The organism is Noviherbaspirillum soli, from assembly GCF_015352955.1.
Lineage (GTDB): Bacteria > Pseudomonadota > Gammaproteobacteria > Burkholderiales > Burkholderiaceae_D > Noviherbaspirillum_A > Noviherbaspirillum_A soli.
Genome location: NZ_JACYOX010000038.1, coordinates 1 through 50,691 on the forward strand (window position 1 = coordinate 1; position 50,691 = coordinate 50,691).

41 protein-coding genes and 3 tRNA genes are annotated in these 50,691 nt (G+C 65.7%); 20 read left to right on the top strand and 24 right to left on the bottom strand.

Annotated features, from left to right (window positions below; genetic code table 11):
* Nucleotides 1-248 precede the first annotated feature (248 nt).
* The 5 genes from IGW04_RS21120 to IGW04_RS21140 all read right to left on the bottom strand — a co-directional run bounded on the left by IGW04_RS21120 (nt 249) and on the right by IGW04_RS21140 (nt 8,125).
* Nucleotides 249-761 carry a hypothetical protein gene (locus tag IGW04_RS21120; protein ID WP_194715082.1) on the bottom strand — a complete coding sequence of 171 codons (513 nt, stop codon included), beginning with the start codon at nt 759-761 and terminating at the stop codon, nt 249-251.
* A 129-nt stretch (nt 762-890) separates the two neighbouring features.
* Nucleotides 891-4,913 carry a translocation/assembly module TamB domain-containing protein gene (locus tag IGW04_RS21125; RefSeq protein ID WP_194715083.1) on the bottom strand — a complete coding sequence of 1,341 codons (4,023 nt, stop codon included), beginning with the start codon at nt 4,911-4,913 and terminating at the stop codon, nt 891-893.
* Entirely contained in the window at nt 4,913-6,712 is a 1,800-nt protein-coding gene (locus IGW04_RS21130) for an autotransporter assembly complex protein TamA (RefSeq protein ID WP_323744890.1), read from the bottom strand. The genes IGW04_RS21125 and IGW04_RS21130 overlap by 1 nt, the downstream gene beginning before the upstream one ends.
* Before the next feature lie 315 nt (nt 6,713-7,027).
* The gene (locus IGW04_RS21135; RefSeq protein ID WP_194715084.1) at nt 7,028-7,294 is read right to left on the bottom strand and encodes a hypothetical protein; all 267 of its coding nucleotides are present in this window, start codon (nt 7,292-7,294) and stop codon (nt 7,028-7,030) included.
* 72 nt (nt 7,295-7,366) lie between these two features.
* Nucleotides 7,367-8,125, bottom strand: coding sequence for a GNAT family N-acetyltransferase (locus IGW04_RS21140; protein ID WP_194715085.1), 759 nt, complete (start codon nt 8,123-8,125; stop codon nt 7,367-7,369).
* A gap of 297 nt (nt 8,126-8,422) precedes the next feature.
* Between IGW04_RS21140 and IGW04_RS21145 the strand changes: the two genes are divergently transcribed.
* Nucleotides 8,423-10,237: an ABC transporter ATP-binding protein gene (locus IGW04_RS21145; protein WP_194715086.1), complete on the top strand. Its 1,815-nt coding sequence runs from the start codon at nt 8,423-8,425 to the stop codon at nt 10,235-10,237.
* Nucleotides 10,238-10,455: 218 nt separating this feature from the next.
* Here the strand turns inward: IGW04_RS21145 and IGW04_RS21150 are convergent, their stop codons facing one another.
* From IGW04_RS21150 to IGW04_RS21160, 3 genes are all read right to left on the bottom strand, one after another.
* Nucleotides 10,456-10,803: a hypothetical protein gene (locus IGW04_RS21150; protein ID WP_194715087.1), complete on the bottom strand. Its 348-nt coding sequence runs from the start codon at nt 10,801-10,803 to the stop codon at nt 10,456-10,458.
* A 110-nt stretch (nt 10,804-10,913) separates the two neighbouring features.
* On the bottom strand, nt 10,914-12,566 hold the full coding sequence (locus IGW04_RS21155; RefSeq protein WP_194715088.1) for a phosphoethanolamine transferase: 1,653 nt from the start codon (nt 12,564-12,566) through the stop codon (nt 10,914-10,916).
* A 40-nt stretch (nt 12,567-12,606) separates the two neighbouring features.
* Nucleotides 12,607-13,824, bottom strand: a complete 1,218-nt coding sequence (locus IGW04_RS21160) for an extracellular catalytic domain type 2 short-chain-length polyhydroxyalkanoate depolymerase (RefSeq protein ID WP_228527290.1) — start codon at nt 13,822-13,824, stop codon at nt 12,607-12,609.
* A gap of 178 nt (nt 13,825-14,002) precedes the next feature.
* Here IGW04_RS21160 and IGW04_RS21165 point away from each other — a divergent pair, with 178 nt between their 5' ends.
* Nucleotides 14,003-14,587, top strand: coding sequence for an NnrU family protein (locus tag IGW04_RS21165; protein WP_194715089.1), 585 nt, complete (start codon nt 14,003-14,005; stop codon nt 14,585-14,587).
* A gap of 8 nt (nt 14,588-14,595) precedes the next feature.
* Here IGW04_RS21165 and IGW04_RS21170 read toward each other — a convergent pair whose 3' ends face one another.
* The gene (locus tag IGW04_RS21170; RefSeq protein WP_194715090.1) at nt 14,596-14,775 is read right to left on the bottom strand and encodes a hypothetical protein; all 180 of its coding nucleotides are present in this window, start codon (nt 14,773-14,775) and stop codon (nt 14,596-14,598) included.
* A 391-nt stretch (nt 14,776-15,166) separates the two neighbouring features.
* On the opposite strand from IGW04_RS21170, the gene IGW04_RS21175 reads away from it, so the two are divergent.
* A complete protein-coding gene (locus IGW04_RS21175) occupies nt 15,167-16,315 on the top strand; it encodes a sensor histidine kinase (protein ID WP_194715091.1) in 1,149 nt (382 codons plus the stop codon).
* Between the two features lie 308 nt (nt 16,316-16,623).
* Nucleotides 16,624-17,349 (top strand): Crp/Fnr family transcriptional regulator, encoded by a 726-nt coding sequence (locus tag IGW04_RS21180; RefSeq protein WP_194715092.1) that lies wholly within the window; start codon nt 16,624-16,626, stop codon nt 17,347-17,349.
* 1,104 nt (nt 17,350-18,453) lie between these two features.
* On the opposite strand, the gene IGW04_RS21185 is transcribed toward IGW04_RS21180, so the two are convergent.
* A complete protein-coding gene (locus IGW04_RS21185; protein WP_194715093.1) occupies nt 18,454-18,594 on the bottom strand; it encodes a hypothetical protein in 141 nt (46 codons plus the stop codon).
* Between the two features lie 49 nt (nt 18,595-18,643).
* Between IGW04_RS21185 and IGW04_RS21190 the strand changes: the two genes are divergently transcribed.
* The 3 genes from IGW04_RS21190 to ftsH all read left to right on the top strand — a co-directional run bounded on the left by IGW04_RS21190 (nt 18,644) and on the right by ftsH (nt 22,605).
* Nucleotides 18,644-19,063, top strand: a complete 420-nt coding sequence (locus IGW04_RS21190) for a hypothetical protein (RefSeq protein ID WP_194715094.1) — start codon at nt 18,644-18,646, stop codon at nt 19,061-19,063.
* Between the two features lie 286 nt (nt 19,064-19,349).
* Nucleotides 19,350-20,348: a transglutaminase-like domain-containing protein gene (locus tag IGW04_RS21195; protein ID WP_194715095.1), complete on the top strand. Its 999-nt coding sequence runs from the start codon at nt 19,350-19,352 to the stop codon at nt 20,346-20,348.
* A 214-nt stretch (nt 20,349-20,562) separates the two neighbouring features.
* The gene (gene ftsH / locus IGW04_RS21200) at nt 20,563-22,605 is read left to right on the top strand and encodes an ATP-dependent zinc metalloprotease FtsH (RefSeq protein ID WP_194715096.1); all 2,043 of its coding nucleotides are present in this window, start codon (nt 20,563-20,565) and stop codon (nt 22,603-22,605) included.
* Between the two features lie 66 nt (nt 22,606-22,671).
* Here ftsH and IGW04_RS25900 read toward each other — a convergent pair whose 3' ends face one another.
* From IGW04_RS25900 to glmU, 5 genes are all read right to left on the bottom strand, one after another.
* Complete coding sequence (locus IGW04_RS25900) at nt 22,672-23,454, bottom strand: HipA domain-containing protein (RefSeq protein WP_228527291.1); 783 nt, start codon at nt 23,452-23,454, stop codon at nt 22,672-22,674.
* A gap of 12 nt (nt 23,455-23,466) precedes the next feature.
* Nucleotides 23,467-23,766, bottom strand: a complete 300-nt coding sequence (locus IGW04_RS25905; RefSeq protein WP_228527292.1) for a hypothetical protein — start codon at nt 23,764-23,766, stop codon at nt 23,467-23,469.
* Between the two features lie 156 nt (nt 23,767-23,922).
* Nucleotides 23,923-24,258 (bottom strand): helix-turn-helix domain-containing protein, encoded by a 336-nt coding sequence (locus IGW04_RS21210; RefSeq protein WP_194715097.1) that lies wholly within the window; start codon nt 24,256-24,258, stop codon nt 23,923-23,925.
* Nucleotides 24,259-24,582: 324 nt separating this feature from the next.
* Nucleotides 24,583-26,409 (bottom strand): glutamine--fructose-6-phosphate transaminase (isomerizing), encoded by a 1,827-nt coding sequence (gene glmS, locus IGW04_RS21215; RefSeq protein WP_194715098.1) that lies wholly within the window; start codon nt 26,407-26,409, stop codon nt 24,583-24,585.
* Between the two features lie 10 nt (nt 26,410-26,419).
* Entirely contained in the window at nt 26,420-27,778 is a 1,359-nt protein-coding gene (glmU, locus tag IGW04_RS21220; protein ID WP_194715099.1) for a bifunctional UDP-N-acetylglucosamine diphosphorylase/glucosamine-1-phosphate N-acetyltransferase GlmU, read from the bottom strand.
* Nucleotides 27,779-27,793: 15 nt separating this feature from the next.
* Here glmU and IGW04_RS21225 point away from each other — a divergent pair, with 15 nt between their 5' ends.
* Nucleotides 27,794-28,717 carry a DUF6279 family lipoprotein gene (locus IGW04_RS21225; RefSeq protein ID WP_228527293.1) on the top strand — a complete coding sequence of 308 codons (924 nt, stop codon included), beginning with the start codon at nt 27,794-27,796 and terminating at the stop codon, nt 28,715-28,717.
* 75 nt (nt 28,718-28,792) lie between these two features.
* Nucleotides 28,793-29,341 (top strand): aspartate carbamoyltransferase, encoded by a 549-nt coding sequence (locus tag IGW04_RS21230; RefSeq protein ID WP_228527294.1) that lies wholly within the window; start codon nt 28,793-28,795, stop codon nt 29,339-29,341.
* A 27-nt stretch (nt 29,342-29,368) separates the two neighbouring features.
* On the opposite strand, the gene IGW04_RS21235 is transcribed toward IGW04_RS21230, so the two are convergent.
* The gene (locus tag IGW04_RS21235; protein ID WP_194715100.1) at nt 29,369-32,095 is read right to left on the bottom strand and encodes a cation-transporting P-type ATPase; all 2,727 of its coding nucleotides are present in this window, start codon (nt 32,093-32,095) and stop codon (nt 29,369-29,371) included.
* Nucleotides 32,096-32,362: 267 nt separating this feature from the next.
* On the opposite strand from IGW04_RS21235, the gene IGW04_RS21240 reads away from it, so the two are divergent.
* The 3 genes from IGW04_RS21240 to fdhD all read left to right on the top strand — a co-directional run bounded on the left by IGW04_RS21240 (nt 32,363) and on the right by fdhD (nt 36,927).
* Nucleotides 32,363-33,691 (top strand): cation:proton antiporter, encoded by a 1,329-nt coding sequence (locus IGW04_RS21240; RefSeq protein WP_228527295.1) that lies wholly within the window; start codon nt 32,363-32,365, stop codon nt 33,689-33,691.
* A gap of 120 nt (nt 33,692-33,811) precedes the next feature.
* Nucleotides 33,812-36,103, top strand: coding sequence for an FdhF/YdeP family oxidoreductase (locus IGW04_RS21245; protein WP_194715101.1), 2,292 nt, complete (start codon nt 33,812-33,814; stop codon nt 36,101-36,103).
* Nucleotides 36,100-36,927 carry a formate dehydrogenase accessory sulfurtransferase FdhD gene (gene fdhD / locus IGW04_RS21250; RefSeq protein WP_194715102.1) on the top strand — a complete coding sequence of 276 codons (828 nt, stop codon included), beginning with the start codon at nt 36,100-36,102 and terminating at the stop codon, nt 36,925-36,927. The genes IGW04_RS21245 and fdhD overlap by 4 nt, the downstream gene beginning before the upstream one ends.
* Here the strand turns inward: fdhD and IGW04_RS21255 are convergent, their stop codons facing one another.
* Entirely contained in the window at nt 36,928-38,364 is a 1,437-nt protein-coding gene (locus IGW04_RS21255) for an App1 family protein (protein WP_194715103.1), read from the bottom strand. It lies immediately after the preceding gene.
* 1,108 nt (nt 38,365-39,472) lie between these two features.
* On the opposite strand from IGW04_RS21255, the gene ttcA reads away from it, so the two are divergent.
* Nucleotides 39,473-40,423 carry a tRNA 2-thiocytidine(32) synthetase TtcA gene (gene ttcA / locus IGW04_RS21260; protein WP_194715104.1) on the top strand — a complete coding sequence of 317 codons (951 nt, stop codon included), beginning with the start codon at nt 39,473-39,475 and terminating at the stop codon, nt 40,421-40,423.
* A gap of 69 nt (nt 40,424-40,492) precedes the next feature.
* On the opposite strand, the gene IGW04_RS21265 is transcribed toward ttcA, so the two are convergent.
* The 5 genes from IGW04_RS21265 to IGW04_RS21285 form a co-directional block, all read right to left on the bottom strand.
* Nucleotides 40,493-40,639 carry a hypothetical protein gene (locus tag IGW04_RS21265; protein ID WP_194715105.1) on the bottom strand — a complete coding sequence of 49 codons (147 nt, stop codon included), beginning with the start codon at nt 40,637-40,639 and terminating at the stop codon, nt 40,493-40,495.
* A gap of 15 nt (nt 40,640-40,654) precedes the next feature.
* On the bottom strand, nt 40,655-42,571 hold the full coding sequence (locus IGW04_RS21270; RefSeq protein WP_194715106.1) for a hypothetical protein: 1,917 nt from the start codon (nt 42,569-42,571) through the stop codon (nt 40,655-40,657).
* Between the two features lie 26 nt (nt 42,572-42,597).
* Nucleotides 42,598-42,861 carry a hypothetical protein gene (locus IGW04_RS21275; RefSeq protein WP_194715107.1) on the bottom strand — a complete coding sequence of 88 codons (264 nt, stop codon included), beginning with the start codon at nt 42,859-42,861 and terminating at the stop codon, nt 42,598-42,600.
* 125 nt (nt 42,862-42,986) lie between these two features.
* Entirely contained in the window at nt 42,987-43,382 is a 396-nt protein-coding gene (locus IGW04_RS21280; RefSeq protein ID WP_194715108.1) for a dihydroneopterin aldolase, read from the bottom strand.
* Between the two features lie 33 nt (nt 43,383-43,415).
* Nucleotides 43,416-44,219, bottom strand: coding sequence for an SDR family oxidoreductase (locus IGW04_RS21285; RefSeq protein ID WP_194715109.1), 804 nt, complete (start codon nt 44,217-44,219; stop codon nt 43,416-43,418).
* A gap of 37 nt (nt 44,220-44,256) precedes the next feature.
* On the opposite strand from IGW04_RS21285, the gene IGW04_RS21290 reads away from it, so the two are divergent.
* The 3 genes from IGW04_RS21290 (at nt 44,257) to IGW04_RS21300 (ending at nt 47,151) form a co-directional block, all read left to right on the top strand.
* Complete coding sequence (locus tag IGW04_RS21290) at nt 44,257-45,417, top strand: class I SAM-dependent methyltransferase (protein WP_194715110.1); 1,161 nt, start codon at nt 44,257-44,259, stop codon at nt 45,415-45,417.
* A 49-nt stretch (nt 45,418-45,466) separates the two neighbouring features.
* Nucleotides 45,467-45,661, top strand: a complete 195-nt coding sequence (locus IGW04_RS21295; RefSeq protein ID WP_194715111.1) for a DUF2905 domain-containing protein — start codon at nt 45,467-45,469, stop codon at nt 45,659-45,661.
* A gap of 80 nt (nt 45,662-45,741) precedes the next feature.
* Entirely contained in the window at nt 45,742-47,151 is a 1,410-nt protein-coding gene (locus tag IGW04_RS21300) for a DHA2 family efflux MFS transporter permease subunit (RefSeq protein WP_194715112.1), read from the top strand.
* Between the two features lie 20 nt (nt 47,152-47,171).
* Here the strand turns inward: IGW04_RS21300 and kefC are convergent, their stop codons facing one another.
* Both kefC and kefF read right to left on the bottom strand, forming a co-directional pair.
* Nucleotides 47,172-48,974 (bottom strand): glutathione-regulated potassium-efflux system protein KefC, encoded by a 1,803-nt coding sequence (gene kefC, locus IGW04_RS21305; RefSeq protein ID WP_194715113.1) that lies wholly within the window; start codon nt 48,972-48,974, stop codon nt 47,172-47,174.
* A 12-nt stretch (nt 48,975-48,986) separates the two neighbouring features.
* Nucleotides 48,987-49,556 carry a glutathione-regulated potassium-efflux system oxidoreductase KefF gene (gene kefF, locus IGW04_RS21310; protein ID WP_194715114.1) on the bottom strand — a complete coding sequence of 190 codons (570 nt, stop codon included), beginning with the start codon at nt 49,554-49,556 and terminating at the stop codon, nt 48,987-48,989.
* A 243-nt stretch (nt 49,557-49,799) separates the two neighbouring features.
* Between kefF and IGW04_RS21315 the strand changes: the two genes are divergently transcribed.
* From IGW04_RS21315 to IGW04_RS21330, 4 genes are all read left to right on the top strand, one after another.
* Nucleotides 49,800-49,885, top strand: a tRNA-Tyr gene (locus tag IGW04_RS21315).
* A gap of 58 nt (nt 49,886-49,943) precedes the next feature.
* Nucleotides 49,944-50,017 (top strand) — tRNA-Gly (locus tag IGW04_RS21320).
* Between the two features lie 48 nt (nt 50,018-50,065).
* Nucleotides 50,066-50,140, top strand: a tRNA-Thr gene (locus IGW04_RS21325).
* A 111-nt stretch (nt 50,141-50,251) separates the two neighbouring features.
* Nucleotides 50,252-50,691: GTP-binding protein (locus IGW04_RS21330; RefSeq protein ID WP_194715115.1), on the top strand; the 440-nt coding region annotated here is incomplete at its 3' end.

A 50,691-nucleotide genomic window follows, 5' to 3' on the forward strand; every position in this document is an offset into this window, starting at 1 on the left:
GCAACATGATTTGCTGTATGGCCCATTCCCGGACTGGCTCCGGATGTCGTTTCTTCATTGCTCACTCGCTATCGCCCTCCAGGTTGTTGGATATCAGTGGATGCGACAACTAGCCTGACATAGAGGGCTTCGCCAAAAAAAGTAACCAAAAAAAGGCGACCCGGTGATCGCGCCCCCGCTGCGCGGGGGTTCCCGTGCCGTCGGTGCATGGAGCGGGGCGCGGCTAAACTCGCTCCGCTGCGCGGCGCTCAGACAGACGCCGCACCTTTTCCCGCTCCACGCACCGACGTCACGGCGCGCTCAACGGGACCCAACTGCAACGACAACTTCAAAAGCAACTGCAACGGCAACTTCAAAAGCAACGGCAACTGTCGCTGCGCGTACTGCAACTGCAACGGCAACCGCAACTGTCGCTGCGCGTACTGCAACTGCAACTGCAACTGCAACTGTCGCTGCGCGTACTGCAACGACAACTTCAAAAGCAACTGCAACGGCAACTTCAAAAGCAACGGCAACTGTCGCTGCGCGTACTGCAACTGCAACGGCAACCGCAACTGTCGCTGCGCGTACTGCAACTGCAACTGCAACTGCAACTGCAACTGCAACTGCAACTGCAACTGCAACTGCAACTGCAACTGCAACTGCAACTGCAACTGCAACTGCAACTGCAACCGCAACTGCAACTGCAACCGCAACTGCAACTGCAACCGCAACTGCAACTGCAACTGCAACCGCAACCGCAACTGCAACTGCAACCGCAACTGTTTCTGCCCCTCGCCAGGCGCAATGCCCCTGCGGGGGATTACACCCCAGCGACCGTCCGCACCCTGGTCGCCATGCCGCGGCAACGCCCCCCGACCGCCGTGGCGCTGACAGGCCCGCCGGCCACCCTAGCGCGGGCCCCTGATCTCGCCGAACTTGTCGAACCGCCTGGTATAGGACAGGTCCAGCCCCGCCACCTGGCCGCCCCGCAGCACCACCGACCAGCTGCGGCTCAACTGGTAGGTCAGCTTCAACACGCTGGCCGCGCCGGCCAGGCTCTGTTCATAGCCGATGGCCAGCCGTTCGCTGATGTTCTTGCCGAGACTGACCACCTGCTCGCTGCCCATGCCATAGGCGCTCTTGCCGAAGGACAGTTCATCCAGGCCGATGCGCTTGGCCACCTTGTCCCCGCCCAGCTTGTTGAGCAAGCCGGTGGCCGCGCTGCGGGCTGCGGTCTGGGCATTGGTGCCGCCGCCGCTGCCGCCGTGGCCAAATACCAGCCAGGACAGCTTTTCCTCGTCCGCCACGTTCGGCTCCGACACCAGCTGCACCCGCGGCTGCTGCACCGTGCCGGTGACCTGCACGCCGGCGGCGACTTCCTGGCGGCGCCGCATGGCCAGGATGTTGATGTTGGGATTGGTCAGCGGGCCGGTGAAGTTGAGCAGGCCGCGCTCGATGTCGAGCACCGCGCCGAAGGCTTCGTACTTGCCCTCCGGGATGCGGATGGTGCCATAGGCCGCCAGCGGCTGGCTGGGGCCGGTGCGCACCGACAGCGCGCCGTCGAGCCGCAGGTCGGCGCCGGAACCCTTGAAGCGGAAATTGTCGCCCAGGTCCACCTGCACATCGACCACCGGCGAGAACGGGCCGGACGGTTTTTCCGCCGGGTTTGCGCGGCTGCCCTCGGTGCTGGGCTTGGCGCCGTTGCGGTAGACCACCACGTCGTCGTCGAGCTTGGGCGCGCTTTTCTCGGGCAGGTTGAACAGCGCGCGGTCGACCCTGAACTTGCCGGTGGCCTGGAGCTGGCGGCCGACGTTTTCCAGCTTCGCCTGGCCGGACAGGGTGAGCTGCGCCGACGGGTCGGCCAGCAGCTGCAGCTTCTCGGCCACCACGGTGGCGGTGATGTCGGTGCTGGCCTGGTCCAGCGGAATGCGGCCGGTGGCGCGCAGCACGCCGTCGCCGCCGCGGAACACCACCTCGCGCAGCTCGGCGACATTGTCGGCCAGGATAATTTTGGCCACGCCATCGCGCAGGCGCACGCCCTGGTCGTACAGCGTCAGCGCCAGCTGGCTGCCGTTGATCTCGCCCGACAGCACCGGCGCGCCCAGCGTGCCGCCGGCAGTGATGCTGGCCGCCAGCTTGCCGTCCAGCGCGATGCGCGGCCCGGTCAATGCGGCCAGCGCGGACAGCTGCGGCAGCGCGGCATTCACGCGCACCGACAGCGGCGAGTCCGGCCCCACGGTCAGGCGCGCACCATCCGGCTGCAGGCCGACCTGGCCCTGCGCGGCGGCGTTGCCGAAGCGCGCGGTGTCGAGCGCTGCATTGATGCGCAGCGCGGCGCCGGCGAAGTCGCCGCGCAGCTTCAGCTGGCGCAGGCCCAGCGCGGTGCTGCGCGCCGCCGCCGGCAGCTGCAGGTCGCCGCTCTTGCGCTCGATCTGCAGGAAGCCGGAGGCGCTGTCGGCCAGCGTGAAGTTCCAGGCCGCGTCCAGCACCAGGTCGGTCTTCACCGGCGGCTCGCTGCCGGATATTTGCTTCCACAGCGTCAGCAGGTGGCCCATGTCGAGCGCGCTGATCGTGCCCTGCGAGCGCAGCGGGCCGTCGCTGCTGAAGTCAAGCCTGTCCAGGCTGACCAGCGCCTTCTCGATGTCGATCCTGGTCGCGCCCAGCGTCACCTGGCCGGGGCCGGCGCGCACCGCCAGCGGCTGCTTCATCGAGATGCGCGGCACGCCGCGGTTTTCCAGCGTGCGCACCGTGCCTTCCCAGCCCAGCCCGGCCTTTTCCTGGCGCAGCGCGCCATTGGCCGCCAGCGTTACGGCGGCGGCGCTGCCATTGACGCGGCCGTCGGCCTGCAGACGGATGGCATGGCTGGCATAGGTGCCATCGATGTCGCCGTCCAGGCGGTCGAGCTGCACCGCGCCGGCCTTCACGCCCTGGCCATTGATCGCAAGCCGGACCCTGGCATCCGGGTCCTCGCCGGGCACGCCGCGCATGTCGGCGCGGCCCGTGAGCTGGGCAAGCCGGTATTCGCCGAAGGCCAGTTGTTTCGCCTGCAGATCGGCCTGCACGGTCGGGCGCTGCAGCGTGCCGGCCAGCGTGCCCTGGGCATTCAGCAGGCCGGCCAGGCCGAAGCCCAGCCGCTCCAGCGCCGGCGCGTCGATGGCAAAGGCCAGCTGCCTGCCAGGCGCGCCGAAGCCGCCCTTGGCGCTGACCCGGTTGCCCGCCACCAGCAGCTGCACATCGGCGGCCGGCAGCTGCTGGCCGGCCAGCTGCAGGGTGCCGCCGCCGCTCATGGGCAGCTTGTCATAGCTGCTGTCCTGGATGTCGAAGCGCAGGTTGGCCAGCAGTTCCGGCTGCAGCCTGCCTTCGGCGGTGAAACTCATGTTGATGTCGGCCTGCGGGACGCGCGCCGGTTTTTTTGTCGCCGCGCCCTTGGCCGGCGGCGGCTGGACGGTGGACAGGAAGGCGGCCGGGTCGAAGCTGGCCAGCTTGCCCTTGACTGAGTAGGCGGCGGCCTCGTCCCGCCCCAGGGTGCCGCTGGCGTCGAGCCGCGCCGCGCCGGCGCCGAGGCGGGCGCTGCGCAGTTCGACCTGCTGCGGCGTGATGCTGGCGTCGGCCTGGATCAGGAAGGGCGCGCCTTCCAGTTCCAGCTGCACCTGCTGGTTCTGGCCGGCAAGCGCCACCTTCAGCGGACCGTTGAGCCGGGTCGGCCGCGCCGCGCGGTGCAGCGCATGCAGGTCGAGATTGCGCGCCTGCAGCGTGAATTCCCCGTTGCCGCCGGCGCGCAGCTCGCCGCCGCCGACCAGCCGCGCGCCGCCCGGCAGCGCCGCTTCCACGCCGGTGAGCTGCTGTGCCTCGGCCGTCAGGCTGGCCTCCGCCTTCAGCGAGACCAGCGGCAGCAGTTGCTGGTCGATGGCGCCGGGCCTGGCGTTGGTGATCGTGATCGGCCCCGCGACCCGCAGCTGCGACAGGTCGGGCATGGCCGCGCCGGGCTGCGCAACCGGCGCGATGTCGGCGTCGATGCGCAGGTCGGCCTCCGGCGCGGTCTCGCTGAACAGGCGCGGGTCCAGGTGCTCGACCGCCACCCTGGCACGCCGGAACGGAATCGGCGCGAACGGCGTCGCCTCGATCCGCGCCTCGGCGCGCAAGGCGCCGCCGCCGCTGGCCTTGACTGCCACGCCCGGCGTTTCCAGCGTGCCGTCCAGCGTGGTGTCGATGCGGTAATCATGCTTTTGCCAGGCGCCATCCAGGCTGGCGCTGCCGTTCAACGGGAAAGGCGCGTCGCCAGTCAGCGCCAGCGCCGCCCGCGCCGCGCCCCAGGGCGTGCCCAGCTTTTCCAGCGTCAGGCTGTGATGGACCCGGTCGGAGCCGGCATGCAGCAGCAGGTCGGTGAGGGTGGTGGTGGCTTCGCCCTGGTGGATCGCCACTTTGCCGATGGCGAGCTTCTGCAGGTCGATTTCCAGCGGCAGGTGGATGCTGGCCGGCAGCCTGGCCGGCTCGGACGGCTCCTTCGACGGACGGACCGTGACATCGACCTTGCCCAGTTCCAGCGCGGCGATGGTCAGCTTGCGCGGCGACAGCGACAGCTGCCAGCGGCCATGGATACGGTCGACCGTGACCGTGGTGGTCTGGTTGCCCCAGCGGACATTGCGCAGGTCCAGGCCGTGCGCCAGGCTGCCGCCGACGATCTCGCCCGACAGCGCGCCGGACAGCGCGCGGGTCGCCAGCTTCCAGCTGTTGCGCGCGCCCCAGTCGGTAAACACCAGGCTGTAGGCGGCGCCGGCCAGCAGCAGCACCAGCACCAGCAAGCCGATGGCCAGCCGCGCCGGCCAGCGCCGCCTGCGCGCGGGCTTGCTGCCCGCCTTGTTGTCCGGCGTGTTGTTGCCCGCCCGTGTGGCGGGCGCGGTCTTCTGACCGTCGATCCCCGGCGCCGCCATCAGAACGCCACGCCCAGCGACAGGTGGGGCTGGAAGGTGCGGTTGCGGATGCCGTAGCCAAGATCGACATTCACCGGGCCGACCGGGCTGCGATAGCGCGCGCCGACGCCCACGCCCTGGAACAGCTCCTTGTCGCCCCAGCTGTCCGTGGCGGTGCCGACGTCGTAGAACAGCGCGCCGCCCCAGGTGGCATTGAACCAGCGCTGGTATTCCACGCCTGCCACCGCCAGGTAGCGGGTCGGATAGACGGTGCTGCCCTCGACATTGCCGATGCTCTGGAAGTCATAGCCGCGCACCGACTCGGTGCCGCCGGCGCGAAACAGCAGCGAGGCCGGCACCGCGGCATTGCCGCCCTTGGAAATGACGGCGCCGAGCTCGCCGCGCACCAGCACCAGGTCGCGCTCGCCCACCGGCCAGTAGCGGCGCAGCTTGCCGTAAGTGCGGAAGAAGGTCTGGTCGGTCAGCAGGCCCTTGAGCGCCACGCCGAATTCCACAGAGGCGATATAGCCGTTGCGCGGAAACAGCGGATCGTCCACCTTGCGGCGGGTGCGCGCAAAGCCCGCCACCAGCGCCTGGTGGCTGCCTTCGGGCGTGATCACGTTGGCCGGCAGGTCGGCGCCGTCGATCCGGGTCAGCTGGTCGCGGTAGTACTGGACCGTGTAGGCATAGTCGTCGGTGTCGGTGCTGCGGGCGCGGCGCACGCCGGCGCGGCGGCTGCGCAGGTCCACGCCTTCCAGCGTGGTGCGCTCGATCGCGGCATTCACGCTGTTGACCCAGGCGCCGCCGTCGGGCGGCATCGCCAGGTCCAGCTTGGCGCTCTGGCGTTTCTGTTCGACCCGGGCCTGGCCGTCGAATACCCAGGCGCGGCCGAACACATTGTTGTGGCTGTAGCGGCCCTCGACGCGGGCGCCGGTGTCGGTGGCGTAGCCGACGCCGGAACGGATGCGCTGGGTCGGATATTCGGTGACCTTCACGTCGACCGGGGCCAGCGCGGGATCGGCGGCGTCGCGCGCCACATCCACCACGATGTTGCTGAAATAGGGCGTGCGCTGCACCGCGCGCTGCAGGGCCAGCAGCCGGCCGGCATCGTATTCCTCGCCGGGCTTCAGGGGGTTGACGTTGCGGATGATGCTTTCCGGATAGCGCTCGGTGCCGCTGATGCGCAGCCCGCCGAGCGTAAATAGCGGGCCGCTCTGGTAGTCGACGGCCAGTTCGGCCTCCTTGCGGTCTGCGTAGATGGCGGCGTTCGAGCTGGCGATGCTGGCGGCCGGGTAGCGCCGCTCCTGCAGCACCCGCAGGCCGGCTTCCTTGGCATTGGCCCAGTCTTCCTGGCGGAACGGCGCGCCGGCTTTCAGGGGCCATTCGTCGACCACCCGCGCCACCTGCTGCGGCGCCTGCTGGCTGGCCGGGCCGCTGACCCGCACGTCGGCTTTCGCGACGCTGGTGCGCGGCCCTGCCTCGACATTGATGCGCACCACCGGCGGCTCGACGCTGTCGTCGATCTTCACGGTCGACACCGGCGAGAAATAGCCTTCGGTGGCCGCCAGTTCGCCGACCTGCTCGGACGCGGTTTCCACCATGAACCTGAGCTGGTCGGCATTGATGTCCTCGCGTTCGCGGTAGCGCATCAGGTCCAGGTGCTGGGTCAGCAGTTCGCGCAGGGCTTTCGGCGCTTCCAGCTCGACCTTGTAGGCAGCGCTAACCGGTGCGGCGGCCAGCAGCAGCGCCATGCAGCCGGACCACAGGACAGCGGGTTTCAAAAACAGGCCATGCCGATGGGGCGGGTTGGGCTTCTTCAATCAGTCCTCTTGACGATGCGGTCCGGCCGCGGCGGCCTGGTGCGGTGGGGGGAGGCGGCGCAAGGCCGGCAACCTATGTGGTGTCAGGCGGCAATGGCGAGTTCAATCAGAAAGCGCATGATGCCATGTGGTAATCATGCCTGATTAAAGCAGATAAGGCGAAGAGGGGTTTTGCTTGCAATCAGCGGATCGGGCAAAGCAAATGCCGGCGGGAAATGCCGATGCGGCGGTGCCGCGGACCACGAGGCGCCTGGCTGGACTCGGTCGCCGTACGGCTAAAGCGAAGTGAAAGCGCGGTTGCGGCGGGATTGAAAATCAGTTGTAGAGCAGCGGCAGATGCCCGCCCTCGCTTTCCACCACCAGGCCTTCACGGGTTTTCGCTACCAGCACGCGGCCGTGGTCGGGCACTTCAACCACCGCCTTGCCGGAACTGGACAGGGCCATCGCGAGATGCAGGTGGCCATGCAGCAAGTGATAACCAGCGTTGTCCTGAATGATCAGAATGTCGGGCGTCATGTCGTAGTGCTCCTTGTGGAAGAACGGACTGGGGCGGCAGAGACCGGTGCGGCGAACGAACAGCATAGACAATTTTATTGACTTCGCAATGCCAGTTCGACCACGGAACGCCGGCGTTCCCAACTCCGGCCGCGTGCCTCATCGCTGCCGCTCCGCAAGGGCTGCGGGCCGGCGCTGCAGCGCATCCACCGGCAGCAGCAGGAACAGTTCGGCGCAGTGGTAATCCGGATCCCAGGCCGGTTCGCCGGCGATCCAGGCGCCGCCGCGCAGATAGGCTTCCAGCATCGGCGGTACGTGCGGCGCATGGCCCGGCTCGCACTTGTGCAGCACGAAGGGCTGGCGCGGCGCCACCCGGTATTCCAGCGGCGCCAGATGGGTCTGCGCCAGGCGCTGGTACAGGGCGGTGGCGTTGTAGCCGCCGTCGGCCAGGCTGAGCGACACGCTGCCGGCCAGATACTGGCAGCCGTCGCGCTTCATCAGCGCCCACAGGCCGGCCCACAGCATCATCAGCACGCCGCTGCCGCGATAGTCGGGGTCGATGCAGGCGCGGCCGGCTTCCATCATGCGGCCGCGCAGGTGCTGCAGGCGGTCGAGGTCGAACAGTTGCTCGGCATGCAGGCTGCCGCAGCGCGCCGCCGCGCGCGGACCGAGCACGCGGTAGCTGCCCACCACCCTCAGGCTGCGGCGGTCGCGGGCGATCAGGTGGTCGCAGTGCGCATCCAGATCGTCTTCATCCAGGCTGTGCTGCGCTGCAGACGGGTCCATGCCCATCGCATGGGCCAGCGCCTTGCAGCGCAGCCGCTGCACTTCGCGGATCTCTTCCGGTGTGGAAGCGACCGACAGGACAATCCGGGAAAAGCGCGCATCGGGATAAGCGGCGGTGGCTGGCAAGCGCATGGCTGGCGATCGGCTGTTTTGACCAGCGCATCCTAGCCAGGCTTTGCTACGCCGGCGTGACAGCGCGGCTTCAGCAGGATGACATTGCAATGCAATGGCCCGTGATGGCCGTCAGCGGTCTGCAATGCGCCCGATCTTGTAATGAAATGTAAGTTCCGTACGGCAATTTACAGCCGTCATCGGTCTGTAGCCGGACACGGCGCGGTGCATTGGCTGTCATGCCTTGTTGCAAGCTGTTACGCCGGCACTTATTTCCCTTGATTAAGATTGCCGCCGTCTTCTTCATTCTCGCCTCACATGCTGCCTCCCAATGTTTCTTCCGCCCCGGCCGGCGCCGGTCTCTACCGCAATCTCTGGCGTTATGCCGCCGGCGCCCGGCTGAAGGTGGTGCTGGTCGGCCTGATGCTGACCGGCGCGGCGCTGCTGGAACTGGTATCGCCCTGGCTGGCCGCGCAGGCCATCAATGCATTGCAAAAGAATGACAGTGGCGCGCTGCTGCATGCCGGCGGCTATGTCGGCGCCATCCTGGCGGTATCGCTGCTGGCCTGGGCGCTGCACGGACCGGGCCGGGTCGGCGAGCGCACGGTCGCGCTGCGCATCCGCCAGCAGTTCACCGACGCGCTGTATGCCAAGCTGATGCGCCTGCCGATGTCCTGGCACGACCGCCATCATTCCGGCGACGTGCAGCAGCGCATCGGGCAGTCCAGCATGGCGCTCTACAACTTCGCCCAAAGCCAGTTCACCTACCTGAAGAGCGCCGTGCATTTCGTCGGCGCGGCGGCGGCGCTGGTGCTGTTCTCGCCGCTGCTCGGTTCGCTGGCGCTTCTCGGCTATATCGGCGTGGGCTGCCTGATGCACCGCTTCGACGGCACGCTGATGCGCCTGGCCACTGCGGAGAACGCCGCCGAGCGCAAGTACCAGGCCAAGATGCTGGACTTCCTGGGCAATGTCTCCACCGTGTTCTCGCTGCGCATGCAGCAGGGTTCGCGCCAGTTGGTGAACCAGCGCCTGGCCGACGTGTTCGTGCCGCTGAAAAAAAGCATTGTTCTGGTGGAAGCCAAGTGGTGCGCGGCCGACCTGCTGTCGCTGGTGCTGACCTGGGGCCTGGTGGTGGCAGCCGCCTGGCCGGGCAAGAACAGCGGCGGCGTGGTGCTGCTGGGCAGCGTGTTCCTGGTGCACCAGTATGCGCAGCAGGCGCGCGGCGTGGTGCTGTCGGCGGCAGACAAGTTCCAGTCCTTTGCCCGCACCCGCACCGACGTCGCCAGCGCCGACGCCATCCTGAACGCGGCCGACATGCCGGCCGCCGGCGAGCCGGTGCATGCCGGCTGGCAGAAGCTGGCGGTCAAGGGCCTGTGCTACGAGCATCCGGCAATTAGCGACAATGCCGCCGCCCAGGCGCCGGCCGGCCTGCACCATGTGTCGCTGGCCATCGAGCGCGGCGACCGCGTCGCCCTGATCGGCCACAGCGGTTCCGGCAAGAGCACGCTGATGCGGGTGCTGGCCGGGCACTATGCGCCGACCCAGCAGCATTTCGATGTCGATGGCCAGGCGTACGGCCGCACCCGGCATCTGTCCAGCATCGCCACCCTGATCCCGCAGGAAGCCGATGTGTTCGAGGCCAGCGTGCGGGAAAACATTTCCCTGTCCGGCGCCCACAGCGACGCCGAGATCGCCCGGGTGGTGCATGCCAGCGGCTTCGACGCGGTGACGGCCGACATGGCCATGGGCCTGGAGACGCCGATCACCGAGCGCGGCTTCAACCTGTCCGGCGGCCAGCGCCAGCGGCTGTGCCTGGCGCGCGGCCTGCTCGCCGCGTCCTCATCGTCGCTGATCATGCTCGACGAGCCGACCAGCGCGCTTGACCCGGTGACCGAGGAAACCGTGCTGGGCCGCATCTCGAAAGCCTTCCCGGATGCCTGCGTGATGGCGTCGGTGCACCGCATGAGCCTTTTGCACCATTTCAACAAGGTGGTGCTGATGGATGGCGGCAGGGTGCAGGACGTGGGTACGGTGGAAGAACTGCTGGCCCGGCAGCCCTCGTTCCGGGCGATGCTGAAGCAGCCGGGCGCGGCCGAAGCGGTGCAGGTGGCTTATACCAATCCCCACCCATAACGTGCCATGAAACGGCGGCTTTTCCGTCTGGCTGCGTTGGGATCGTCGTCGTCAATAGCTGGGCTATTGACTCCTCACCCGCTTGCAGCGCGCGCACCGGCTGGCAAGCCGGCGCCGCTCGCCGGCGAGCGGCAATGCCGCCCGAATTCCCGGCTACGCCCTTGCCATACGCAAAAATCCATCCGTTTCATCTGGCACGTTATGGATAGTGATTGGTGTTAATCGAGGTTGATGCGCAGGAACAGCATCACGCTGCGGTCCGAGCCCAGGCCGTCGCGCGCCCGCGGCAGGTAGGTCATCAGCAGCTTGGGGCCGTTGTCGCCGCCGAGCGAAGCCAGCGGCAGCGCGAAGCGGTAGGGGCCGGTGCGGCTCAATACGCCGGACTTTTCCATGTCCTGCCGCCAGCTCGATTTCAGGTTCAGGGACAGGCCGCCGGTGGATGCCGCCTCGCGCTGCTCGCGACGCGCCAGTTCCCAGTTTTCTCCCAGCAGCCTGTCATTCCACGCGTGGGCTGCCGGCAGCATGCAGACCAGGATGACGGCAATTGCGAACTGGACTTTCAGCATGACAATCTCTCCCTGTGTGGCATTCGGATGCTTGGAAAAGTATTGTAAAAAGCTTATCGCATTTTGCTTGGCGTTTCGACAAGGATTTTGCGTTTCCCTTGTGCGCCGCATCAGTCGCTGACGCGGCAGCCAGCCAGGAGATCCATGGCGGGGCGGTAATGCCGGTCGCGGACGGCCATCATGCCAAGCAGGGTGTGGTACAGGTTGTCGTGGCTTAATGGCGGGTCGAGCCGGGGCGCCAGGCAGTCGCCGGCAATGCCCATGCGTTTCCGATAGCCGTCCGACATCCACAGCAGCAGGGGGATGCGCTTCTGCTCCTGCGGCGCCGCGGCATACGGCGCGCCGTGCAGGAAGACGCCGTCCTCGCCGAGTGACTCGCCATGGTCGGAGACATACAGCAACGCGCTGTCGAAGCGGTCGGACCGGCTTTCCAGCAGCGCGATCTGGGCTGCCAGGAAGCGGTCGGTATACACAATGGTGTTGTCATAGGCATTGCGGATTTCCTCGGCGCTGCAATCGGCCAGTTCCTGGCGCCGGCATGCCGGGCTGAAGCGCTGCGCCGCAGCCGGATAGCGCCGGAAGTAATCCGGCCCGTGGCTGCCCATCTGGTGAAAGCCGAACAGGCTGTCGCGGTCGACCCCGGCCAGCGCCTGGTCCAGCCCGGCCAGCATGGCTTCGTCCAGGCAGGCGGTGGCGTCGCACAGCGCAGGGTCAGGCAAGAGCGCCCGGAACGCGACCGTGGGCAGCCGCGCGCTGATGCCGGCGCTGCCCGCATTGTTGGCGCGCCAGGCAACCCGCACGCCGGCCGCGGCCAGCTGCTCCAGCGCGTTTGGCAGGGCGCGCGCGCCGGCCACGGTGTAGTCTTCCCGGCCCAGCGGCGAAAACATGCAGGGCAGCGACACCGCAGTGGTGGTGCCGCATGAGGTGACGTTGGAAAAATAATGCACCCCCGGCATGCCCGACAGCAGCGGATTGGTCGGCCGGTCATAGCCGCCAAGCTGGAAGCTGGCATGGCGCGCGGTCTCGCCCACCACCAGGAACACCACCAGCGGACGGCTCCCCGGAGAAGGCGGCAGGCGCTGCGGCGGGTCGGCCGGCATGGCTTGACCGCCAGGCCGCCACGATGCCAGGTCGGAGGCGACATAGCGCGCCGCGCCCTGCAGCGCCGCCGCCGGCACCAGCAGGTAGGGCGCAGGCGAGCCCAGCAGCGCCTGGAAGCGCGCGGCGAATGCGGCCGTCAGCAGGATCGCCAGCGCCAGGGCGGCGCCGCAGAACAGCAGCCGGTGCCGCAGGTGCTCGCGCAGCGGCAGCGGCGTGATCCGGCTGGAGCCGACCACGAACAGCGGCAGCACGCCCAGCAGCAGCGCATACAGCAGCAGGCGCGGGCCAAGCAGCGCGCCTGCTTCGCCGCGGGTGGCATGCGCCAGGCTGCGCACCATGCCGGCGTCCACGGCCAGGCCGTAGCTGTCGGCGGTATAGGCCGCCATGGCGCCGAGCGGGAACAGCATGCCGCTTGCCGCATGCATCAGCCGCCGGCCCGGCACCAGCAGCAGCGCCAGCGAAAAGCCCGTCAGCAGCAGCAGGAACAGGGCCAGCAGGAATGGCAGGTCGGCCGCATTGCCGCGCCAGCACAGGGCGACCGCCTCGCGCCAGAAGCGCTGGTTCAAGAGCGCCAGGTACATCGCCGACACCAGCAGCGCGTACCAGACCGGCGAGGCGAAATGCAGCCGGCACGGCGCCATGGTCAGCCGCACCGGCTTCATCGGCGGCCCGCCTCAGGCCGGCCTGGCGCAGCCCAACGCCTCACGCCGGGCAGCTCCCGTAGGCGTAATAGCCGGCCGAGGTGCGGCGCACGCTGGTGTAGGCGGCGGTGGAGTAATAGCCGAGGTACTGGTTGGAGTTGGTCGCGTACACGTTGCCGTTGTAGGCATAGGCGCGGCCGTAGTACACATGCCAGTAATTGCTGTTGTACCAGGACGCGCACGCATAGGGCGCGGCGGCGTTGCCGCTCACGACGCGGTCTATCATGGTCTTGACCGCCACCATCTGGCCGCCGCTCTTGGCCGGGAAGTTCACGTCGTCATAGCCCCACCAGTCCCAGCAGCCGTTCGGATTGGCATAGGTGGCGGCGGCCTGCGGATACAGAACGATCATGTTGTTGCTGTCGGCCCAGCGGTTGTAGCCGGCGTTGGCATAGAACTGGGAACCCACGGTGGCGGCATTCTGCTTGCAGCCATGGAAGGCCACATGCAGCTTGCAGGGCTGGCCGGCGGCGCAGCTGGCCGGCACATAGGCCCAGCCGTCATTGGCCATGCCGTGGCTGGTGGGGTCGCCGTTGCCCCAGTAGGCGCGCTGGTCGAAATTGACGAAACTGCCGGAAAGCGTGCCGGTATTTTTCGCGTTGAGCGTGCCGTGTATCCATTTCAGGATCTCGCCGGCGGCGTCGAAGTTGCAGTTGTTCACATAGGGCGTGCCGTTGTAGCTGCAGGCATTGCCGCTGCTGTCGGTCGGCACCGCATGCTCGGCCGCCAGCGTGTTCTTGTAATAGATGTTGGCGCTGCCGACATAGTTGCCGTACATCGAGCGCAGGTCGTTCATCACCGGCTGGCGCACGGTGGAGTCGATGGTGCCGGAGAACAGGTAGACCCGCGACGCGGCCAGGCTGGACGTCGGGTCGATGTAGCCATTGCCCGACCAGGTGTTCACGGTCGAGACCAGGTAGGGCAGGTTGCGCGAGCCGGTGTCGGCCATGCAGGGGCCGGTGGCGATGCTGACATTGCCCTGCGAGCAGTAGACCGGCCCGCCGGCGATCACGCCCGCGCCCTTCCTGATCGTCTTCGAATAGGCCACATGCATCTGGGCCGCCATGTAGCCGCCCGAGGACAGGCCCGACACCGACACGTTATCGAAGCTGACGTTGTATCTGGGCAGCGTGACGACCACGGCAAGGGCGTGGCTGCAAAGGACAAGGCCGCCGGCGGCCAGGACGGCGGCAACGGCGTGATTGCGCATGAAGGGCATGGTGTCTCCGGTATCGTTGTTATTGCATGGCGGGCCGCCATGTCCGGATGAAGATAAACCTGAAACGGCAGCGCCGCGGCGGCGCCGTTCCGGTTTGTTGAAGAGCCGCAAACATGTCGCCGCCCGCGGTTAGAATGGCGAACGCCCACCCATCCTGCCTGCAAGGAAACATGCTTCCATGACCATACTGCTGCTCGGCCTCGTCATTTTCCTGGGCGTCCATTCGACCCGCATCGTCGCCGACGGCTGGCGCAGCGCGCAGATTGCGCGCATCGGTCCCGGACCGTGGAAGCTGGGCTATACGGTGCTGTCCCTGATCGGCTTCTATCTGCTGCTATGGGGCTATGGCGCAGCCAGGCAGGCGCCCGTGGTGCTGTGGACGCCGCCGGTCGCAATGCGGCATCTGGCGGGCCTTCTGACGCTGATTGCCTTCGTGCTGCTGGCGGCAACCTATGTGCCGCGCAATGGCATCAAGGCCAGGCTGCACCATCCGATGGTGCTGTCGGTCAAGCTCTGGGCCCTTGCCCACCTGCTGGCCAACGGAACGCTGGCCGATGTGCTGCTGTTCGGCAGCTTCCTGGCCTGGGCAGTGCTGTCCTTCCGCGCCGCGCGCCGGCGCGACCGTGCGGCCGGCGCCCTGTATCCCGCGGGCACCGCGGCCGGCACGCTGGCCACGGTAGCCGTGGGCAGCGCTGCCTGGGCGCTGTTTGCCTTCAGGCTGCACGGCTGGCTGATCGGGGTGCAGCCCTTCCATCAAGGTTAAGCCGGCGCCTAGGCGCCTTTCTTGTCCGGCTTTGACTGGCCTTCTTCCGGCAGGTCGGCAAGAAAGGAGTTGTCGTTGGCGTCCGACTGTATCGCGTCCGGCGGCAACTCGCCGATCAACTCATCCGGCGTCTGCGCCGGGCTGGCCGCGTCAGTGCCTTTCTGCTGCTGCTTTTGCGTATCGTTCATCATGGCCTCCAGAGGTGTTTGGTTGACATGCCTTCCGCTGCAGGGATTAGACCGGGCTCGCAAGGGCCGGTTCTGGCCCTGCGCCGCATGCCGCGGGGAAAGACGGCAAGGGTTTGCACTCGATCCAAGTCGGACATGTCTTACAGCGGCTTCAGTCTTTGGCCGACTGGATGCGCGGGCCGATTGATATAAGATGCACTCCGTCTCCTCCATTCTTAACGGTATGGATTACGCCCCGCGATGGCATTGCCTTGCGGGGCTTTTTTTATGCCGGCGCCAGCGTGTGGAAGACCTTTGACCACCACCAATATCGCGACACGCAGCGCCCGGTTTCTTGCAGCTGCCTGGAAATACAATCGGACCATGACAACAGCCGTCCGGGGTAGCCATCATGACGTTTGCCAGTGACCGGAATCTGCATGACATGGGGCTTTCGGCAACGGCGCGGCGCATGCTGGCACTGCGCGACGTGGTCCTGGCCGAATGGGAAAAGCGCCTGCGCTCCACCGTCAGGGAAGCGGCCGGCCTGCCGCATCCCATCCTGATCAATACCTTTCCCAGCCTGTACGACAACATCGCCGAAGCCATCAGTCCAGGCTATCCCAGGGAGAATGCCGCTGCCAGCAATACGGTGGCATCCGAGCATGGCGGCGAACGCGCGCGGCTGACCGACTACAGCCACCAGGCGGTGATCGCGGAATACCAGCTGCTCAGGTGGACCCTGCTCGACGTGCTGAGGCAGCACGGCGTGTCGCTCAACAGCCAGGAATTCCATGACATCAATGCCTCGATCGACGCCTGCATGCGGGAGTCGGTCAATGCCTTCGCGCTGGCGCAGTCGGCGCTGCGCGAGCGCTTCATCATTACCGTCGCCCACGACCTGAGAAATCCGCTCCAGGTCATCAGTTCGGCGGCCGAACTGCTGCTGCATGCGAGGGACCCTGGCAGGATAGGCACGCTGGCCGAGCGCATTTTCAACAACAGCCAGCGCATGGACCGCATGATCCAGGACTTGCTGGACGCGGCGGTGTTCCAGAGCGGAGAGCGGCGGCGGCTGCACCTGAGCTGCTTCGACATCATGGAAACCGTCAGGGAGGTGTGCGACCAGCTCGTGGAGGTCTACGGCCCGCGCTTCGAGATCGTGGGCGAGCCGGTAGAGGGCTGGTGGGACCGGGATGCGCTGAAGCGGGTAGTGGAAAATCTCGTCGGCAACGCGCTGAAGTATGGCAAGCCGCAGGCGCCGATCCGCATCATGACGGCCAGCCAGCATGAACGCATGCTGCTGACGGTGCATAACGACGGCGAGCCCATCCCGGCTGAACAGCTCGAGACGGTGTTCCAGGTGTTTCGCCGGGCCGAGGCGGCGAAGGAAGGGGAAGAGCGTGGCTGGGGCATAGGGCTGCCCTATGTGCGCAGCGTGGCCGAGAGCCACGGCGGCAGCGTGCAGATCGACAGCGCCGCCGGCAGGGGCACCACGCTTTCGATCAACATCCCGGTCGATGCGCGGCCGTTCCAGGACGCGCCCACGCTGGGCCGATAGCATGCTGCAGCCTGGCCGGCTTGGCAGCACCGAGGCACACCGGCGCCGCGGCAAGGCACGGTGCAGCCCGGAGATTATCTCCAGCATGAAATCAAGCCGCGATCGCTGAACCAAGGTGTTACTTGATTGTCCGATCCGTACATGGCATGGACTTGCCGCGCCGTTTTGCCGCCCCATCTTTTCAGATTTTCCGGCCAGCACTTCTTTCCACCGGCATGCCTTCAAGGACTGGCCATCTGGTCCAGGTTCATCGCTGATTGCAGGTCAGCGCTTGCTCTTCGTTCCATCCTGCATGTCAAGGAAATGCGATGTCCACTGCCGCAGACCAGACACTCGGCTGTGATAACCAGTTGCTGGCCAAGCTCCCCGATGAGGAATACCAGGCCCTGCTGCCCCTGTTCGACCTGGTCGAGACGCCGTTGAAGGAAGTGCTTTACCGGCAGGGCGAACCGATCAGCCATGTCTATTTCCCGTGTACCTCGGTGCATTCCTGCGTGGTCTACATGGAGGACGGCGCCGGTGTGGAAGTCGGCACCATGGGCAATGAAGGCTTCACCGGGGTGGAGGTGCTGCTGGATGCGACCCTCGCCACCGAAACATCGGTATGCCAGATTGCCGGCACCAGCCTGCGCATGCAGATTGACGATTTCCGCGAGGCGCTGGGCAAGTCCATTACGCTGCGCAAGATACTGCGCTGCAGCGGCCAGGCCTATCTGTCGCAGGTGTCCCAGGCAGTGGCTTGCAACCGGCTGCACAACATCGAGATGCGCTTTGCGCGCTGGCTGCTGGTAACGCATGACCGGGTCCGCGGCGATGCATTCCATCTGACCCAGGAATTCCTGGCCGCCATGCTGGGCGTGCACCGGCCCAGCATCAGCGTGGTGGCTGCCGCATTCCAGGAAGCCGGCATGATCTCTTACTGCCGCGGCCACCTGACCATACTGGACCGGCCGGGACTGGAGGCCTCGGCCTGCGAATGCTATGGCACGGTGCGGCGCCAGTTCGAGCGCCTGCTGGGAGCGGCCAGGGGATGAAACGTCCACCTGTCATGTCGCCAGGCTGACAGGTCGCCTTCATCACACCCTCTATCGTTTCGCCCTGGCCCAGGGGGCGCTGCATGTGCGGCCCGGGTTCACCATCGCCACGATCAGGAAACCATGCCAAGCCGAACGAACAACCATGCCATGCCCAGCCCTTCGCAGCCTGATATTGCCGATCTGGCAGAGCGCATCACTGCACTCCGGGAGCGCATTGTCATGATGGTGTACGAGGGACAGCAAACCAGGGAACCGTCCGAACACCTGTTTCGCCTCCTCAGGGCGTTGAAGGCCGCGAAAGCGGTTGGCGCGGAGGAGGTGCGGCGTCTGCCTTGGGGAAATGGGGGGCGGGAGCCGGGTGTGCCGGGGGACTGATGCAGCCGTCGGCGAGGCAGGGTGCTTTGAGGGCGTGCAGCGCGGTTGCGGTTGCCGTTGTCGTTGCCGTTGTCGTTGCCGTTGTCGTTGTCGTTGTCGTTGCAGTGAAATCCCGTTGAGCGCGCCGTGCTGGCGATGCCTGAAGCGGATAAGGTGCGGCGTCTGTCTGAGCGCCGCGCAGCGGAGCGAGTTTAGCCGCGCCCGCTTCAGGCGTCGACGGCACGGGAACCCCGCGCAGCGGGGCGCGATCACCGGGTCGCCTTTTCTTGCCTACTTCTTTTGGCGAAGCAAAAGAAGTAGGTCGCCCGCCGGGGCGAATTCCCGGCTTGGTCATGACGATAGTGCAGTGGGGTTGGGTCACCAGGGGTAAGACGTCACTGCGAAGCAGCAGTTGCTTTTGAAGTTTGAAGTTAAAGGTTTTGTTCAAAACACGTTGAACGTCAACTACGACAGTGCTGCCCGTGCCTTGCCGGGTGACGCAAGACGGCTGCACTGCCGTGGAGACAAGCCGGGAGTCCGTCCCGGCGGCCGGGTCACTTTTTTTGCTTCGCCAAAAAAAGTAACCAAAAAAAGGCGACCCGGTGATCGCGCCCCGCTGCGCGGGGTGCCCGTGCCAGCGGTACCCGGAGCGGGGCGCGGCTAAACTCGCTGCGCTGCGCTCCGCTCAAACAGACGCCGCACCTTATCCGCTCCGGGCACCGCTGACACGGCGCGCTCAACGGGATTTCACTGCAACTGCAACTGCAACTGCAACTGCAACTGCAACTGCAACTGCAACTGCAACTGCAACTGCAACTGCAACTGCAACTGCAACTGCAACTGCAACCGTGCTACGCGTACGTCAAAGACAACCGCAACCAGGGCCATGACCTTATCCAGGCTGGGACATCGTCATGCAAACAGGATCGTGCGATGCATGCCCGCTTCAAGCATTTTCCTTGCGAGGCACGCAGACAAGAGCCATGACATCAGCGCAGAACTTGACGCGACTACAATTCCGGCGGAAGCAGTCGCCGCACCTCCTACATGCTGTCCCGGGTTCATCCGGCTTCATTTTCATGCCGGCTGGGTTAACTTACCTAAACCGGCCTGCAAGCCCGCAGGCATCACATTCAACATGCAAAAGGCAACGATGCTTACCGTTCGCGTATCTCCGATGGAAGTCCAGGTGGACGTCCTGATCTACACATTCAATGACGTCATGGCGGCCGATGGCTTCGAGGCCTCGGCGCAGGATCAGGTCCGTCCAGTCGCCAGTTCCGAATTCATCGAACGCAAGTGCCTGGCCATCCGCTGCCGGCCGGTAGATTGTGATCATGAAGTGGGCAGGTTCTGAATGCCTGACGCAGTGCTCTGCCGTACGCTGCATCCAGCGCGGCGCGACTGGCCTGATGAAACGGGAAGAACCATGACGGCCGATAGGTTTTGTGCGGCCTCCGTCATACGCCGCAGACGTCGAATGCCACGCTGCGCGCCTTGGCGTGCTCCATAACCGTCGGCGCTGCCGCCCGACATGCCGGAGCCCCCCGCGCTGCCCGCCCCTGCACCGCCCCCATGACCCCTGCCGGGATCGAAGCGTTGAAGGATTGAAGGATGAAAGAGTCAAGGATTGAAGAATCACAATGAAGCGCATCGATTCACCCGAACTGTTTCCCGGCATGCTGGCGGTGCGCGTGGGCTGCATGCTGGGCTACCGCGTCAGCGCCGCCACGACAGCGCTGCTGATGATCCAGCCACGGCTGGCGACAGGCCAGACGATGTTTTCGGAACGCCTCGATATCGGCCCGGGGCTGCAGGCGGCGCACGCCGTGGACATTCACCGCAATCCGGTCATCCGGGTCATGCTGCCTGCCGGCGTGACCACGATACGGTATGACGCCATCGTCATGGTGCCCGACAGCGCCGACAGTCCGCAGCCCTCCGGCCATGGCGACCACCATGCGACGCTGCCGCCGGATGTGCTGCGCCATACGCTGCCCAGCCGCTATTGCGAGTCCGACAAGCTCTTTGCCGTGGCCCGGAATCTGTTCGGGCATCTGCCGCGCGGCCTGCAGGCCGCGCAGGCCATTTGCGAGTGGACCCACCTCAACCTGCAGTACCGCCATGGATCGGGCGACGCGACGCTGTCGGCCTGCGAGGCGCTGGCCCGCGGTTATGGCGTGTGCCGCGACTTTGCCCACCTGATGATCGCGCTGTGCCGCGCGCTCGACATGCCGGCCCGCTATGTCGCCGGCTACATGCCGCTGTTCAGCGCCAGCGACGCCGGCACGGATATCGGCGTGGACTTTCATGCCTACGTGGAAGTCCATGCCGCCGGCGCCTGGCATGTGTTCGACCCGCGCCACAACCGGCCCCACCGGGGGCGGATCGGCATCGCCCACGGCCTCGATGCAGTCGACGCCGCCTTCGCCACACTGTATGGCAGTGCCGACACGACTGCGTTTGCCGTCTGGACCTATCCGGTCGATCCGGCCCGGGTGCGGGTGGGCGACCCGGTCTGCCTGCCGTTTCACGGCGTAGCGCAGCCGCAGCCGGCTGCGCCGTTGCCCCTTCATTTCCGCAAGGACGGACCCCAAGCCCATGGATGCACGACGGGAATTTCAGCTCTTCCCGCCGATTGAGCCTTGCGGCGCCGGCATGCTGCCGGCGGATGCGCTGCATACGCTGCACTGGAAGGAAAGACGCAAGCCGATGGCCCGTGTCGGGGAGATGGAGGAGTCCAGGCGGGAAGGAAATTGCAATGAGGCCGGCAGATCGCAAACAGGTTTTGAGTTTCGACAAGACACCCCGGCCGCGCAGCGGAAACTATAGTCCGGATATCCCGGACGAACAGGCATGAAGCCCGACCAACCCTTTTCAGCAGCCCGACCGACCGGCCCGAAAGGCCTGAAAGGCCCGCCAGGCAAGCCGGGCACGCCTGGACAGGGCAAGCTGCCGCCGCGAAGGGCCTGGCTGCTGTTTCTGATCGTCCTGTTCGGCAACTACCTGGTGATGCGGGTGTTCTTCCCGGACGCCGACGCGCCGGTGACGGTGCCCTATACGGTGTTCAAGGAAGAAGCCGCCAAGGGCAACGTCAAGTCCATCTACAGCCAGGGCGCCAGCATCGAGGGCCGGTTCGGCGCTCCCGTCACCTGGCCGCCGCAGGCCGGCGACGAGGCGGACAAGCGGCCGGGCGCGCTGGTCGAGCCCAAGCCGCGCACCGCGTCCACCTTCACCACCACGCTGCCGGCCTTCGTCGACCAGGGCCTGGAGCAGTTCCTGATCAATAACAAGGTGGAAATCAGCGCAGTGCCGATCCAGAGCGGCAGCGCGCTGGGCACGCTGCTGTTCGGCTTCGGCCCGGCGCTGCTGCTGATCGGCTTCTATGTCTGGCTTTACCGGCGCGCGGCGCAGCAGGGCGGCGGCATCGGCGGCGGCCTGTTCGGCATCGGCAAGAGCAAGGCGCGCCGCTATGACCAGGAACAGGAAGACCGGGTGACCTTCAATGACGTGGCCGGCATCGACGAGGCCGAGAACGAACTGGTGGAAGTGGTCGACTTCCTGAAGGCGCCGGAGAAATACACCCGGCTGGGCGGCGCCGCGCCCAAGGGCGTGCTGCTGGTGGGCGCGCCCGGCACCGGCAAGACCCTGCTGGCGCGCGCCGTCGCCGGCGAGGCCGGCGTGCCGTTCTTTTCGATGAGCGCGGCCGAGTTCGTGGAAATGATCGTCGGCGTCGGCGCGGCGAGGGTGCGCGACCTGTTCAAGCAGGCGCGCGAAAATGCGCCGGCCATCATCTTCATCGACGAACTGGACTCGATCGGCCGCGCCCGCGGCCAGGTCGCCCTCGGCGGCTCCAGCGAGCAGGAACAGACGCTGAACCAGATCCTGACCGAAATGGACGGCTTTTCCAGCCGCGAGGGCATCATCGTGCTGGCCGCCACCAACCAGCCCGACGTGCTGGACAAGGCCCTGCTGCGGCCCGGCCGCTTCGACCGGCGGGTGGTGGTCAACCTGCCCGACAAGCGCGGCCGCGAGGCGATCCTGGCGGTGCATACCCGCAAGGTGCCGCTGGCCGCGGATGTGGCGCTGCAGGAACTGGCGGCCGCCACGCCCGGCCTGTCCGGCGCGGACCTGCGCAACCTGGTCAACGAGGCGGCGCTGCTGGCTGCCCGCCGCGAGCAGAACGAGGTGCGGCACAAGGACTTCATCGATGCGCTGGAAAAGATCGTGCTCGGCCCCGAGCGGCCCATCCTGCTGAGCCAGGCCGACCGCGAGCGCATTGCCTATCACGAGAGCGGCCATGCGATCCTGGGCCTGGTGGTGCCGGGCGCCGACCCGGTGCACAGGGTCACCATCGTGCCGCGCGGCCAGGCGCTGGGCGTGACCTACCAGCGGCCGCAGACCGACCGCTACAACTATCCCGAAGCCTATCTGCGCGCCCGCATCGTTGGCATGCTGGGCGGGCGGGTGGCCGAGGAAATCATCTACGGCAGCCGCACCACCGGCGCGGAAAACGATATCGAGCAGGCCACTGGCCTGGCGCGCAGCATGGTGACCCGCTGGGGCATGAGCGACCGGCTGGGCATGGTGCAGCTGGCGCCGCGCCAGAATCCCTATCTCGGCAGCACTGTCGGTTTCGGCGGCGAAAAGCCGTTCAGCGACGAGACCGCGCGCATCATCGACCTGGAGGTGCAGCGCATCATCGACGAGAGCCATGCCGAGGCCACGCGCCTGCTGACCCGGCATCGCAAGGCGCTGGAGGCGCTGGTGCGGGCCTTGCTGGAACGCGAAACCGTGGACGAGATGGAAATTCTCGCCGTCACTGGCCTGGAGCCGGCGCCGCCGCTGGAAGGCGCGCCGGTGCCGCATGTGGCCAGCCAGCATGCCTCGCACGTTTAGCGCCTGTTCCGGTTCTGGCCCGAATGAGGCGAGCATTCGGAAAACGGAAAGCGTTCCTGACGCGCGTTATCGCTTCCCTGTCCGCGTGTCGCCGCCCATCAGGACGGCGACATTGTGCGTCAGCCTTTCATGCAATGCCCGCCGCGGCGCCGGGTCCAGCCAGTGTGCGATGCGCTCGAAGCCGGCCGTAATGCGCCCGAGCAGCGCATCGAGGTAGCCTGCCGCTTCCGCCTTGCCGCTGAACCCGAAACGATGGCTGTCGACCAGCGCCGTTTCCCGGGAAATGTCGAAGCGGCCCAGGCACAGCTGCATGTGCAGCCGCCCGGGCGTTTCCACCGGATTGGGAACGACGTCGAAGGCCGGCGCCAGGCGCCAGCGGCGTTCCCCGGCGCGATAGACGATGGCGTGATTGCGGACGTGGTCGTCGTCGTTGCCGCATACCGCGTTGAACACCATGCGCCCGAACAGTTCGATGCGGTCTTGCGGCGGCGCGCCCACCAGGCGCAGTTCATCGGCCAGCCGCGGATAGCTCCAGCGCTCGGCCTGCGACAGGTCGTCCGGATATTCGGCCTGCAGCAATGACGCTGCGCTCACGCACATGTGGCGCCGGTCGCCGCTTCGGTCGAATCGCAGCACCCGCACCGCGCCGAGGCCGGCCATGGACGGGTGGAACACCGTAGTGGCGAAGTCCAGGCCGCTGGCCGCGCCCCATTGCTGGCCAGCGTGCTCGAGCTGCGGGATATTGCCGGCGTCCGTGGCAATTGCCGGCTTGACCAGCCAGAATTGTCCCTTGTCGTCCCGCACGGTGGCTTTCGGTCGCGCGCCGCCCACGCTGGCGGTCTGGACCAACCTGGAACGCAGTCATGCGCGTATCGCCGGCCTACGCTCCGACAGCGCCGCAAGTTCCTCGACGATGTGATCCAGCTGGGGCAGGGCGGGGCTGTTCAGGTTCGACTTCGGTATGGTGACGTCGCTGCCTACGGCCAGCGCGCCCCAGCGATCCGCATTGCCCGCCTTCTGCAGATACTGCAGCGGCGGCGCATCCTGCGGCAGCTGGTGCTCGCGGCGCAGCAGCATCTGCCCCCAGGCGTCAGGGCAGGCGTCGCGCAATACGTCGTGCAGGCCGCGGTAGCGCGGCGCGGCCATCTCAAGGGCTGGCATGAGCGGCAGATTGACCGGGTCGATCGACCTGGCAAGCCCCGCATCGATATACGACGGCGCGTATCTGAAGAAACCCTCTCCGGGCAGGCCCGCCCTGTACCTGCCCACCGTCACCCACTCGCCGTTATCGGGGCGCTGCAGGTAGACGACAGGGGCTTAGAAGTAGTCGTCATCGTCGCCGCCTTTTTCCTGCCGGCTTAACTTCACGCGCTCGCCATGCCCGCCCTGCCATAGTTCAGCCGGCAGGGCGGGCGTTGTCTGGTCGGCCAGCCCGAGCGCCAGCAGCGCTGTCAGGTAGGCGCCGGCGGCAGCGCCGGGGTCGCCTTGTTCAAGCCGACGCAAGGTCGCCCGGGAAATTCCCAGCCGGGCACCCAGGTCGGCCGCCGTGATGCGTTGCCTCAGGCGTTGGGCGCGGATGGCTCTGCCCCAGGCGGTAAGGCGTTCCTGCGTCAGGGTCGGCCAGCTGGCGGCATGGGAGAGCTTCTTTGGCATGTTTTGCTTGGATCATAGATGGCCCATTACATTGCGTAATGTAGCATCAATGAACCAAAGCTACTTTGGTATGCTTCATAGATAAAGCATTAAGTAAGATAAAGCGCTATCTATGAAGCAGTTTTTGGATGAAAAAGAGGGGTGAGGGAAGGGGGAGCGCCGTTCCGCCGTCGTGAGCGTTTTCTCGGGAGGTAGGCGGCAATTGTGCTGTTGCCCGTCTCGGGACATGCGGGCGGAGGAAGGGCTGTTATATCGCCTGAGAACATGAAAAGTAAGGAAACGGCATGCGCCCGGCCGATGCGGCGGGCGCATGCCGGCGCGGTGTCACTCCACCGTGACCGACTTCGCCAGGTTCCTCGGCTTGTCGACGTCGGTGCCCCTGGCCAGCGCGGTGTGATAGGCCAGCAGCTGCAGCGGCACCACATGCAGGATGGGGGAGAGCAGGCCGTAATGCTCGGGCAGCCGGATCACGTGGATGCCTTCGCTGGAGGTCATCTGCGAGTCGCCGTCGGCGAACACGTACAGCTGGCCGCCGCGGGCCCGCACTTCCTGCATGTTGGACTTGAGCTTTTCGATCAGGGTGTCGTTCGGCGCCACCGTCACCACCGGCATCTCCTCGGTCACCAGCGCCAGCGGGCCGTGCTTCAGTTCGCCGGCCGGATAGGCCTCGGCGTGGATGTAGGAAATTTCCTTGAGCTTCAGCGCGCCTTCCAGCGCGATCGGGTAATGCAGGCCGCGTCCGAGGAACAGCGCGTTCTCCTTGCGGGCAAAGGCTTCCGACCAGGCGATGATATGCGGCTCCAGCGCCAGCACGCTCTGCAGCGCATTGGGCAGGTGGCGCAGGTTCTTCAGGTGGAAAGCCTCGGCATCGGCGTCGAGCCGGCCGCGCAGCTTGGCCAGGGTGGCGGTCAGCAGGAACAGCGCGGTCAGCTGGGTGGTGAAGGCCTTGGTCGAGGCCACGCCGATCTCGGCGCCGGCGCGGGTCAGGTAGGAGAGTTCGGTCTCGCGCACCATGGCCGAGGTGCCGACGTTGCAGATCGCCAGCGAATGCCTGTGGCCCAGTTCCTGGGCGTACTTCAGCGCGGCCAGGGTGTCGGCGGTTTCGCCGGACTGGGATATCACCACCACCAGCGTCTTTGGATTGACCGCCGGCTTGCGATAGCGGTACTCGCTGGCGATTTCCACGCTGGTCGGCAGGTTGGCCAGCGATTCGAGCCAGTATTTGGCGGTCATGCCCGAGTAGTAGCTGGTGCCGCAGGCCAGGATCAGCACGCCGTCGATATCCTTGAACACTTCCTCGGCACGCTCCCCGAACAGGGCTGGCGTGAAGCCCAGCACGCCTTCCAGCGTGTCGGAAATCGCGCGCGGCTGCTCGAAGATTTCCTTCTGCATGTAATGGCGGTAGGGGCCCAGCTCGATTGCGCCGGAATATGCCTGCACGGTCTGCGCGCTGCGTTCTACCGCCAGGTCGAGCTTGTCGTAGATCTGCACGCTGTCCAGGCGCACGTCGACCACGTCGCCTTCTTCCAGGTAGATGATCTGGTCGGTGCTGCCGGCCAGCGCCATCGCATCGGACGCCAGGAAATTCTCGCCATTGCCCAGGCCCACGATCAGCGGGCAGCCAAGGCGGGCGCCGACGATGCGCTGCGGCTCGTCCTTGGCGAACACCGCGATGGCGAAGGCGCCGTGCAGACGCTTGACCACGCGCTGCACCGTGCGCAGCAGGTCGCCGTCGTAGTGATGATTGACCAGGTGGGCAATCGCCTCGGTGTCGGTCTGCGACTCGAACACATAGCCCAGCGCCTTGAGCTCGGTGCGGATCTCCTCGTAGTTCTCGATGATGCCGTTGTGCACCAGGCCGATTCGCTGCTCGCCGTCCTTGGTCGAGAAATGCGGATGGGCATTATTGGTTGCCGGCGCGCCGTGGGTCGCCCAGCGGGTATGCGCGATGCCGGTGTTGCCTTCGAATTCGCTGGCGGCGACCTGCTCCTGCAGTTCCGCCACCCGGGCCACGCTGCGCGCGCGCTTCAGGCCCTGGTTGTTGACGGCCACGCCGCAGGAATCGTAGCCGCGGTATTCCAGACGCCGCAGGCCTTCGAGGAGGATGGGAACAATATTGCGTTGCGCAACCGCGCCGACGATGCCGCACATGGTGTTTTTCCTATTTGGGTTGTTTGACGGGGCGTTTCCAGCCCTCGATCGTGGTCTGGCGGCTGCGGGAGACGGTCAGGCTGCCGGCCGGCGCATCCTTGGTCAGCGTGGTGCCGGCGCCCAGAGTGGCGCCGCGGCCGACCGTTACCGGCGCCACCAGCTGGGTGTCGCTGCCGATGAAGGCATCGTCCTCGATCACGGTGCGCAGCTTGTTGGCGCCATCGTAATTGCAGGTGATGGTGCCGGCGCCGATATTGACCCGCGAGCCCACCGTGGCATCGCCGACATAGGCCAGGTGATTGGCCTTGCTGCCGGCGGCGATCCGGCTGTTCTTGACTTCGACGAAGTTGCCGATATGGACATCTTCCGCCAACGTCGTGCCGGGACGCAGTCGGGCATAGGGGCCGATCACCGACTTTGCACCGATGGCCGCGTCTTCAAAATGGCAGAACGGCTTGATGGTGACGCCGTCGCCGACCCGGACATTCTTCAGCACGCAGTTGGCGCCTATCGTCACGCCGTCGCCGAGCGTCACATCGCCTTCGAACACGCAGCCCACATCGATGCTGACGTCGCGGCCGCAGGCGAGGCTGCCGCGGATGTCGATGCGCGCCGGGTCGGCCAGGGTCACGCCCTGCTCCAGCAGCCGGTAAGCCAGGTTGCGCTGGTGGATGCGCTCCAGTTCGGCCAGCTGCACCTTGCTGTTGACGCCCAGGGTTTCCCAGACCGCATCGGGCTGGGCCGATACCACTGGCACGCTGTCGGCAACCGCACGCGCGACGATGTCGGTCAGGTAATACTCGCCCTGTGCATTGTCATTCGACAGCGTGGACAGCCAGGCGCGCAGGCGGGCGGTGGGCGCCACCATGATGCCGGTGTTGACCTCGGTGATCGCACGTTCCTGCTCGGTTGCATCTTTTTGTTCGACGATACGCACGATCCTGTCGTTATCGCGCACAATCCGGCCATAACCGGTCGGATCTTCCATATTCACCGTCAGTATGGACAACTTGTCGCCGCCAGCCTGGTCCAACAGGCGACGCAGCGACTCGGGCCTGGTCAGCGGCACATCGCCATACAGGACCAGGGTGGGCACGTCGTCCCGCAATTGGGGCAGCGCCTGCATGACCGCGTGGCCGGTGCCAAGCTGGGGTTCCTGGCGGGCGAATCCGAGATTGTCAGATTGCAACATCTGCGGCACCATGTCGCCGCCGTGGCCATAGATTACGCAAATCGAAGTGGGCGAGAGGGTACGGGCGGTATCGATGACGTGGGATAACAGTGCCTTGCCTGCCAGCGGGTGCAGAACCTTGGGAAGCGCGGACTGCATGCGCTTTCCCATGCCTGCTGCGAGAATGACGATATTCATAAGCGATAGGTTGAAATGACGCAAAATTTTAGCATGGGGGGGCATCCGGCCTGGCTGCGACGGGCGGCGCTATTGTTTCTTGTCGCATTATTGTCTTCCTGCAACATGGCGAGGTTGGGTTATAACAATGGGGAAACCATTTCCTATTTTTGGCTCAATAGCTATGTCGGTTTCGATGCCGATCAAAAACCCTGGGTAAAAAAGGAAATCGGCAATCTGTTCGCCTGGCATCGGCGCACCCAGCTTCCCGACTACATCGGGTTGCTGACCCAGGCGCAGAAACGGATCGCCAGGCCGGTGACCGAGGCGGAACTGGCGCGTGACTACGAGGACATGCGCCGTCGCGTGCTGACGATCACCGACCGCGCCGCGCCATCGCTGGCGGACCTGGCGTTGGCATTGCGCCCTGAACAGATCGTCCGTATCCAGGAAAAATTCGACAGCAGCAATGAAACCTTCCGCAAGGAGCATCTGCGCGGCGACCTGGCGGACCGCCAGCGCCAGCGCTTCAAGCGCACCATGAAGCAGGCGGAACACTGGTTTGGCAATTTTTCCGGTGAACAGGAGCGCCAGATCCGCGTACTGTCCGACGCCCGGCCGCTCAACGATGAACTGGTGCTGGCGGACCGCATGCAGCGGCAGGCGGAAATGATCCGGATGCTGCAGCGCATCGAGGCCGAAAAGCCGACCCGCGAGGCGGCGGCGGCCATGATACGGCAATACGTGTCCGGCACCATGGACCATTACGGCCATCCGGAATACCAGGCGTATTTCGAAAAATACCGTGCTGCCCAGATGCGCATGGTGGCCGGCATCATCAACATGACCACGGCGGCGCAAAAGGAGAATTTCACGCAGGCGCTGCAGGGCTGGGTCGACGATTTCCAGACCCTGTCGCGGCTTGATCCGGCGCCGGCGCAACGCTTCAACGTTAACTGACCCGGCGCCGGCCCGCCACATTGGAGGCCGGCGCCAGGCATTTTTCCTGTCAGGACCCATTTTCCATTCTCGACCATGCAGATCACCTCTTTCACCGCACTGTTTCTTTTCCTGTGCGCCGGCTTCGCCGCGCAAACCGCCCTGGCCGAGCCGGCGCCGCCGGCGCGCCAGGCGGAAATCGCCGCCCGCGGCGCACAGGTCATGCCGTTTGAACTGGCGGCCACCAGCCATGTCTTTACCAAGAACCGCAATGGCGGACTGCAGCAGGTGCTGGTCAGGAATCCGAAGGACAAGGAACAGCTGCGCCTGGTGCGCAGCCATCTGCGCGAGATCGCCGGGCGTTTTCAGGCCGGCGACTTTTCCGCGCCGGCGCGGATACACGGCGAGGCCATGCCCGGGCTGGCCGAACTGAAGCAGGCCAGGCCCGACGAGATCACCGTTCATTACCGCGAACTGCGCGATGGCGCCCAGATCCGCTATGCCACCTCCAATCCCGCGCTGGTGCCGGTGCTGCATCGCTGGTTCGACGCCCAGCTGTCCGACCATGGCGCCGACGCGCACGAAGGCCATGCGCATCACCACGGCGATCAGCCGCATCAGGCAAGACAGGCCCGTCAGCCATAACGGCGCGAGCGCCGGGTTCGGCCGGGTTCAGCTTGCCGCCATGCCGGTGCGGCGCAGCAGCCATTTTTCCGCTTCCACGACCAGCATCAGCGCCACGCCGAACAGCAGGATGCGGCCCCAGGCGCCGGCCTGCAGCGGCGCCGTGCCGAATGCCGCCTGCATCGCCGGCAGGTAGGTCATCAGCGCCTGCAGCACCGCCAGCGCCGCCACCGCCAGCAGGACATAGCGGTTGCCGGTCAGGCCGCGCCAGCCAAGGACCGAAGCGCCCAGGTGGCGGCAGTTGAACAGATAGGCGATTTCCCCGACCACCAGGGTGTTGATGGCAGCGGTGCGGGCCGTCTCCAGGGTGGCGCCATGTTCCAGTTCCCACAGGTACAGGCCCATGCTGCCGGCCACCAGCAGGGCGCTGACGAGCACGATGCGCCAGGCCAGCCAGCGCGAGAGCAGCGGTTCCGCCGGGCTGCGCGGCGGCCGCCGCATGATGTCGCCCTCGGCCTGCTCGAATACCAGCGCCAGTGACAGCGTGACTTCGGTGACCATGTTGATCCATAGGATCTGGACCGCCGTCACCGGCAACGTGATGCCGAGCAGGATCGCCACGATCAGCATGCCGGCTTCGCCGCCATTGGTCGGCAGGGTGAAGGCAATCGCCTTGCGGATGTTGTCGTAGGCGGTGCGGCCTTCCTCCACCGCCGCCACGATGGAAGCGAAGTTGTCGTCGGCCAGCACGATCTCGGCCGCTTCCTTGGCCGCTTCGGTGCCCTTGCAGCCCATGGCCACGCCGACGTCGGCGCGCTTCAAGGCCGGCGCATCGTTGACGCCGTCGCCGGTCATGGCCACTACGGCGCCGCCGGCTTGCAGCGCTTCCACCAGCCGCAGCTTGTGTTCCGGGCTGGCGCGGGCAAAGACGTCGGTCTGCAGCACCGCCTGGCGCAGCTGCGCATCGTCCAGCGCGTCGATGCCGGCGCCATTGAGGGTGCGGATCCGGCCGGCCAGCGCCAGCTGTTCGCCGATGGCGCTGGCGGTGGCGGCATGGTCGCCGGTGATCATGATGACGCGGATGCCGGCGGCGCGGCAGGCCGCCACTGCCCGCACCGCTTCCTCGCGCGGCGGGTCGGCCATGGCCACCACCGCCAGCAGCGTGAAGCCGCCGGCGCCGACGTCGGCGAAGTCGAGTTCGGTGCGATGGTCGGGTTCGCGCCGCATCGCCAGCGCCAGCAGCCGCATGCCCGATGCCGCCAGCCGCTCCATGCGCGCCGACCAGGCCGCAGCGTCGAGCGGCTCGTCCCGCAGGCCGCGGCGTTGCAGCGGGCACAGCGCCAGCACCCGTTCCGGCGCCCCTTTCAGGAACACATAGCCATGCCCTTCATGGTCGTGATGCAGCGTGGCCATGAAGCTGTGCTGCGACTCGAATGGAATGGCGTCGGTGCGCGGCAGGCCATGCCTTTCATCGGCGGCATCCAGCCCGGCCTTCATTGCCAGCGTGAGGAGCGCGCCTTCGGTCGGGTCGCCCGCCAGCTGCCACGCGCCATTGCAGCTGGCCAGGCTGGCGTCGTTGCACAGGATCGCAACGCGTGCGATGTCGGACAGTTCGGGATGCGCCGTGGCGCTGGCTTCGCGCCCGTCCAGCGCAAAGCCGCCGTGCGGCGCATAGCCGGCGCCGGAGACGGTCAGGTGCGCACCCGCTGTCAGCACCGACTGCACCGTCATTTCATTCCTGGTCAGGGTGCCGGTCTTGTCGGTGCAGATCACGGTGACCGAGCCCAGCGCTTCCACCGCCGGCAGCCGGCGCACGATGGCGCGCCGGCGGGCCATGCGCTGCACGCCGATGGCAAGGGCAATCGTCATGATGGCCGGCAGGCCTTCCGGTATCGCCGCCACCGCCAGGCCGACCGCCGCCAGGAACATCTCGCGCGGCGCATAGCCCCGCAGCAGCACGCCAAACAGCAGCACCATGCCGGCGCCGAGCAGGATGGCCGCGGTCAGCCAGCGGCTGAAATGGGCAAGCTTCCTGAGCAGCGGCGTCGACAGCGTCGATACCTGTTCCAGCATGGCGCTGATGCGGCCGATCTCGGTGGCGGCGCCGGTCGCCACCACCACGCCGGCGCCCTGGCCACAGGTGACCAGCGTGCCGGAATAGGCCATGCAATGGCGGTCGCCCAGTTCGGCGTCGGCGCTGGTCGGCGCCACCTGCTTCTGCACCGGCATCGATTCGCCGGTCAGCACCGATTCATCCACCTGCAGGTTGCGGATGTCGATCAGCCGCAGGTCGGCCGGCACCTTGTCGCCCGAAGCCAGAAACACCATATCGCCCGTCACCAGCGATTGCGCCGGCACCTCCAGGCGCTGGCCGCCACGCATGACCTGCGCATGCGGCGAAAGCATGTCGCGGATCGCATCCAGCGCCCGCTCGGCCCGGCCCTCCTGCACGAAGCCGATCAGCGCATTGATCAGCACCACGCCCAGGATGACCGACGTATCGACCCAGTGGCCGAGCCAGGCGGTAGTGGCGGCCGAGGCCAGCAGCGCATAGATCAGCACATTGTGAAACTGCAGCAGAAAGCGCAGCATCGGCCCGCGCCCGGGCGCCGCCGGCAGGGTGTTGGGACCATGCTGCTCAAGGCGGCGCTGCGCTTCCTCCGGCGCCAGTCCCTCGCGCTGGCTTCCGGTCTGCCGCAGCACCTCGCCGGCCGGGCTGGCATGCCATGCTGCGGACGGCGCAGCGCCGGCCGCGGCGCGTGGCCTGTGTTCCATGGTTTCCATCGGGCCTTTACCTCGCCGGTGCGAAGTGCCGGCAACGCATGCAGCATCGCCGCCCCTCGCGCGATTTTCCTTGACTGACATCAAGCCGCCCGGCAACGCCATTGCTGCGCGCCGGAAAACCGGGCGCCATTCTGACCTGGCAGCATGCGCATGATCAATCTCGTCAGAAATAAGCGCGGCTTTCCTTGATCGTTTGCCTGCCGGTAATGCAACCACGCAAGCTACCGCCTGTCACATTGTTTTGAACATGACACAAGCATGCCTATGACCAATGCACTATGGTTTTTCCTGGTAGGCATCCTGATGCTCACGCGCGGCCTGACCTCGACCGCGCTACAGCGCCTGCCGTTCACGTCGGCGATCATCTATCTGGCCGTCGGCATCGTGCTCGGCCCCACCGTGCTGGGCCTGTTCTATTTCGATCCGATCAAGCAGTCGGCCGTGCTGGAGCTGGTCACGGAGATTGCGGTGCTGATCTCGCTGTTTTCCGCCGGCGTGAAAATGCCGGTGCCGGTGAAGTGGCTGCGCTGGCGCGCGCCGGTGCGGCTGGCCTGGGTGTCGATGACCATCACGGTCGGTCTGATCGCCGCCTGCGCCTACCTGTTTCTCGGCTTGCCGCTGGGCGCCGGCATCCTGCTCGGCGGGGTGCTGGCGCCGACCGACCCGGTGCTCGCCACCGATGTGCAGACCCGCCATCCGGGAGACAAGGATGCGCTGCGCTTCACGCTGACCTGCGAAGCCGGCATGAACGACGGCACCGCATTCCCGTTCGTGATGCTGGGGCTGGGCCTGCTGGGCCTGCATGAGCTGGGCGACTATGGCCTGCGCTGGATCGCCGTCGACGTGCTCTGGGCCACGCTGGGCGCGATCGCCATCGGCACCGTGGGCGGTCTCCTGATTGCGCAGGTCGGCTGGCGGCTGCGCGGCATGGAGCAGAAGCATGACGTGCTGGACGACCTGGTCGGCCTGGGCCTGATCGCCGTGGTGTATGGCCTGTCGGTCTACCTCAGCACCTGGGGTTTCCTGGCCGTCTTCTTTGCCGGCGTGGCGCTGCGCCACGGCGAACTGAAGCTGGCCGGCTCGGCCGGCGTCAGGAAGGAGCAGCTGGAAGGCGGGAATGCGGCGGCCGCCGGCTCGGCGCCGAGAGGCGACGGACAGCCCCAGCCGCCGCACATCGTCAGCGTGGAAGCGCTGGTATTCAAGGAGCACCTTGAGCGGCTGTCGGAACTGATGCTGGTGCTGCTGCTGGGCGGCATGATGGTCAGCCAGTACTGGAGCTGGATCACGGTCGGCTTCGCGCTGTTCCTGTTCCTGGTGGCGCGGCCACTGAGCGTCTTCATTGGCCTGATCGGCACCGGCACATCGACCCGCATACGCGGCATGTCGGCCTGGTTTGGCGTGCGCGGCATCGGCTCCATCTATTACCTGAGCTATGCGATCCAGCATGGCCTGCCCGCCGAACTGGCGCATGAGCTGATACAGCTGACGCTGGTGGTGATCACGCTGTCCATCCTGTTCCATGGCACCAGCGTCAAGCCGCTGATGAACCGGCTGTGGCGCCGGCGCGGTGAAGTCGGGGCGACATGACGGAATGCGCAAACCCGGCGCAAATAGCCGGGCCCGGCTTGAATCTTGTCGATGGATGCAGGTCAACAACGGATTGCGCCAATTGCGCGCCGCTGCTGCTCCCAAAGGAGGCCACCGCCCATGAGCAAGGATGAACATTTCAAGCCCGCCTATCAGCCTGCCGGCGGATGGGGTTCGGTCAAGGCCGTGACCTCCATGCTGCTCAAGGAAGGCGCTGCACTCAACGGCAGCCGCATCCTGCTGCACCAGAACAAGCCCGGCGGCTTCGCCTGCACCAGCTGCGCCTGGGCCAAGCCGGCGCATCCGCATCCATTCGAGTTCTGCTCCAACGGCGCCCAGGCCACCGCCTGGGAAATCACCAGCAAGCGGGTGGCGCCCGACTTTTTCCTGCGCCACACCGCCACCGAACTGGAAGGCTGGAGCGACCATGCGCTGGAAGAGGAGGGCCGGCTGACCGCGCCGATGCGCTGGGATGCGGCAACCGACAAATACCTGGAAGTGCCGTGGCAGCAGGCCTTCGACGAGATCGGCGCCGAACTGAAGAAGCTGGCGCCGCAGTCGGCCGTGTTCTATACCTCCGGCCGGGCGTCGCTGGAAACGTCCTACATGTACCAGCTGCTGGCCCGCATGTATGGCTGCAACAACCTGCCCGACAGTTCCAACATGTGCCATGAAAGCACCTCGGTGGCGCTGCCCGAGACCATCGGCGTGCCGATCGGCACCGTGGCGCTCGACGACTTCGAAAAGACCGATTGCGTCTTCTTCTTCGGCCAGAACGTCGGCACCAACAGCCCGCGCATGCTGCACCAGCTGCAGGAGGCACGCAAGCGCGGCGTGCCGGTGATCACCTTCAATCCCCTGCGCGAGCGCGGCCTGGTCAGCTTCACCAATCCGCAGGACCCGGCCCAGATGCTGACCGCCGACGAGACCGGCATCAGCACCCAGTACCACCAGCTCAAGGCCGGCGGCGACAGCGCCGCGCTGATGGGCCTGTGCAAATTCCTGGTCGAATGGGACGATGCGGCGCAGCAGGCGGGCAGGGCGCGCGTGCTGGACGAGCGCTTCCTGGCGCAGCACACCCATGGCCATGCCGGGTTCCTGGAGGCGGTGCGCGGCTGGCGCTGGGAAGACATCGAGCGCGAATCCGGCCTTGCCCGCCATGCGCTGGAGATGGCGGCCGGCGCCTATGCCAATGCGCGCGCCGTGATCGGCGTCTATGGCATGGGCCTGACCCAGCACACAAAGGGCGTGCAGAACGTGCAGATGCTATGCAACCTGCTGCTGTTGAAGGGCAACATCGGCAAGCCGGGCGCCGGCATCTGCCCGGTGCGCGGCCATTCGAATGTGCAGGGCCAGCGCACCGTGGGCATCACCGAAAAGCCGGAACTGGCGCCGCTGGACAAGCTGGAAGAGCAGTACGGCTTCAGGGCGCCGCGCGAAAAGGGCCTGGCCACGGTGGAAGCCTGCGAGGGCATCCTGTCCGGCGAAGTGAAGGCCTTCATCAGCCTGGGCGGCAACTTCGTGCGCGCCGCGCCGGAAACGGCCTTGCTCGAAACTGCCTGGCGCCGGCTGCGGCTGTCGGTGCAGATCGCCACCAAGCTCAACCGCAGCCATGTGCTGCATGGCGAGGTAGCCTACATCCTGCCCTGCCTCGGCCGCATCGAGATCGACCGCCAGGCCGGCGGCGAGCAGGCGGTGTCGATCGAGGACAGCACCGGCCACATGCACGGCTCGCGCGGCGTTGCCGAGCCGGCGGCCGACACCCTGCTTTCCGAGCCGGCGATCGTGGCCGGCATCGCCCGCGCGCTGCTGCCGCCCAACCCGAAGCTGGACTGGGAAAAGTGGGTCGGCGACTACAGCCTGATACGCGATGCGATCGCCGAAACCTATCCCGAGATCTTCCATGACTTCAATGAGCGCATGTGGCAGCCGGGCGGCTTTGCGCGGCCGATCGCGGCCAGGAAGCGCGAATGGAATACCAAGACCGGCAAGGCCAACTTCGTCGTGCCCGAGGCCCTGAATGAAAACCCCGACATGGCCGAGCCGGCCGATGTGCTGCGCCTGTTCACGCTGCGTTCGGACGGCCAGTTCAATACCACGGTGTACCACCATGACGACCGCTTCCGCGGCGTCTACGGCACCCGCATGGTGGTGCTGCTGAACCAGGCCGACATGGCGCGGCTGGGTTTGGCCGAAGGCGACCGCGTGACCGCCGCCACCCATGCCGGCGATGGCGTGGCGCGCAGCGTGTCCGGCCTGAGGGTCACGCCCTACGACATACCCAAGGGCTGCGCCGCCGGCTATTTCCCCGAATGCAATCCGCTGATCCCGCTCTGGCACCATGCCGAGGAAAGCATGGTGCCGGCGGCCAAGGCGATCTCGATCCGGCTCACCCGCATGGAGGCGCCATGAATGCCGCCGCCGACATGCAGGCGCTGGCGATGCCGGCTTCCACATGCGAAGTGGGCGCATGGCGGCATGGCATGGCGGCGCAGGCCATCGACATCGTGGTGGAGGAAGTGCCGGTGGCGCTGGTCTACAACGGCATTTCGCATGCGGTGCTGCTGGCCTCGCCCACCGACCTGGAAGACTTCGCGCTCGGCTTTTCCCTGTCCGAAGCAATCCTGGGCAGCCGTGCCGAACTCCATGACCTGGACGTGGTGGCGGGCGAGCAGGGCATCGAACTGCGCATGACCATTGCCGGCGCCGCCATGCATGCATTGAAGCTGCGCCGGCGCACGCTGGCAGGCCGCACCGGCTGTGGCCTGTGCGGCACGGAGAGCCTGGACCAGGTGCTGCGGCCGGTCGCGCCGGTGGCCGCGGGCGGCGTCGCGCGGGCATCGGCCATCCATGCGGCGATGCGGGCGCTGGCGGAGTGCCAGGCGCTGCACCAGGCCACAGGTGCGGCGCATGCCGCCGGCTGGGCGGGCTGGGATGGCGAACTGCTATTCACGCGCGAGGATGTGGGTCGCCACAATGCGCTGGACAAGCTGGTCGGCGCCATCGCGCAGGCCGGCATGGATGCGCGGGAAGGCTTTGCCATCGTGACCAGCCGCGCCAGCGTCGAAATGGCGCAGAAGGCCGCATGCGCCGGCATCCGGCTGCTGGCGGCGGTATCCGCGCCCACCGCGATGGCGGTGCGCCTGGCCCGGGAGAGCGGCCTGACGCTGGCGGGCTTCGTGCGCCAGGACAGGCAACTGGTGTACAGCCATCCGGAGCGTGTGCGCCCGGACTGATCAGGCGCCCGGTGTTGCGGTTGTGGCGGCCGTGGCAGACTCGTCGCCGCGCTTGTCGGCCCGCACCTCGGCCGCCGCGCCGGCGGCAATCAGCCCTTCGCCGGCGGCATGGGTGGCGGCGTATTCGCTGTCAGGCACCAGCACCAGCTGCGCGCCGCTGGCCCTGACTTCCCCGGCCAGCCGGTCGATCGCCTCGATGCGTTCCGGGTCGGGATTCACATTGCGGATATAGATCGCCTTGATGCGCTGCGGATGGCGCAGCACCAGTTCACGGTAGATTTCCGGATCCTCCTGTCCGCTGTCGCCGATCAGCACGAAGGGCAGATGGGGATAGGTGCCGAAGATGCGCTCGATGTTGGCCAGCTTGTGTTCCTGGTGCCGGCCGGCGCCGAACAGGCTCTTCACGCCCAGTTCCTTCAGCATCAGCGGACCGAGCGGCAGGTTCTGGGAGCGAAGGAAGTCGACCAGCGGCGTGTACAGGTGCCACGGACTGCTCGATACATAGAACAGCGGATTGGCTTCATTGCCGTCCGCGCCCGCATGCAGCGCCCGGTAGAACGCGGCCACGCCCTTGAACGGCTTCCTGGTATGGACATTGGAGATGGCCAGCATCTTCAGCATGCGGATCTTGTTGGTCACATTGCTCCATAACACCGTGTCGTCGATGTCGCTGATGATGCCGAACTTCGCGCTGGCCAGCGGCACAAGCACTTCGGCGCTTGCCGTTGCATGGCTGGCGGCCGGCGGCGGGTCCAGCAACGCCAGTTCCACCTGCTGCCAGCCGGCGGCCACCGGCTGCGGCAGGATCAGCTCCGCCTGGAAGTAGCCGTTATCGTCCGTCACGATCTCCAGTTCCGTACCCTGGAAACGGGCGCGCAGCCGTGCGCCGGGCACCTCGTCCGAGCCCAGCCGCTTGTAAAGCTCGGTCAGGTTGCGCCAGCCGCTGTGCCCGGGTTCGGGCGTGACGAAGCCCTCGTCCTTCAGCACCCGGCCGCGCAGCAGCAGGCGTTCGGTCGTGCCGTAGCCGATATAGGGAATCACGATGGCCGCGCCATCGGAAGCGGCGAAACGCTTGAGGCGCCGGCTCGCCAGGCGCGCCAGCCGGGCCGCGCTTTCCTGCGCCTGCTGCAGTGCGCGCGGCAGCCGCGAGGAGGGCGCCTCCGGCGACGTGTCGGCAAGTGCGCCGGCAGCTTCCGGCCTGGCGTATTCGATCCACAGCGGCCCATCGTCGGCCAGCCGCAGCGCCGCCGCCTCGCGCTCTGCCGGCGCATGCGGATCAACCCGCTCCGGCAGCACCGCCAGTGCCACGCCCCGCTGGCGAAGCTGTTCGATCTCGTCATCCGACAGCACATCCGGATTGATCCAGATCGCCTCCGGCGTCGCCCCCTGCGCCATCAGGTCGTCATAGCCTTGCCGGGTCAGGATTAGAAAAGTCATTCGGGTTCTCCGCTGTGGCGTGTCATTGTGCATGGCTTCCATGCGAATGGGCTTGTTCTGGCGGGGATGGAACAGACATTGGTCAATGCGCTTGTGGAGCAGGGTATGGCTGCTGCCTGCAATCGTGGGTGGCATCGCGGGAAGGGTGCCGCGCCGTTGCAGTTGCAGTTGCAGTTGCCTTGCAGTTGCGGTTGCGGTTGCCGTTGCCGTTGCCGTTGCTTTTGAAGTGGCCGTGAAATCCCGTTGAGCGCGCCGTGTCAGCGGTGCCCGGAGCGGGAAAAGGTGCGGCGTCTGTCTGAGCGCAACGAAGTGGAGCGAGTTTAGCCGCGCCCCGCTCCGGGTACCGCTGCCACGGGAACCCCGCGCAGCGGGGCGCGATCACCGGGTCGCCTTTTTTTGGTTACTTTTTTTGGCGAAGCAAAAAAAGTGACCCGGCCGCCGGGACGGACTCCCGGCTTGTCTCCACGGCAGTGCAGCCGTGTTGCGTCACCCGGCAACGCCCGGGCAGCATTGTCGGTGTTGAAGTTGACGTGTTTTCGGTTGAAAAGCCAACGACAACGTCAACTGCAACTGCTGCTTCGCAGTGACGCCTTACCCCTGGTGACCCAAGCCGACTGCACTATCGTCATGACCAGGCCGGGTGTTCGCCCCGGCGGGCGACCTACTTTTTTTGCTTCGCCAAAAAAAGTAGGCAAAAAAAGGCGACCCGATGATCGCGCCCCGCTGACGCGGGGTCCCCGTGCCGTCGACGCCTGAAGCGGGGCGCGGCTAAACTCGCTACGCTGCGCTGCGCTCAAACAGACGCCGCACCTTATCCGCTTCAGGCATCGCCGTCACGGCGCGCTCAACGGGGAGTTGAACGGCCACTTCAAAAGCAACGGCAACGGCAACGGCAACGGCAACGGCAACGGCAACGGCAACGGCAACGGCAACGGCAACGGCAACGGCACCTGCACCCCCAAGCCGGCATCGCCCCGGTGTGAGAAAATACCGCCTTCGTCAGCATCCAGCCCCGGCGCCGCCCGGCGCGGATCCCCCGCAATCAGCAAGTCCAGGCAGGCGCATACATGCGCGCTTCGCCACCCATGCCTTAACAAAGAGATCACGTATGAATACCGCTGTGAACCCGGTCAACGAGCCTGACATCGACATCGCTGCCGACACCGAAGAGCAAACCTCCGCCCAGGAAGTGATGCACACCGGTTCGCGGCGCTTCGAGATCCTGGAAAAGAATCTGCGCCGCCTGACCGGCAAGGCCGTGATCGACTTCGGCATGATCGAGGAAGGCGACCGGGTGATGGTCTGCCTGTCCGGCGGCGCCGACAGCTACACCATGCTGGAAACCCTGCGCTATCTGCAGCGCGTCGCCCCGATCCGCTTCGAGCTGTTCGCCGTCAACCTCGACCAGAAGCAGCCCGGCTTCCCGGAAGACGTGCTGCCGCGCTATCTCGACGGCATCGGCGTGCCATACAGGATCGTCGAGGAAGACACCTACAGCATCGTCAAGGACAAGATCGCGCCCGGCAAGACCACCTGCTCGCTGTGCTCGCGGCTGCGGCGCGGCATCCTGTACCGCACCGCCAAGGAGATCGGCGCCACCAAGATCGCGCTCGGCCATCACCGCGACGACATTCTGCACACCTTCATGCTCAACCTGTTCTACGGCGGCACCATCAAGACCATGCCGCCCAAGCTGCGCGCCGACGACGGCGAGAACATCGTGATCCGCCCGCTGGCCTACTGCAAGGAGTCCGACATCAAGAAGTACGCGGCGGCGATGCAGTTTCCCATCATCCCCTGCAACCTGTGCGGCTCGCAGCCCAACCTGCAGCGCCAGGCGATGAAGGAAATGACGAAGCAGTGGGAAGCGAAGAACCCGCTGTGGGTCAAGAGCATGTTCACCGCGATGGGCAATGTGACGCCGTCCCACATGCTGGACCGCGACCTGTTCGACTTCAATGCCTTCGCGCTGAAGGAAGGCGCCCCGGTGGAAGGCGACCGGCTGTTCGACCCGGAGGAGACGCCGGCGCAGGGCGGCAGCGTGGTGAAGCTGATCTGAGATGTCGGTTCCCTGTTCCCACCCGGCCGGGGATGAAGGATCAGGCCGGTTCGGGAAACCGGCGCCAGGTCAGCAGGTCCGAGGCTGCAGTATCGGGCCGGGGTCGATTTCCAGGGCTGCCATGCCGCATTGGTCCAGCGCGATAGCGCCTTGATTTTTCCGGATGCGCGACAGGCCGACCCGGGCATTGAACAGTGTGCCGATCATGTCATCCATTGCGGGGCCGAGGGTTCATGCCTTGGCTGCGGCCGCATAGTCCCTCCTCCAGTCGGCAATGACCTTGACCGAAGTTCCCAGCAGATAGGCTTGAAGCGCATCCAGCCGACGTCGCCCGGCTTTCACTTCGGCTCTCGTGATACAGCCTCTGACTGCCTGCACCAGCGTTTCCTTTGCGCGTCGTCTGGCAGCGGCAATTGCATCATTTGAAAGTTTTTTCGCTTTCCATGCGAGCAGTTCAGCTTCTGTGAAGCCGCATAATCTGCCGACCATTTCTTCGTCGACGATGCGTGGAAAGGCTGTCTTTCCATCCGTCAGGCGCCATGTCCAGCCCTCAAAGTAAATCCCGAAGTGTTTTGATTCGGTGACCTTGGGAGGCCAGCACTGATCGTTGTCGATTCCCTTGACCTTTCCATCGGCGCTGAGCCTGATATTGCCCACATGCCGGTCGATCTGGCCGCTAACCAGGTCGACCAACTGAAGCCATGTCAGGTTTCGGTAAAGCTCGGCCCCGGCTATGGAACTGGCATCTGGCTTGACCGGCGTCGTATTCGTGGCTTGGCGATAGGTTTCTTTCGCCTCTTCCATCATGACGCCCGGCATGAAGACGAAGTCAGGTGCCGGCCGTCCTGTTCTGGCCTGGTACTCAGCCCTCTCCGGGCCTGCAACAGGCACGACCGATATCGCGAGTTCCGATTCGACGATCACGTCTGTCCCGAATGCCTTTGCCAAGCGATAGGAAGCCAGATTACGGCCAATGATCCGTGGATTTGCCAGGGTTTCCTTTGTTGTCAGCCTGCCCGCCTGCAAAGTGGGCAGGCCAGAATCGTTACCATCCCCTGCAATCAGTTCGCCGGCCTGCAGTTCCAGAGGCGTGACTACGCGATCGCCGTCGCGCCGCGCTGGCGCGGCAATAAATCTTTCGGGCTTGAATATCTTTTCCGCTTTCGCGCTGTCTGCACGATCCGGGTGTCGCCCCTGGTCGATGAAGAACCTGGCGGTGACCGTATTGCATCCCCCGCTGCCAAATTCCCGTCCCCGGTTTTCTGCCCAGGCGTCATGATGGTCCTGAAGAAAAAAACCTGCTTCAACCAGGTTTGCTGGTTGACTGAGAGTCTCTTCAAAAAATTCCCTGCTATATCCGCGCTGTATGAGTTGTTTCGCCATGGGACCGGTAATGCCGGTGCGTTTCAGGTGAAGCACCTCTTCAGGGTCATAGCCGGCATTTTTGAAAGACAGCGCTTCCTTGATTGAAAATCCCTGCTCCCGCCATGTGCCGAGGTGATTCTCATGGATGGCGGCATACTCGAATTCTGCGGGAGAAACGCCAAGCATTTCCCAGTGACGCCAATCGGTCCTCAATCCACGCAGCGTTGTGGTTTCATGCAAGCTATTGCGCAGCGCCTGAAATGCACCAATCCGGCTGCTTCCCGGGTTTTCAATGGCGGTTTTCAGTGCCTTGTCCATGGCCCGCAATTTCTTCCTTATCGCTGCTTCCGTTTTATCTTTATTGAACCGGGGTCGTGGTTTGGAGTCGTTATACGTGTTTATCAGCGCGTTGCATTCATCCAGTAAATCGGCCATTCGGGTTAGAACAGGATCATTTGGCGCTGGCGATACGGTGCCATCCGGCTGTACGCGACGGTTGATCAGACGTAGCTGTGCACCGGTCGGAAGAGTGAGCAGGTAGGCATCGGTTCGGAGTTTTTCCAAAGAGGACGATAGATCATGGCCGACCGCAGTGACGTCCCCAAGGTATTGCCAAGCCCGCCGGCTGGCAGGTGGAGCGATGGCATTTGCTGAACGGGAAACGCCAGGCTGCTTGTCATGCGTTTCCGTTGCAGGAGAAGAGCTTGCGCGTTCCTGACTGGAGGCCCTGTTTTCAGGCTGCCGGGACGTCCGACCGTAACAACCAAATCCTGCCCCAATCATTTCCACCTCAAAAGCTGCACTATGGATTACTTGCGTAAACCATTTTGCGGATGAGGTTCGCAGCCGGGGTGGTAAATCAGTAAGTCGATGAATGCCGGCCAGGCCGCTATGCGGAGCGCGCTCGCTGACCCGGCCGCAAAAAGCAGGCGGACTGAAGTAATACCAAACCCAACCCATAACGTCCCATGAAACCGCGTCTTTTCCCGCCTGGCTGCGTTGGGATCGTCGTCAATAGCTGGGCTATTGACTCCTCGCCCGTACTGCCAGACGAAAAAATCCATCGGTTTCATCCGGGACGTCATGGATTGGGTTTGGTATGAGCGCCGGTTGGCAGCGGTGGCGTCGATCAAATGCCATCGCAGTGCGATCTGAGATTCAGGCTGATCGCGTCAAGCTGACGGATGGGGAAGCCGGGTTATCCCCGCTTGACCTGGAACACCTCAACCCCCACCGATTCGCAGTCCGGATACACGTCCGGCTTCTCGGTCGACACCCTGACCGCGCGCACCTTGGGATGGGCCAGCATCGCGCGCGCGACGTCGTCGCACAGGGTTTCCTGCAGATGGATATGGCCTTCGGCCATGCGGCGGGCGATGGTGTCGCGCATGAAATCGTAGTCGACCACTTCATCGAGCTGGTCGGCCTGCGGCGTCGACAGCGCCAGCGGAATGAAAAGGTCGACGTTGATCAGCACCCGCTGCTCGCCCTTCTTTTCAAATTCATGCACGCCGATATTGATCTGCACTTCATAGTTGCGCAGGAACAGGCGGCGGCAGTCGGACAGTTCGGGGTAAGACAGGGTAGGCAGCATGGGTTTCTCTACAGGTTATGAAAAGGGCCACGTTCAGGTGGCAAGGAACATCACGTCGCGCGGCAGCGGCACCAGGTGCTGGCCGCCGTCGACCAGCAGCGTCGTGCCCGTCACCGCGCCGGCCTGTGCCAGGTAGCAGACCGCGGCGGCCACATCTTCCGGCAGGCTGGAGCGGCCCAGCGGCGTGACCTTGTGGGCCTTGGCGAAGGCTTCCGGCGTCTGGTCGCCCGACTGCAGCGTGATGCCGGGCGCCACGCCCACCACCCGCACCCTGGGCGCCAGCGCCTGTGCCAGCATGGTGGTGGCGGTTTCCAGCGCCGCCTTGGACAGGGTATAGGACAGGAAATCGGGGTTCAGGTTGTGCAGCTTCTGGTCCAGCAGGTTGATCACCACGGCCTGCTCGTCCTCCGGCGTGATCGCATGGAGCGCCTGCGCCAGCAATACCGGCGCAGCCAGGTTGGCATGCATGTGGGCATCCAGCCGCGCCGTCGAAAAATCATCCGCGCCGTCCTCTTCGAACAGGGCGGCATTGTTCACCACGCAGGACACCCTGCCGAAGCCGGCCGCGCGCGGCAGCAGCGCGCGCACCGCGGCCTCGTCGGACAGGTCGCACTGCAGCGCCAGCGCGCGCCGGCCGCGGCTCTCGATGTCCAGCACCGTCAGGTCGGCATCATCCTCCGAATGCCGGTAGTGCACCACGATGTCCCAGCCCTGGTCGGCCATGGCCAGCGCAATGGCGCGGCCCAGGCGCTTGCCGGCGCCGGTCACGAGTGCAACTTTCCGGGCATTCGTGGTCTGATGTCTGCGTGCAAGCCTTCCGGCGCCGCGTAGATTCATGTACAACCTCCAAGCCTATTTGACTACAATACCGTCTATGCAACTGCAACTGCCTGATCCTGGTCTCGACGCGCTGATGGCCACGCGCGCGCTGCAAAACCTCATCGCGAACGACATCCGCCACAACTCGGGCTGGATACCCTTTTCCCGATTCATGGAGCTGGCGCTGTATGCGCCCGGCCTCGGTTACTACAGCGGCGGCGCGGCCAAGCTTGGCAGGGATGGTGATTTTACAACCGCGCCCGAGATGTCGCCCCTGTTCGGCCAGACCTTGGCCCAGGTGGTGGCCGACCTGATCGCCGGGACCACGCCCCAGATCATGGAGTTCGGCGCCGGCACCGGCAAGCTCGCGCGCGACATCCTCAATGAACTGTCGGCCATGGGCGTGGCGGTGCATCGCTATTCCATCGTCGAGCTGTCCGGCGAACTGCGCGCCCGCCAGCAGGAAACCCTGCGCGGCTTTCCGCAGGTGACCTGGCTGGACCAGTTTCCGGCGGTGTTTTCCGGCGTCGTGCTGGGCAACGAGGTGCTGGACGCGATGCCGGTGCAGCTGGTCACCAAGACCGCGCACGGCTGGCGCGAGCATGGCATCGGCCTGTCGCCCAAGGGCTTCGTCTACCGCGACCGGCCATGCGATGCGTCGCTGCTGGCGCAGATTCCGCATGCGGAGCTCTTGCCGGAAGGTTATCTGACCGAGGTGCATCCGATCGCGCTGGGCTTCGTCCGCACGCTGGCCGGGATGCTGCGTGCCGGCTTCGACTACACCGGCCATGGCGGCGCGGCCCTCCTGATCGACTATGGCTTTCCGGCGCATGAATACTATCTGCCGCAGCGCACCGAAGGCACGCTGATGTGCCACTACCGCCATCATGCGCATCCCGATCCGTTCTACATGCCCGGCCTGCAGGACATCACCGCCCATGTCGACTTCACCGCGGTGGCGCACACCGCGGTCGCCAGCGGCCTGGACGTGCTGACCTATACCAGCCAGGCCGCCTTCCTGATCGACGCCGGCATCGCCGACATCCTGCAGCGCACCCCGGCCAGCGACCGCCTGCGCTATCTGCCGCGTTCCAACGAGGTGCAGAAGCTGACCTCGCCGGCGGAAATGGGCGAGCTGTTCAAGGTGATTGCGCTGGGCACCCGGGTCGAATTGCCGCCGCAGTTCGCGCGCAACGACCGCAGCCACCGGCTTTGAGTACAATCGGGCTTTCGCCGTCGACGTTCCACCTCACAGAAAGCCGCGCATGATCCGCTGGGTCCTGACCATCTTCATCGGCCTGATCGTCTTTTCCGCGCTGCTGCCGTGGCTGGAAAAGCTGGGCGTGGGCCGCCTGCCGGGCGATGTCAGTTTTTCATTGTTCGGCAAGAGAATCTTCCTGCCTTTCGCTTCCACCATCCTGCTCTCCACCGTGATTTTCCTGGTCGCCCGCTTCCTCTGAAGCGAGCCGTGCGCCCGACGCAAGCAGGGCCGCAACGCAACTGGGTATACTGCCCGGCCAAACAATAAAACCAGAGACACATGGCCCTGACCCGGGAACAACTGCAGGCACGCTACGGCGAGCGACATAAATGGCTGGTCCTGGTGACCGTGATGATCGGCTCGATGGCGGCGATCATGTCCTCCACCATCGTCAATGTCGCGGTGCCCGACCTGAGCCGCCATTTCACGCTGGGCCAGGAACGCGCCCAGTGGGTATCGACCAGCTTCATGCTGGCCATGACGCTGTCCATGCTGACCACGCCCTGGCTGCTGCTGCGCTTCGGCCTCTTGCGCACCTATGCCGGCGCGATGCTGCTGCTGCTGGCCGGCGGCATCTTTGGCGGCATCTCCGTCAACTACGCCATGCTGATCGCCATGCGCGTGGCCGAGGGCCTGGCCTGCGGCGTGGTGCAGCCGATACCGGCCATCATGATCCTGCGCTCCTTCGCCAAGGAAGAGCAGGGCAGGGCGATGGGCCTGTTCGGCTTCGGCGTGGTGCTGGCGCCGGCGATCGGGCCCAGCATCGGCGGCTTCCTGGTGGAGCATTTCGGCTGGCGCTCGATCTTCTTCATCATGGTGCCGTTCTGCCTGACCGTGCTGGCCATGGCCAACCGCTACCTGCCGCTGGGCGGCAGCGGCGGCAACGGCAAGCCGCTCGACTGGCGCGGCCTGCTGCTGGCGGGCGTGGCCATCATCTGCCTGCTGAACGGCCTGGTGGAAGTGCGCCAGCAGGGCACGCTCGCGCTGGTGCTGCTGGCGCTCGGCGTGGCCGGCCTGGCCGGCTTCGTCGCCTACCAGCTGCGCACCGCCAACCCGCTGATGAACATGACCCTGTTCCGTTATCCGCAATTCGCCATGGGTGCGCTGGTCGCCTTCATCTACGGCATGGGCCTGTTCGGCTCCACTTACCTGCTGCCGGTCTACATGCAGATCGGCCTGCATTACCAGCCGTCGCAGGCCGGCCTGGTGCTGCTGCCGGCGGGCGGCGTGCTGGCGGTGACGATCTGGCTCGGCGGCCGGCTGGTGGACCGCTACCGGCCGCATGTGCTGGTCGCCGTTGGCGTATCGCTGCTTGCGCTGTCGTTCGCGCTGATGGCCATGGTGCAGGCCGATACCAGCTATGTCGTGCTGATGCTGTGGGCCATCGTCGGCCGCGTCGGGCTGGGCCTGGTGCTGCCGGCGCTCAGCCTGGGCGCGATGCGCGGCGTCGACTACAACCTGATCGCGCAGGGTTCCAGCACCATCAATTTCCTGCGCCAGTTGGGCGGCGCCATCGGCGTGTCGCTGGTGGGCATCGTGCTGGAATGGCGTCTGACGCTCTATCCGGCCCAGAGCGCGCACCCGCTGCGCGCCTTCGACGAAACCTTCCTGTTCATCGCCGTGGTATCGGCGCTGGCGGTGCTGGCGGCCTGGCGCATGCGCGAGCCGCAGGCGGCTGCGCCGAGCTGACCCTTCTGCCGCTCAGGCTCCTAGTCATCCCAGCCGCCGCGGCGCTTCTCGCCACGCGCCGCGGCGTCGCGGGCGAACATGGCTTCGAGCTCGTCGCGCGCCTGCCGCGCCATCGATACGTATTGCTTCTGGTCGCGGTAATACGGATAGACATCGAGCAGCGACTTCAGCGTATGGGCACGGAATTTCATCGTCGCCTGGCGCGCCTGCCAGGCGCTCGCGCCGAGATGCTGCATCACGCGCCGGCCCAATAGCAGCGCGCTCTCGAAGGTTTCGCGCTCGATCACGGTGACGCCGCGGTCCATCAGGTCGTAGTAGTGGCTGACGTTGCGGGCGCGGGCCAGGATGGGCAGGTCGGGAAACACCTCGCGCGCCGCGTCCACCAGCTTCAGGCTGTCCTCCACGTCGTCGATCGCCAGCACCAGCGCCCGCGCGTCGGCGGCGCCGGCGGCATGCAGCAGGTCGATGCGGGTGGCGTCGCCGTAGAACACCTTGAAGCCGAAGCGGCGCAGCAGGTCGATCTGGTCCGGGTCATGGTCCAGCACCGTCAGCGAGACGCCGTTGGCATGCAGCAGGCGGCCGACGATCTGCCCGAAGCGGCCGAAGCCGGCAATGATCACATGGTCCTCTTTGGCTTCCGGCTTGTCGTCCGGGCGTTCCTTCCCGGCGGCGTGGCGCGGCGCGATCACCTTGTCATGCCAGAGCAGCAACAGCGGCGTGGCCATCATCGACAGCGTGACCGTCACCACCAGCACCGCCGCCTGCTCCTGGCTGAAGACCCGCGCGGTAGCGGCGGCGCCGAATACCACGAACGCGAATTCGCCGCCCTGGGCCAGCACGAAGGCAAACAGCGCCCGCTGGCCGCGGGCAATGCCGAGCTTCATTGCCAGCAGGTACAGCACCAGCCCCTTGATGGCGAGAAACAGTGCCACCATGCTCAGGATGCGCCACGGCTGGGCCAGGAACACGGCGAAATCCACCGACATGCCTACCGCGGTGAAGAACAGCCCCAGCAGCAGGCCCTTGAACGGCTCCAAGTCCGACTCCAGCGCATGCCGGTATTCCGAATCGGCCAGCAGCACGCCTGCAAGGAAGGTGCCGAGCGCCATCGACAGCCCGACCCATTGCATCAGCATCGCGATCGCGATCACCAGCAGCAGCGCAAAGGCGGTGAAGATCTCGCGCATGCCGGTCCCGGCGATCATGCGCAGCGCCGGCCGGATCAGGAAGCGCCCGCCGAGCACCAGCGCCGCGATCACTGCAACGATCTGCGCCACGTCCACCCAGCTGGTGCTGTCCTGTCCTGACGCCACGCCCAGCATCGGGACGATGGCAATCATCGGAATCGCCGCAATGTCCTGGAACAGCAGGATGGAAAAACCGGCAGCGCCGGCCGGCGTGGCCATCAGGTTGCGCTCCTCCAGCGTCGCCAGCGCGATCGCCGTCGACGACAGCGACAGGCCCAGCGCCGCGATCAGCGCCACTTTCCAGTCTATGCCGAACAGCAGCGCGGCCCCGGCCAGCGCCGCCGCCACCAACAGCACCTGCGCGCCGCCGCCGCCAAAGATTGGCCGGCGCATCGCCCACAGCCGCTTCGGCTCCAGCTCCAGCCCGATCAGGAACAGCAGCAGCACTACACCGAATTCCGAGAAGTGAAGAATGTTTTCCACGCCGCTGATCAGGCCCAGGCCCCAGGGGCCGATGGCGATGCCGGCCAGCAGGTAGCCCAGCACCGCGCCCAGTCCCAGGCGCTTGGCGATGGGCACCGCCACGACCGCGGCCAGCAGGTAGATCAGGGCGTTCTGCAACAGGCTGTGGTCCATCGCTTGTCCTCTTCAATAGCGCAGGGCGCCGGTGTCAGTGCGTTGCGCCAGGGAAGCGGGAAAGCCGGCCAGCAGATTGCGGTAAGCCTCGACATGCGCCGCCACCGCCTCCTCGCTAGCCCGGCGGGCGCCATGCAGCACCAGCGGCGGCAGCCAGCGCATGCCACACAGTTCCGCGGTTTGCCGGTAGGGCGGCAGGAATGCCGGGAAGGGATAGCCGTGCTCGCCGCCTTCGCTGTAGGACTGCGCGCTGCCGCCGGTGGTCACCGCCAGCAGGAAGTGCTTGCCCGCCAGCGCGCGGCCATTGCGGCCATGCGCCCAGCCGTGTTCCAGCACCTGGTCCAGCCATTCCTTCTGCAGCGATGGCATGCCATACCATTGCAGCGGATGCTGCAGCACGATCAGTTCCGCCTGCGCCAGCAGGGTCTGCTCATGGTCGACATCGATCACGAAGTCCGCGTACAGCTCATACAGCTCGCTGACGGTCACCTCCGGCAACGCGCGGGCGGCGGCGATCATCCGCCGGTTCACGAGCGAGGCGTTGGGCGCGGCATGGGCATACACAATCAGGATTCGGGACATGACAACCTGCAGGAAGGACGATGCGGCATTATCAACGCCCGGCGTGGTTTTTTCAGCACAATCCCGGCCCCGATGCCGCCGGGAATCGAACGGACGAAACTTTTTGCATCCGCAAGGCAAAACGTACTTTTATTTCCTGTGCGGCTGGTGCTATGATTCGGCTCCTTCGACATGAAGTGCAGCAAGAAAACACTTCGATGTTGACAGGCCGAGGGTTTCCCAATATAGTTCGGGGTTCCCTGCGGAGGGGTGGCCGAGTGGTTAATGGCAGCAGACTGTAAATCTGCCCTCTTACGAGTACGCTGGTTCGAATCCAGCCCCCTCCACCACAGGCGAGTAGCGGTAGGTGATAGTAATTTAGTTGTGAGTGGCTGTCTGGTCACCCTTGCGGGTGTAGCTCAATGGTAGAGCTGAAGCCTTCCAAGCTTATGACGAGGGTTCGATTCCCTTCACCCGCTCCAGTTTTCGGCTGTTGACGTTGCTTCAGGGCGTCAGGAGTCAAAGGTTTTGCCCTTTTAGCTCAGTGGTAGAGCACTCCCTTGGTAAGGGAGAGGCCACGTGTTCAATCCACGTAAAGGGCACCAAATTCAGTACGGGGCGCATCGCATCGCGCGATGCGCCCTTGGCAATGCGCACATCAGCAAGATAGTCGGGCCAGTGCCTGGACATTCTCATCAAATCGTTAGGAGTCTAAGATGGCAAAAAGCAAATTTGAGCGGACCAAACCGCACGTGAATGTGGGCACCATCGGCCACGTCGACCATGGCAAGACCACGCTGACCGCGGCAATCGCAACGGTTCTGTCGGCCAAGTTCGGCGGCGAAGCAAAGAAATACGACGAGATCGACGCAGCGCCGGAAGAGAAGGCGCGCGGCATCACTATCAACACCGCTCACGTCGAATACGAAACCCAGAACCGCCACTACGCGCACGTTGACTGCCCGGGCCACGCCGACTATGTGAAGAACATGATCACCGGCGCCGCCCAGATGGACGGCGCGATCCTGGTATGCTCCGCTGCTGACGGCCCGATGCCGCAAACCCGCGAGCACATCCTGCTGGCGCGTCAGGTTGGCGTTCCGTACATCATCGTCTACCTGAACAAGTGCGACATGGTCGACGACGAAGAGCTGCT

Excerpts from the sequence above, each read along its gene's own strand:
- IGW04_RS21125 (WP_194715083.1), bottom strand. The coding sequence starts at position 4,913 with ATGGCGGCGCCGGGGATCGACGGTCAGAAGACCGCGCCCGCCACACGG.
- IGW04_RS21135 (WP_194715084.1), bottom strand. The coding sequence starts at position 7,294 with ATGCTGTTCGTTCGCCGCACCGGTCTCTGCCGCCCCAGTCCGTTCTTC.
- IGW04_RS21140 (WP_194715085.1), bottom strand. The coding sequence starts at position 8,125 with ATGCGCTTGCCAGCCACCGCCGCTTATCCCGATGCGCGCTTTTCCCGG.
- IGW04_RS21145 (WP_194715086.1), top strand. The coding sequence starts at position 8,423 with ATGCTGCCTCCCAATGTTTCTTCCGCCCCGGCCGGCGCCGGTCTCTAC.
- IGW04_RS21150 (WP_194715087.1), bottom strand. The coding sequence starts at position 10,803 with ATGCTGAAAGTCCAGTTCGCAATTGCCGTCATCCTGGTCTGCATGCTG.
- IGW04_RS21155 (WP_194715088.1), bottom strand. The coding sequence starts at position 12,566 with ATGAAGCCGGTGCGGCTGACCATGGCGCCGTGCCGGCTGCATTTCGCC.
- IGW04_RS21160 (WP_228527290.1), bottom strand. The coding sequence starts at position 13,824 with ATGCCCTTCATGCGCAATCACGCCGTTGCCGCCGTCCTGGCCGCCGGC.
- IGW04_RS21165 (WP_194715089.1), top strand. The coding sequence starts at position 14,003 with ATGACCATACTGCTGCTCGGCCTCGTCATTTTCCTGGGCGTCCATTCG.
- IGW04_RS21170 (WP_194715090.1), bottom strand. The coding sequence starts at position 14,775 with ATGAACGATACGCAAAAGCAGCAGCAGAAAGGCACTGACGCGGCCAGC.
- IGW04_RS21175 (WP_194715091.1), top strand. The coding sequence starts at position 15,167 with ATGACGTTTGCCAGTGACCGGAATCTGCATGACATGGGGCTTTCGGCA.
- IGW04_RS21180 (WP_194715092.1), top strand. The coding sequence starts at position 16,624 with ATGTCCACTGCCGCAGACCAGACACTCGGCTGTGATAACCAGTTGCTG.
- IGW04_RS21185 (WP_194715093.1), bottom strand. The coding sequence starts at position 18,594 with ATGGCCCTGGTTGCGGTTGTCTTTGACGTACGCGTAGCACGGTTGCAG.
- IGW04_RS21190 (WP_194715094.1), top strand. The coding sequence starts at position 18,644 with ATGCCCGCTTCAAGCATTTTCCTTGCGAGGCACGCAGACAAGAGCCAT.
- IGW04_RS21195 (WP_194715095.1), top strand. The coding sequence starts at position 19,350 with ATGAAGCGCATCGATTCACCCGAACTGTTTCCCGGCATGCTGGCGGTG.
- ftsH (WP_194715096.1), top strand. The coding sequence starts at position 20,563 with ATGAAGCCCGACCAACCCTTTTCAGCAGCCCGACCGACCGGCCCGAAA.
- IGW04_RS25905 (WP_228527292.1), bottom strand. The coding sequence starts at position 23,766 with ATGCCAGCCCTTGAGATGGCCGCGCCGCGCTACCGCGGCCTGCACGAC.
- IGW04_RS21210 (WP_194715097.1), bottom strand. The coding sequence starts at position 24,258 with ATGCCAAAGAAGCTCTCCCATGCCGCCAGCTGGCCGACCCTGACGCAG.
- glmS (WP_194715098.1), bottom strand. The coding sequence starts at position 26,409 with ATGTGCGGCATCGTCGGCGCGGTTGCGCAACGCAATATTGTTCCCATC.
- glmU (WP_194715099.1), bottom strand. The coding sequence starts at position 27,778 with ATGAATATCGTCATTCTCGCAGCAGGCATGGGAAAGCGCATGCAGTCC.
- IGW04_RS21225 (WP_228527293.1), top strand. The coding sequence starts at position 27,794 with ATGACGCAAAATTTTAGCATGGGGGGGCATCCGGCCTGGCTGCGACGG.
- IGW04_RS21230 (WP_228527294.1), top strand. The coding sequence starts at position 28,793 with ATGCAGATCACCTCTTTCACCGCACTGTTTCTTTTCCTGTGCGCCGGC.
- IGW04_RS21235 (WP_194715100.1), bottom strand. The coding sequence starts at position 32,095 with ATGGAACACAGGCCACGCGCCGCGGCCGGCGCTGCGCCGTCCGCAGCA.
- IGW04_RS21240 (WP_228527295.1), top strand. The coding sequence starts at position 32,363 with ATGCCTATGACCAATGCACTATGGTTTTTCCTGGTAGGCATCCTGATG.
- IGW04_RS21245 (WP_194715101.1), top strand. The coding sequence starts at position 33,812 with ATGAGCAAGGATGAACATTTCAAGCCCGCCTATCAGCCTGCCGGCGGA.
- fdhD (WP_194715102.1), top strand. The coding sequence starts at position 36,100 with ATGAATGCCGCCGCCGACATGCAGGCGCTGGCGATGCCGGCTTCCACA.
- IGW04_RS21255 (WP_194715103.1), bottom strand. The coding sequence starts at position 38,364 with ATGACTTTTCTAATCCTGACCCGGCAAGGCTATGACGACCTGATGGCG.
- ttcA (WP_194715104.1), top strand. The coding sequence starts at position 39,473 with ATGAATACCGCTGTGAACCCGGTCAACGAGCCTGACATCGACATCGCT.
- IGW04_RS21265 (WP_194715105.1), bottom strand. The coding sequence starts at position 40,639 with ATGGATGACATGATCGGCACACTGTTCAATGCCCGGGTCGGCCTGTCG.
- IGW04_RS21270 (WP_194715106.1), bottom strand. The coding sequence starts at position 42,571 with ATGATTGGGGCAGGATTTGGTTGTTACGGTCGGACGTCCCGGCAGCCT.
- IGW04_RS21275 (WP_194715107.1), bottom strand. The coding sequence starts at position 42,861 with ATGAAACCGATGGATTTTTTCGTCTGGCAGTACGGGCGAGGAGTCAAT.
- IGW04_RS21280 (WP_194715108.1), bottom strand. The coding sequence starts at position 43,382 with ATGCTGCCTACCCTGTCTTACCCCGAACTGTCCGACTGCCGCCGCCTG.
- IGW04_RS21285 (WP_194715109.1), bottom strand. The coding sequence starts at position 44,219 with ATGAATCTACGCGGCGCCGGAAGGCTTGCACGCAGACATCAGACCACG.
- IGW04_RS21290 (WP_194715110.1), top strand. The coding sequence starts at position 44,257 with ATGCAACTGCAACTGCCTGATCCTGGTCTCGACGCGCTGATGGCCACG.
- IGW04_RS21295 (WP_194715111.1), top strand. The coding sequence starts at position 45,467 with ATGATCCGCTGGGTCCTGACCATCTTCATCGGCCTGATCGTCTTTTCC.
- IGW04_RS21300 (WP_194715112.1), top strand. The coding sequence starts at position 45,742 with ATGGCCCTGACCCGGGAACAACTGCAGGCACGCTACGGCGAGCGACAT.
- kefC (WP_194715113.1), bottom strand. The coding sequence starts at position 48,974 with ATGGACCACAGCCTGTTGCAGAACGCCCTGATCTACCTGCTGGCCGCG.
- kefF (WP_194715114.1), bottom strand. The coding sequence starts at position 49,556 with ATGTCCCGAATCCTGATTGTGTATGCCCATGCCGCGCCCAACGCCTCG.